Annotated in this window: 45 protein-coding genes; 26 read left to right on the top strand and 19 right to left on the bottom strand. The window is 71.3% G+C overall.

The features are described from left to right. Positions 1-117: 117 nt before the first annotated feature. Positions 118-1,614 carry a peptide MFS transporter gene (locus ACFYT4_RS03605; protein WP_389264868.1) on the bottom strand — a complete coding sequence of 499 codons (1,497 nt, stop codon included), beginning with the start codon at positions 1,612-1,614 and terminating at the stop codon, positions 118-120. 468 nt (positions 1,615-2,082) lie between these two features. Here ACFYT4_RS03605 and ACFYT4_RS03600 point away from each other — a divergent pair, with 468 nt between their 5' ends. After that, positions 2,083-2,760 carry a response regulator transcription factor gene (locus ACFYT4_RS03600; RefSeq protein ID WP_389264866.1) on the top strand — a complete coding sequence of 226 codons (678 nt, stop codon included), beginning with the start codon at positions 2,083-2,085 and terminating at the stop codon, positions 2,758-2,760. A 346-nt stretch (positions 2,761-3,106) separates the two neighbouring features. Continuing rightward, positions 3,107-4,372 (top strand): ATP-binding protein, encoded by a 1,266-nt coding sequence (locus ACFYT4_RS03595; protein ID WP_389264864.1) that lies wholly within the window; start codon positions 3,107-3,109, stop codon positions 4,370-4,372. Positions 4,373-4,387: 15 nt separating this feature from the next. Here ACFYT4_RS03595 and ACFYT4_RS03590 read toward each other — a convergent pair whose 3' ends face one another. Continuing rightward, positions 4,388-5,002 carry a GtrA family protein gene (locus ACFYT4_RS03590; protein WP_389264862.1) on the bottom strand — a complete coding sequence of 205 codons (615 nt, stop codon included), beginning with the start codon at positions 5,000-5,002 and terminating at the stop codon, positions 4,388-4,390. Positions 5,003-5,172: 170 nt separating this feature from the next. On the opposite strand from ACFYT4_RS03590, the gene ACFYT4_RS03585 reads away from it, so the two are divergent. The 3 genes from ACFYT4_RS03585 to ACFYT4_RS03575 are packed head-to-tail and all read left to right on the top strand — an operon-like array spanning position 5,173 to position 8,165. Then, positions 5,173-6,312, top strand: a complete 1,140-nt coding sequence (locus tag ACFYT4_RS03585) for a 5-(carboxyamino)imidazole ribonucleotide synthase (RefSeq protein WP_389264860.1) — start codon at positions 5,173-5,175, stop codon at positions 6,310-6,312. Continuing rightward, positions 6,309-6,839 (top strand): 5-(carboxyamino)imidazole ribonucleotide mutase, encoded by a 531-nt coding sequence (gene purE, locus ACFYT4_RS03580; protein ID WP_389264858.1) that lies wholly within the window; start codon positions 6,309-6,311, stop codon positions 6,837-6,839. Before ACFYT4_RS03585 ends, purE begins: the two co-directional genes overlap by 4 nt. Positions 6,840-6,845: 6 nt before the next feature. Further along, positions 6,846-8,165, top strand: coding sequence for a dipeptidase (locus ACFYT4_RS03575; protein WP_389264856.1), 1,320 nt, complete (start codon positions 6,846-6,848; stop codon positions 8,163-8,165). Between the two features lie 179 nt (positions 8,166-8,344). Here the strand turns inward: ACFYT4_RS03575 and ACFYT4_RS03570 are convergent, their stop codons facing one another. After that, on the bottom strand, positions 8,345-8,707 hold the full coding sequence (locus ACFYT4_RS03570; RefSeq protein WP_389264854.1) for a VOC family protein: 363 nt from the start codon (positions 8,705-8,707) through the stop codon (positions 8,345-8,347). A 110-nt stretch (positions 8,708-8,817) separates the two neighbouring features. Here ACFYT4_RS03570 and ACFYT4_RS03565 point away from each other — a divergent pair, with 110 nt between their 5' ends. Then, positions 8,818-9,330 (top strand): CGNR zinc finger domain-containing protein, encoded by a 513-nt coding sequence (locus ACFYT4_RS03565; RefSeq protein ID WP_389264852.1) that lies wholly within the window; start codon positions 8,818-8,820, stop codon positions 9,328-9,330. Positions 9,331-9,608: 278 nt separating this feature from the next. Here ACFYT4_RS03565 and ACFYT4_RS03560 read toward each other — a convergent pair whose 3' ends face one another. Then, the gene (locus tag ACFYT4_RS03560) at positions 9,609-10,946 is read right to left on the bottom strand and encodes a UDP-glucose dehydrogenase family protein (protein ID WP_389264851.1); all 1,338 of its coding nucleotides are present in this window, start codon (positions 10,944-10,946) and stop codon (positions 9,609-9,611) included. Positions 10,947-11,116: 170 nt separating this feature from the next. Between ACFYT4_RS03560 and ACFYT4_RS03555 the strand changes: the two genes are divergently transcribed. From ACFYT4_RS03555 to ACFYT4_RS03540, 4 genes are all read left to right on the top strand, one after another. Continuing rightward, on the top strand, positions 11,117-12,289 hold the full coding sequence (locus ACFYT4_RS03555; RefSeq protein ID WP_389264849.1) for an acyl-CoA dehydrogenase family protein: 1,173 nt from the start codon (positions 11,117-11,119) through the stop codon (positions 12,287-12,289). Between the two features lie 1,026 nt (positions 12,290-13,315). After that, positions 13,316-14,116: a helix-turn-helix domain-containing protein gene (locus ACFYT4_RS03550; RefSeq protein ID WP_389265275.1), complete on the top strand. Its 801-nt coding sequence runs from the start codon at positions 13,316-13,318 to the stop codon at positions 14,114-14,116. Positions 14,117-14,396: 280 nt separating this feature from the next. Beyond that, positions 14,397-14,609, top strand: coding sequence for a hypothetical protein (locus ACFYT4_RS03545; RefSeq protein ID WP_389264848.1), 213 nt, complete (start codon positions 14,397-14,399; stop codon positions 14,607-14,609). A 102-nt stretch (positions 14,610-14,711) separates the two neighbouring features. Beyond that, positions 14,712-15,878 (top strand): glycosyltransferase family 39 protein, encoded by a 1,167-nt coding sequence (locus tag ACFYT4_RS03540; RefSeq protein ID WP_389264847.1) that lies wholly within the window; start codon positions 14,712-14,714, stop codon positions 15,876-15,878. Positions 15,879-16,120: 242 nt separating this feature from the next. On the opposite strand, the gene ACFYT4_RS03535 is transcribed toward ACFYT4_RS03540, so the two are convergent. The 5 genes from ACFYT4_RS03535 to ACFYT4_RS03515 all read right to left on the bottom strand — a co-directional run bounded on the left by ACFYT4_RS03535 (position 16,121) and on the right by ACFYT4_RS03515 (position 19,918). Beyond that, the gene (locus ACFYT4_RS03535) at positions 16,121-17,335 is read right to left on the bottom strand and encodes an esterase-like activity of phytase family protein (RefSeq protein WP_389264845.1); all 1,215 of its coding nucleotides are present in this window, start codon (positions 17,333-17,335) and stop codon (positions 16,121-16,123) included. 197 nt (positions 17,336-17,532) lie between these two features. Continuing rightward, positions 17,533-18,462 carry a hypothetical protein gene (locus ACFYT4_RS03530; RefSeq protein ID WP_389264843.1) on the bottom strand — a complete coding sequence of 310 codons (930 nt, stop codon included), beginning with the start codon at positions 18,460-18,462 and terminating at the stop codon, positions 17,533-17,535. Between the two features lie 177 nt (positions 18,463-18,639). Then, complete coding sequence (locus ACFYT4_RS03525; protein WP_389264841.1) at positions 18,640-18,855, bottom strand: DUF397 domain-containing protein; 216 nt, start codon at positions 18,853-18,855, stop codon at positions 18,640-18,642. Next, positions 18,852-19,076, bottom strand: coding sequence for a DUF397 domain-containing protein (locus tag ACFYT4_RS03520; protein WP_389264839.1), 225 nt, complete (start codon positions 19,074-19,076; stop codon positions 18,852-18,854). The genes ACFYT4_RS03525 and ACFYT4_RS03520 overlap by 4 nt, the downstream gene beginning before the upstream one ends. After that, on the bottom strand, positions 19,073-19,918 hold the full coding sequence (locus ACFYT4_RS03515) for a Scr1 family TA system antitoxin-like transcriptional regulator (RefSeq protein WP_389264837.1): 846 nt from the start codon (positions 19,916-19,918) through the stop codon (positions 19,073-19,075). The genes ACFYT4_RS03520 and ACFYT4_RS03515 overlap by 4 nt, the downstream gene beginning before the upstream one ends. A gap of 440 nt (positions 19,919-20,358) precedes the next feature. On the opposite strand from ACFYT4_RS03515, the gene ACFYT4_RS03510 reads away from it, so the two are divergent. Then, positions 20,359-20,790, top strand: a complete 432-nt coding sequence (locus ACFYT4_RS03510; RefSeq protein WP_389264836.1) for a hypothetical protein — start codon at positions 20,359-20,361, stop codon at positions 20,788-20,790. A 162-nt stretch (positions 20,791-20,952) separates the two neighbouring features. Here ACFYT4_RS03510 and ACFYT4_RS03505 read toward each other — a convergent pair whose 3' ends face one another. Further along, positions 20,953-22,212 carry an LCP family protein gene (locus tag ACFYT4_RS03505; protein ID WP_389264834.1) on the bottom strand — a complete coding sequence of 420 codons (1,260 nt, stop codon included), beginning with the start codon at positions 22,210-22,212 and terminating at the stop codon, positions 20,953-20,955. 141 nt (positions 22,213-22,353) lie between these two features. On the opposite strand from ACFYT4_RS03505, the gene ACFYT4_RS03500 reads away from it, so the two are divergent. After that, a complete protein-coding gene (locus tag ACFYT4_RS03500) occupies positions 22,354-22,902 on the top strand; it encodes an acyl-CoA thioesterase (RefSeq protein WP_389264832.1) in 549 nt (182 codons plus the stop codon). A 130-nt stretch (positions 22,903-23,032) separates the two neighbouring features. Here the strand turns inward: ACFYT4_RS03500 and ACFYT4_RS03495 are convergent, their stop codons facing one another. Next, on the bottom strand, positions 23,033-24,400 hold the full coding sequence (locus tag ACFYT4_RS03495) for an LCP family protein (RefSeq protein ID WP_389265273.1): 1,368 nt from the start codon (positions 24,398-24,400) through the stop codon (positions 23,033-23,035). Positions 24,401-24,653: 253 nt separating this feature from the next. On the opposite strand from ACFYT4_RS03495, the gene ACFYT4_RS03490 reads away from it, so the two are divergent. After that, on the top strand, positions 24,654-25,673 hold the full coding sequence (locus tag ACFYT4_RS03490) for a glycosyltransferase family 2 protein (protein ID WP_389264831.1): 1,020 nt from the start codon (positions 24,654-24,656) through the stop codon (positions 25,671-25,673). A 452-nt stretch (positions 25,674-26,125) separates the two neighbouring features. On the opposite strand, the gene ACFYT4_RS03485 is transcribed toward ACFYT4_RS03490, so the two are convergent. The 4 genes from ACFYT4_RS03485 to ACFYT4_RS03470 all read right to left on the bottom strand — a co-directional run bounded on the left by ACFYT4_RS03485 (position 26,126) and on the right by ACFYT4_RS03470 (position 32,455). Further along, a complete protein-coding gene (locus tag ACFYT4_RS03485; protein ID WP_389264829.1) occupies positions 26,126-27,853 on the bottom strand; it encodes an LCP family protein in 1,728 nt (575 codons plus the stop codon). Positions 27,854-27,905: 52 nt separating this feature from the next. Then, on the bottom strand, positions 27,906-29,768 hold the full coding sequence (locus ACFYT4_RS03480) for an LCP family protein (RefSeq protein WP_389264827.1): 1,863 nt from the start codon (positions 29,766-29,768) through the stop codon (positions 27,906-27,908). 218 nt (positions 29,769-29,986) lie between these two features. Further along, the gene (locus tag ACFYT4_RS03475) at positions 29,987-31,513 is read right to left on the bottom strand and encodes an LCP family protein (protein WP_389264825.1); all 1,527 of its coding nucleotides are present in this window, start codon (positions 31,511-31,513) and stop codon (positions 29,987-29,989) included. Between the two features lie 189 nt (positions 31,514-31,702). Continuing rightward, entirely contained in the window at positions 31,703-32,455 is a 753-nt protein-coding gene (locus ACFYT4_RS03470; protein ID WP_389264824.1) for a TIGR03089 family protein, read from the bottom strand. A 135-nt stretch (positions 32,456-32,590) separates the two neighbouring features. On the opposite strand from ACFYT4_RS03470, the gene ACFYT4_RS03465 reads away from it, so the two are divergent. From ACFYT4_RS03465 to ACFYT4_RS03455, 3 genes are all read left to right on the top strand, one after another. Next, the gene (locus ACFYT4_RS03465) at positions 32,591-34,090 is read left to right on the top strand and encodes a peptidoglycan recognition protein (protein ID WP_389264823.1); all 1,500 of its coding nucleotides are present in this window, start codon (positions 32,591-32,593) and stop codon (positions 34,088-34,090) included. An 88-nt stretch (positions 34,091-34,178) separates the two neighbouring features. Then, positions 34,179-35,261: a sugar phosphate nucleotidyltransferase gene (locus tag ACFYT4_RS03460; RefSeq protein ID WP_389264821.1), complete on the top strand. Its 1,083-nt coding sequence runs from the start codon at positions 34,179-34,181 to the stop codon at positions 35,259-35,261. Positions 35,262-35,604: 343 nt separating this feature from the next. Beyond that, positions 35,605-36,612 carry a DNA-3-methyladenine glycosylase family protein gene (locus ACFYT4_RS03455; protein ID WP_389264819.1) on the top strand — a complete coding sequence of 336 codons (1,008 nt, stop codon included), beginning with the start codon at positions 35,605-35,607 and terminating at the stop codon, positions 36,610-36,612. Positions 36,613-36,675: 63 nt separating this feature from the next. Here the strand turns inward: ACFYT4_RS03455 and ACFYT4_RS03450 are convergent, their stop codons facing one another. From ACFYT4_RS03450 to ACFYT4_RS03440, 3 genes are read right to left on the bottom strand one after another with little or no spacing between them, the layout of a single operon-like run. Further along, positions 36,676-38,154, bottom strand: a complete 1,479-nt coding sequence (locus ACFYT4_RS03450) for a coenzyme F420-0:L-glutamate ligase (RefSeq protein ID WP_389264817.1) — start codon at positions 38,152-38,154, stop codon at positions 36,676-36,678. After that, positions 38,151-39,107, bottom strand: a complete 957-nt coding sequence (gene cofD / locus ACFYT4_RS03445; protein ID WP_389264815.1) for a 2-phospho-L-lactate transferase — start codon at positions 39,105-39,107, stop codon at positions 38,151-38,153. The genes ACFYT4_RS03450 and cofD overlap by 4 nt, the downstream gene beginning before the upstream one ends. Positions 39,108-39,120: 13 nt before the next feature. Beyond that, positions 39,121-39,621, bottom strand: coding sequence for a cysteine dioxygenase (locus tag ACFYT4_RS03440; protein ID WP_389264813.1), 501 nt, complete (start codon positions 39,619-39,621; stop codon positions 39,121-39,123). Between the two features lie 772 nt (positions 39,622-40,393). Between ACFYT4_RS03440 and ACFYT4_RS03435 the strand changes: the two genes are divergently transcribed. The 3 genes from ACFYT4_RS03435 (at position 40,394) to ACFYT4_RS03425 (ending at position 46,888) form a co-directional block, all read left to right on the top strand. After that, a complete protein-coding gene (locus ACFYT4_RS03435; protein WP_006348971.1) occupies positions 40,394-40,657 on the top strand; it encodes a WhiB family transcriptional regulator in 264 nt (87 codons plus the stop codon). Between the two features lie 736 nt (positions 40,658-41,393). Beyond that, positions 41,394-45,287 carry a glycosyltransferase gene (locus tag ACFYT4_RS03430; protein ID WP_389264810.1) on the top strand — a complete coding sequence of 1,298 codons (3,894 nt, stop codon included), beginning with the start codon at positions 41,394-41,396 and terminating at the stop codon, positions 45,285-45,287. Further along, positions 45,284-46,888, top strand: a complete 1,605-nt coding sequence (locus ACFYT4_RS03425) for a DUF5719 family protein (RefSeq protein ID WP_389264808.1) — start codon at positions 45,284-45,286, stop codon at positions 46,886-46,888. The genes ACFYT4_RS03430 and ACFYT4_RS03425 overlap by 4 nt, the downstream gene beginning before the upstream one ends. Before the next feature lie 155 nt (positions 46,889-47,043). Here ACFYT4_RS03425 and ACFYT4_RS03420 read toward each other — a convergent pair whose 3' ends face one another. Continuing rightward, positions 47,044-47,469, bottom strand: coding sequence for a DUF3499 domain-containing protein (locus ACFYT4_RS03420; RefSeq protein WP_389264807.1), 426 nt, complete (start codon positions 47,467-47,469; stop codon positions 47,044-47,046). Positions 47,470-48,216: 747 nt separating this feature from the next. Between ACFYT4_RS03420 and ACFYT4_RS03415 the strand changes: the two genes are divergently transcribed. The 7 genes from ACFYT4_RS03415 (at position 48,217) to ahcY (ending at position 57,512) form a co-directional block, all read left to right on the top strand. Then, positions 48,217-48,669 (top strand): metallopeptidase family protein, encoded by a 453-nt coding sequence (locus tag ACFYT4_RS03415; protein WP_389264805.1) that lies wholly within the window; start codon positions 48,217-48,219, stop codon positions 48,667-48,669. A gap of 64 nt (positions 48,670-48,733) precedes the next feature. Next, the gene (locus ACFYT4_RS03410; protein ID WP_389264803.1) at positions 48,734-50,098 is read left to right on the top strand and encodes a phosphomannomutase/phosphoglucomutase; all 1,365 of its coding nucleotides are present in this window, start codon (positions 48,734-48,736) and stop codon (positions 50,096-50,098) included. 1,469 nt (positions 50,099-51,567) lie between these two features. Beyond that, the gene (locus ACFYT4_RS03405) at positions 51,568-51,750 is read left to right on the top strand and encodes a Trm112 family protein (RefSeq protein ID WP_389264801.1); all 183 of its coding nucleotides are present in this window, start codon (positions 51,568-51,570) and stop codon (positions 51,748-51,750) included. A 123-nt stretch (positions 51,751-51,873) separates the two neighbouring features. Then, positions 51,874-53,010, top strand: a complete 1,137-nt coding sequence (locus ACFYT4_RS03400; RefSeq protein WP_389264800.1) for an SIS domain-containing protein — start codon at positions 51,874-51,876, stop codon at positions 53,008-53,010. A gap of 44 nt (positions 53,011-53,054) precedes the next feature. Continuing rightward, the gene (gene manA, locus ACFYT4_RS03395) at positions 53,055-54,314 is read left to right on the top strand and encodes a mannose-6-phosphate isomerase, class I (protein ID WP_389264798.1); all 1,260 of its coding nucleotides are present in this window, start codon (positions 53,055-53,057) and stop codon (positions 54,312-54,314) included. A 303-nt stretch (positions 54,315-54,617) separates the two neighbouring features. Beyond that, on the top strand, positions 54,618-55,595 hold the full coding sequence (locus ACFYT4_RS03390; RefSeq protein ID WP_389264796.1) for a cation diffusion facilitator family transporter: 978 nt from the start codon (positions 54,618-54,620) through the stop codon (positions 55,593-55,595). Positions 55,596-56,054: 459 nt separating this feature from the next. Then, the gene (gene ahcY, locus ACFYT4_RS03385; protein ID WP_389264794.1) at positions 56,055-57,512 is read left to right on the top strand and encodes an adenosylhomocysteinase; all 1,458 of its coding nucleotides are present in this window, start codon (positions 56,055-56,057) and stop codon (positions 57,510-57,512) included. Positions 57,513-57,671 lie beyond the last annotated feature (159 nt).

The raw sequence follows: 57,671 nt of genomic DNA, 5'->3' as shown, positions 1-57,671 counted from the left end.
CCGCACACGTACCGCGCCCGGGTGCCTCGCGTACCTCCCCGTACCCCGCGTGCCCGCAGGTGTCCCCGGCCGGCCGAGTCCGGTCCGGCCGGGGACACCCGGGCGCGCGTCAGGAGATCAGTGCACGCCGCCCATCAGCGGCTTCACCTTCCGCCGCCAGGCGAAGATCGCGACTCCCGCGAGCGCGGCGACCACACCCTGGCTGGCGAACCACGCCTGGGTGTCCGTCGGCGCGCCGATCAGCTGGAGCAGTGCGATGACCGAGTCACCCGCCGTGACGGCGAGGAACCAGACGCCCATCATCTGCGAGGCGTACTTCTGCGGCGCCAGCTTCGTCGTCAGCGACAGACCGACGGGGGACAGGCACAGCTCGCCGACGGTCTGGATGAAGTAGACCGAGACCAGCCACATCGGGGAGACCTTGGTGTCGCCCGAGGCCATGCCCTGCGCGATCATCATCACGCCGAACGAGCCGCCGATCAGCACCAGCGCGGAGGCGAACTTCGAGAGGGTGCTCGGCTCCTTGCCGCGCCGGAACAGCGCGACCCACATCCAGGCGAAGAGGGGCGCGAGCGCCATCACGAACAGCGGGTTCAGGGACTGGAACCAGCTCTCGGGGAAGCCGAAGCCGAAGAGCGCCGACTGGGTGTCGTTCTTCGCGAAGAGCGCCAGCGTCGATCCGGTCTGGTCGTAGATCGCCCAGAACACGGCCGCGGCGACGAAGAACCAGATGTAGCCCGACATCCGGGACTGCTCGACCTGCGACAGGTCCTTGTCCCGCTTGATCCGGATCAGGTACCAGGCGGGCAGCACCAGCCCGAGGATCGTCAGCGGCCACAGCACCCAGTCGATGCTGAACGCCCCGGAAAGACCCACGAACGCGTACGCTCCCGCGGCCACGGCCAGCCAGACGAGCGCCTTCCTCACGATCGCCGAGCGCGCGGCGGCCGGCAGCGGGTCGGGGACCCGGCTGGACTCCTCGCTGAGGTGGCGGAAGCCCAGGAAGAAGAAGAGGAGACCGATCGCCATGCCCACACCGGCCATCGCGAAGCCGAGGTGCCAGCTGACCGTCTGGCCGACCCAGCCGATGGTCAGCGGCGCCACGAAGGCACCGAGGTTGATGCCCATGTAGAAGATCGTGAAGCCACCGTCCCTGCGGGGGTCGTTCTTGTCCGGGTAGAGGTGGCCGACCATCGTGGAGATGTTGGCCTTCAGCACACCGGAACCGGCCGCGATGAACGCGAGGCCGATGAAGAACGAGAGCTCCGCGGGCACCGCGAGCATGAAGTGCCCGGCCATGATCACGACACCGGCGACGGCCGTCGCCTTGCGCGCGCCCCAGACACGGTCGCCGAGCCAGCCGCCGGGCAGGGCGAGCAGGTACACCATGGCGTTGTAGACGGAGTAGATCGCGACCGCGGTCGCGTCCTTCATGCCGAGACCACCGTCGGCCACGTTGGTGGCCAGGTAGAGCACGAGCAGAGCCCGCATCCCGTAGAAGCTGTAGCGCTCCCACATCTCGGTCATGAACAGATTGGCCAGGCCGCGGGGGTGGCCGAGGAAGGTCTTCTCGGCGGCGAGGCCGGCCGGGTCCTTCGTCAGGCTTGACGCCATGGTCGTTCCTTGCGTTCGGGACGCGCCGCCTGATGAGCGGTTACGCGCCCGGTGGGGGGTGACCGGCACCGGTGGGAGCGCGCCCCGCCCCACGCCTGAGGGCTCACTCCGGCGTGGGGCCGGGAGTGGGGGACGTGTCCGCACCGGGATCCACGCCCCTCGCGCATCACTGCGCTCGGGGCCCGGTCCACAGGTCATTCACTGTCGTCGGGGCCGGATCCGGCCCCACACACAAAGGGAGACCCTTGGGCTGCTGCCGGCAGGCCAAAGGTCTCCGTGTAGTGCTACAGGCGTACTGGCCACCATACGACACAACACATCGGGAGAAGAAAGGATATGAGACATGAATCACAGGTTTTTGTGGAACGAGAACCTTGATTCGAAGGCCGTATCCCTGATCGCACCGGGAACCCGCAGGGGTTGTGCATCACGCACCAGTGCGTACCTCCTGCGGACTACCATCACCCCATGACCCGTGTACTGCTCGCCGAGGACGACGCATCCATCTCGGAGCCGCTGGCCCGCGCACTGCGGCGGGAGGGCTACGAGGTCGAGGTGCGCGAGGACGGTCCCGCAGCACTGGACGCCGGGCTCGCCGGCGGCGTCGACCTGGTGGTCCTGGATCTCGGGCTGCCCGGAATGGACGGTCTGGAGGTGGCCCGGCGCCTGCGCGCGGACGGTCACACCGTGCCGATCCTGGTGCTGACCGCCCGGGCCGACGAGGTCGACACCGTGGTGGGGCTCGACGCCGGGGCGGACGACTACGTCACCAAGCCCTTCCGTCTCGCGGAGCTGCTGGCCCGCGTCCGCGCGCTGCTGCGGCGCGGGGCGACGGAGCCGGCTCCCGCGCCCGCGACCCACGGCGTCCGGATCGACGTCGAGTCCCACCGCGCGTGGATGGGCGAGGAGGAGCTCCAGCTCACCGCCAAGGAGTTCGACCTCCTGCGGGTCCTGGTCCGCGACGCGGGCCGGGTCGTCACCCGCGACCAGCTGATGCGCGAGGTCTGGGACACGACGTGGTGGTCCTCCACCAAGACCCTCGACATGCACATCTCCTGGCTCCGCAAGAAGCTTGGCGACGACGCGGCGAATCCGCGGTACATCGCGACGGTGCGGGGGGTTGGGTTCCGCTTCGAGAAGAGCTAGGGGTGGTTACGGGGTGGGGTGCGGGCTTCCTGTGCGGCGGGTTTCCCCTGTGGTGACCGTTGCCCGGTCGTGAGGTCCGTCCTCAAACGCCGGACGGGCTGTAATAGTGACCCTTTCCCGGTCGTGGGGTTTTGTCCTCAAGCGCCGGACGGGCTGTGAAGGTGTCCGTTTCCCGGGGGTGAGGTTCGTCCTCAAGCGCCGGACGGGCTGTCAAGGTGACCCGTTGCCCGGGGGTGGGCGGGGTTCTTGGGGTGGGCGTTGGCCGGTGGTGGGGCGGGCGGGGGACGGGTGGTCGTGGGAGCGCATAAGCTCAGCGCGTCCCCACCCCCCCCGCCCGGAGGGCACCTTGCGTCGACGACTCATCAACTCCACGCTCGCCGTCGTCCTCGTCGTGATCGCCGTCTTCGGCGTCTCCCTGGTCATCGTCGAGACCCGCACCATCTCCAGCAGCGCCGAGCAGTCCGTCGAGTCCGAGGCCGTGCATCTCGCCAGCATCGTGGACAGGAAGATGATCGACGGCGAGCCGATCAGCCCGGACATCCTGGCGCAGGAGACCGGCATCAGGAAGTACGCGCGGATCGTGATTCCCGGGCAGCCGCCCGTCGAGGTCGGCAGGAAGCCGCGCGGAGGCGTGACCAAGGGGGAGGCCCGGGGCGAGGAGGGCGCGGTGGTCACCGTCGAGGAGTCCCGCTCCGTCATCACCGACGAGGTCGGCAGAAGCCTCCTGATCATCGGCGGGGTCGCCCTGCTCGCGATCGTCGCCGCCGTCGTCCTCGCCGTCCGCCAGGCCAACCGCCTCGGATCGCCTCTCACCGACCTCGCCGAGACCGCCGAACGCCTCGGCTCCGGCGACCCCCGTCCCCGCCACAGGCGGTACGGGGTCCCCGAACTGGACCGGGTCGCCGATGTGCTCGACGCCAGCGCCGAGCGGATCGCGCGGATGCTCACCGCCGAGCGCCGGCTCGCCGCGGACGCCTCGCACCAGCTCCGTACGCCCCTGACCGCCCTCTCCATGCGCCTGGAGGAGATCTCGGCGACCGACGACCCGCAGACGGTCAAGGAGGAGGCCAGCGTCGCGCTGACCCAGGTGGAGCGGCTCACGGATGTGGTGGAGCGGCTGCTCACCAACTCCCGGGACCCCCGCACCGGCTCCGCGATCGTCTTCGATCTCGACGAGGTCGTGAAGCAGCAGATCGAGGAGTGGCGCCCCGCCTACCGCAGCGCCGGCCGCGCGGTCGTCCGCTCGGGACGGCAGGGGATGCGGGCGGTCGGCACCCCGGGCGCCGTCGCGCAGGTGCTCGCCGCGCTGATCGAGAACTCCCTGATGCACGGCGGCGGCACGGTCGCCATCCGTACCCGTGTCACCGGCAACCAGGCGGTTATCGAGGTGACCGACGAGGGACCCGGCGTCCCGGCGGACCTCGGCGCGCGGATCTTCGAGCGGACCATCAGCGGCCGCAACTCCACCGGAATCGGGCTGGCGGTGGCCCGTGACCTCGCGGAGGCGGACGGCGGGCGGCTGGAACTGCTCCAGCAGCATCCGCCCGTGTTCGCCCTGTTCCTGAGCCGGGTGGCCCGTAAGCGCAAGGACCAGCCGCCGCCGGTCAGATAGTCGGACCGCGACCGGTCAGCGGCGCGGTCCCACCCGGTCCACCTCGACACGGTCCCGGTCCGCGTCCCGGCCTTGGCGCGGCTGACGGCCTCCGCCCCGGCCCGGCTCCCCGCCCCGGTTCTGCTCCCCGCCCTGGTGGTGCTCCCGCTCGCCCGGCCCGCGGAACGACTCCGCCGTCCGTACCGTCTCCGGCGCGGGCAGCGCCTGGAAGACCCATGTGCGGTACGACCAGAAGCGGAACAGCGTCGCGACGCCGATCCCGAAGAACTTGAAGAAGTTGCTCTGGAGCGTGCTGTCCCAGCCGAACCCGTACGTCGCCGCGTACAGAATGCCGTTCTCGATCACCAGGCCGACCATGCTGAACAGCAGGAACAGCGTGAGTTCCCGCGTGCGTCCGCTCTTGTCGCGGTCACGGTAGGTGAAGTACCGATACCCCAGGTAGTTGAAGACGATGGCGACGGCATTGGCCACGAGGGAGGCCCGGACCACGGGGATCTCGGTGGTGGCGCGCACCAGGTTGAAGACCGCGAGATTGACGAAGACCCCCGCGCCCCCGACCGCCCCGAACTTGGCGACTTCGCGCATGAGTTGCTTGAACTGCCCGCGCAATGCCCCGCCTCGTTCACTCATAGTGAGGGTTCAGTCCCATCTGCTCGACAGCTCCATCCCGGTCATGCTATCCAGCGGTCACCGCACTCGCCTGGGGGACATCGACGGCAGAGGTCACGGAGCGTACGGCTCCGGGGCGGCGTGGCGCCACGCCGCCCGGGGGCGGCGCCGGCGCCGGATACTCTAGGAGAGTGACGTTCCCGGTAGTCGGCATGGTCGGCGGCGGACAGCTCGCCCGTATGACCCACGAGGCGGGCATCCCCCTCGGCATCCGTTTCAAGCTCCTCAGCGATACCCCGCAGGATTCCGCGGCCCAGGTGGTCAGCGATGTCGTCGTCGGCGACTACCGCGACCTGGACACGCTGCGTGAGTTCGCGCAGGGTTGCGATGTGATCACTTTCGATCACGAGCATGTCCCGATCGAGCATCTGCGCGCCCTGGAGGCGGACGGCGTTCCCGTCCGCCCGGGGCCCGGCGCCCTGGTGCACGCCCAGGACAAGGGCGTGATGCGCGCGCGCCTGCGGGAGCTGGGCGTGCCGTGCCCGCGCAATCGCATCGTCGCCGACCCGGCCGACGTGTCCGCCTTCGCGCGGGAGACCGGGGGCTTCCCCGTCGTTCTCAAGACGGTGCGCGGCGGTTACGACGGCAAGGGCGTCTGGGTCGTCCGTACGGAGGCGGAGGCGGCCGACCCGTTCCGCGCCGGGGTGCCCGTCCTCGCCGAGGAGAAGGTCGACTTCACCCGCGAACTGGCGGCGAACATCGTCCGTTCCCCGCACGGCCAGGCCGTCGCCTATCCCGTGGTCGAGTCGCAGCAGGTCGACGGCGTCTGCGACACCGTGATCGCGCCCGCGCCCGGCCTGGACGCGCAACTGGCGGTCCGGGCCCAGCAGCTCGCGCTGAGGATCGCCGCCGAGCTGGGCGTCGTCGGCCATCTCGCGGTGGAGCTGTTCGAGACCGCCGACGGCCGCGTCCTGGTCAACGAACTCGCCATGCGCCCGCACAACTCCGGGCACTGGACCCAGGACGGCGCCGTCACGTCGCAGTTCGCGAACCACGTACGGGCCGTGCTGGACCTCCCGCTCGGCGACCCCCGCCCGCGTGCCCCGTGGACGGTGATGTGCAATGTGCTGGGCGGCGACTACCCCGACATGTACGGCGCGTATCTGCACTGCATGGCACGGGATCCGCAGCTCAAGATCCATATGTACGGCAAGGACGTGAAGCCGGGCCGCAAGGTGGGCCATGTCAACACCTATGGGGACGACCTCGCGGACGTCCGCGAGCGCGCCCGCCACGCAGCCGACTACCTCAGAGGAACGATCACCGAATGAGCAGCACATCCCCCCTTGTCGGCATCGTGATGGGCTCCGACTCCGACTGGCCGGTCATGGAGGCGGCGACCCAGGCCCTCGACGAGTTCGACATCCGCTACGAGGTCGATGTCGTCTCCGCGCACCGGATGCCGCGCGAGATGATCGCGTACGGGGAGAACGCCGACTCCCGCGGGCTGAAGGCGATCATCGCGGGGGCCGGGGGAGCGGCCCATCTCCCCGGCATGCTCGCCTCCGTGACCCCGCTGCCGGTCATCGGTGTCCCCGTGCCGCTGAAGTACCTCGACGGCATGGACTCCCTGCTGTCGATCGTCCAGATGCCCGCGGGGGTGCCCGTCGCCACCGTCTCCGTGGGCGGGGCGCGCAACGCCGGGCTGCTGGCCGCGCGCATCATCGCGACCCGGGACCCCGAGGTGCTGGCCCGGATGCGCGAGTTCCAGCAGGAGCTGAACGACCAGGCCACCGAGAAGGGCAAGCGGCTCCGCGGCAAGGTCGCGGGTGCGGGTTCCTTCGGCTTCGGGAAGTAATGGCGCATGGAACCTACTCCTGAGTACGAAGAGACGTCCCCGCCTCCGGATCCGCACCACGACACAGTGTCCCGCTCCGACCCCGGCCCCGATTCCTTGTCCGGGCCGGCACCGGGAGCCGCCTCCGCGTCTGCGTCCGCGTCCGACCTGCTCCGGCGGGCGCGCCAAGTCCTCGCCGCCCACCCCGTCGTCGACGGCCACAACGACCTCCCCTGGGCCCTGAGGGAGAACGTCCGCTACGACCTCGACCGCCTCGACATCTCCCGTGATCTGACCGGCCGCCTCCACACCGACATCCCCCGGCTGCGCTCCGGCGGCGTCGGCGCGCAGTTCTGGTCGGTGTACGTGCCCAGCCGGCTCAGCGGCGACGAGGCCGTGAGCGCGACCCTGGAGCAGATCGACGCCGTACGCGCGCTGCTGGAGCGCTACCCCGGAGATCTGGCGCGCGCCCTGAGCGCCGACGACATGGAGCGGGCGAGGGAACAGGGCCGTATCGCCTCGCTGATGGGAGCCGAGGGCGGCCACTCCATCAACAACTCCCTCGCCACGCTCCGGGCCCTCCACATCCTGGGCGTGCGCTATCTGACGCTCACCCACAACGACAACGTCGCCTGGGCGGACTCCGCGACCGACAAGCCGTCCGCGGGCGGACTGTCGGCCTTCGGCCGCGAGGTGGTGCGGGAGATGAACCGTGCGGGCATGCTCGTCGACCTCTCCCATGTGGCGGCCACGACCATGCGGGACGCGCTGGACACCTCCGCCGCGCCGGTGATCTTCTCCCACTCCTCGGCCCGCGCGGTCTGCGACCACCCGCGCAACATCCCCGACGACGTACTGGAGCGGCTGCCCGCGAACGGCGGTGTGGCGATGGTGACCTTCGTGCCGAAGTTCGTGCTCCAGGCGGCCGTCGACTGGACGAAGCGCGCCGACGAGAATCTGCGGGCCCACGGCTTCGACCATCTGGACACCACGCCCGAGGCGATGAAGCTGCACGCGGCCTTCGAGGAGGTGGACCCGCGCCCGATCGCCACACCCGCCACGGTCGCCGACCACCTCGACCATATGCGCGAGGTCGCGGGCGTCGACCACATCGGCATCGGCGGCGACTACGACGGCACCGCGTTCACCCCGGCCGGTCTCGACGATGTGGGGGGCTACCCCAACCTGGTCGCGGAACTGCTGCGGCGCGGTTGGTCCGAGCCCGACCTCGCCAAGCTGACCTGGCGGAACGCGGTACGGGTGCTGCGGGACGCGGAGTCGGTGGCGCGCCACGAGCAGGCGCGCCGGGGCCCGTCGAACGCGACGATCGGCGAACTGGACGGCTGAGCGGGGTCGTTGAGGGGGCGCCGGGGCCGCCCGGTCGCTCCGGGTTCCGCGGTCTTACGGGGTGTACGGGCCGGACCGGCCGTGCACCCCGCTGCGTTCTCCGGCCTGCACCGAGCGGAGCCCGGACCGGCGGAGCCCGGCCTCGGGCTCAGCGGCCCCGGGTTGATCCCCGCCGGGGCTCAGCAGGCGCAGAGGCAGAAGGGGTGCCCTGCCGGGTCCGCGTACACCCGGAACGGGCGGGTCCGGTCGGATACGTCCAGCGGGGTCGCGCCCAGCGCCAGGACCTCCTTCTCGGCCGCGTCCATGTCCTCGACCGTCAGATCCAGATGGACCTGCTGGGAGTCGTCCGGAGCGGGCCACTTCGGCGGTACGTGCCCGGGCGCGGCCTGGAAGGCCAGCGCGGTGCCCGGCGCGCCCTTCAGCACCACCCAGGAGTCGCCGTCGGACTCCAGCTCGCCGCCGAGTACCTGTGCGTAGAAGCGGCCGAGCGCGGCCGGGTCGGGACAGTCCAGGACGACGGTTCCCAGAGTGGCGATGGCCATGATTCCTCCTGGTCGGAAAGGCGGATGCGGCGGTCACGGGCGTTACCGCTATACGGCTTCAACCGGTAACCGTTACTGCATGCTGTCGCATCGGGGGTAACGTCGCAACCATGAGTGAGAGGGAGTCCGCACCCGGCGGTCTCGCGCTGGTCGAGGCCCTGGTGAACACGCTGGACATGGAGAGCGGCGCGGACCGTCTCGACACGCCCGCCGGCCGGGCCGCGTTCGGTCTCACCGGCCGGGACGTCCCGGCCGCGCGGGAGCTCCGGGAGGCCCTGCGCGCGGCCTGCCTCGCCCACGCGGGCCACCGGATGCGGGGCGGCCCCTCACCCGCCGCCCTCGGCCGCCTCCTCGCCGGCGCCCCGCTCCTGATCACCGTCGCCGACGACGGCACCACCGCGCTGGTGCCCGCGTCGCCCGGCACCCTGCTGTCCCGTGTCGCCGCCGCGATCGCCTCGGCCGCCGCGGACGGCACCTGGTCGCGCCTCAAGGCGTGCGAGGCCGAGACCTGCCAATGGGCCTACTACGACCGCAGCCCCGCCTCCCGCCGCCGCTGGTGCTCGATGTCGGTCTGCGGCGCCCGCGCCAAAATGCGCACCTACCGCGCCCGCCAAGCCACCTGACACCACCCCGACCCATGAGCCCGCCCAATCAAGCCCGTCCGGCGTTTGACGACGGACCCGCGCCTCGGGTCCGGATCCCTGGCGGGAAGGGGCGGCATAATCAAGCCCGTCCGGCGCTTGAGGACGGACCCGCGCCTCGGGTGCGGAACCCCTGACGGGGACGGGCAGCAAAAACAAGCCCCGCCGGCGATTGAGGCGCGGGGGATCGGGGGCAGCGCCCCCGACAAGGACCCGCGCCCCGCAGGCGCGACGCCCACCCGTACCCCCCGACCGAACCCCTACGCGGAGGGCCGCCCCATCGCCCGGTACACCCACCCCGCCTCACGCCACACCGCCCCGTCCAGCGCATTGCGCCCGTCGAGGACGATCCGGCTCGACACCACCGCGCCCAGCGCCTGCGGGTCCAGCTCCCGGAACTCGCGCCACTCGGTGAGGTGGAGCACCACGTCCGCGCCCCGGACGGCCTCCAGCGCCGAGTCCGCGTAACCGAGCGTGGGGAAGAGCCCGCGCGCGTTGGTCATGCCCTTGGGGTCGTAGACGGTGACCTGACCGCCCTGGAGATGGATCTGCCCGGCGACGTTCAGCGCGGGCGAGTCGCGTACGTCGTCCGAGTCCGGCTTGAACGTCGCGCCCAGCACCCCGACCCGCTTCCCGAGGAACGTCTCGCCCCCGACCGCCTCCCGCGCCAGCTCGACCATATGACCGCGCCGCCGCATATTGATGGAGTCGACCTCGCGGAGGAAGGTCAGCGCCTGGTCCGCGCCCAGCTCCCCGGCCCGCGCCATGAAGGCGCGGATGTCCTTCGGCAGACAGCCACCGCCGAAGCCGATCCCGGCCCGCAGGAACTTGGCGCCGATGCGCTCGTCGTAGCCGATGGCCTCCGCCAGCTTCACCACATCGCCGTCCGCGGCCTCGCACACCTCGGCCATGGCGTTGATGAAGGAGATCTTGGTCGCGAGGAAGGAGTTCGCGGAGGTCTTGACCAGCTCGGCGGTGGGGAAGTCCGTGACCACGAAGGGCGACCCCTGGGCGATGGGGGCCGCGTACACCTCCCGCAGGAGCTTCTCCGCGCGCTCGCTCTCGACTCCGGCGACGATCCGGTCCGGGTGCAGGGTGTCCCCCACGGCGAAGCCCTCCCGCAGGAACTCGGGGTTCCACGCCAGCTCCACATCGCCGGGCGCCTGCTCACGCAGCAGCTGAGCCAGCCGGGCCGCGCTGCCGACCGGGACGGTGGACTTGCCGACGACCAGGGCCGACCGCTTCAGCCGGGGTGCGAGCGAGGAGAAGGCCGCTTCGACGTGGCTCATGTCGCAGGCGTACTCGCCGTGCTTCTGCGGGGTGTTCACGCAGACGAAGTGCACATCGCCGAAGTCCGCGACCTCGTCCCAGGAGGTCGTGAACCGCAGCCGCCCGCTGGATCCCTCGATCCCGGCGACATGTCGGGCGAGCAGTTCCTCCAGCCCCGGCTCGTACATGGGGACCCGGCCCGCCGACAGCATCTTGACCTTCTCGGGCACGATGTCGAGCCCGAGGACCTCGAAGCCCAGCTCCGCCATGGCCGCGGCGTGGGTGGCACCGAGGTAGCCGGTGCCGATCACGGTGATCTTCAGGGCCATGGGGTACTCCAAGGGGGATCAGGCGGATGCGTCCCGAGCATATCCGCGTGCTCGCGGGCCGCAGGCAGGCCCGCCACCGGGCTGTCGCACAGCTCACGTATGCCCGTGTGCCGCCTGGCCTCTAAAATTGGTTACTTAACGGTAATGAGTGCACTGGGGAGTGAGAGACAGTGGCCGGATCGGCTGACTTCGACCTGTATCGCCCGTCCGATGAGCACGACATGCTCCGGGACGCCGTCCGCTCGCTCGCCGAGGCCAAGATCGCGCCGTTCGCGGCGGAGGTGGACGAGGAGGCGCGCTTTCCGCAGGAGGCCCTGGACGCCCTGGTGGCCAACGACCTCCACGCGGTCCACGTACCCGACGCGTACGGCGGCGCGGGCGCCGACGCCCTCGCGACGGTCATCGTGATCGAGGAGGTCGCGCGGGTCTGCGCCTCCTCCTCCCTGATCCCCGCCGTCAACAAGCTCGGCTCTCTCCCGGTGATCCTCTCCGGGTCCGAGGAGCTGAAGCGCAGGTACCTCGCCCCGCTGGCCAAGGGCGACGCGATGTTCTCGTACTGTCTCTCCGAGCCGGAAGCGGGCTCCGACGCGGCGGGCATGAAGACCCGGGCGGTACGGGAGGGCGACACGTACGTCCTCAACGGCGTGAAGCGCTGGATCACCAACGCCGGCGTCTCCGAGTACTACACGGTCATGGCCGTCACCGACCCGGAGAAGCGGTCGAAGGGCATCAGCGCGTTCGTCGTCGAGAAGGGCGACGTGGGCGTCTCCTTCGGCGCCCCGGAGAGGAAGCTCGGCATCAAGGGCTCCCCGACCCGCGAGGTCTACCTCGACAACGTCCGTATCCCCGCCGACCGCATGATCGGCGCGGAGGGCACCGGCTTCGCCACCGCGATGAAGACCCTCGACCACACCCGTATCACCATCGCGGCCCAGGCTCTCGGCATCGCCCAGGGCGCGCTCGACTACGCCAAGGGGTACGTCCAGGAGCGCAAGCAGTTCGGCAAGCCGATCGGCGACTTCCAGGGTGTCCAGTTCATGCTCGCCGATATGGCCATGAAGCTGGAGGCCGCCCGCCAGCTCACCTACTCCGCCGCGGCCAAGTCCGAGCGTGTCAGCGCCGGGGGCGAGGAGAAGACCCTCACGTTCTTCGGCGCCGCCGCCAAGTGCTTCGCCTCCGACGTCGCGATGGAGGTCACCACGGACGCGGTCCAGCTCCTCGGCGGCTACGGCTACACCCGCGACTACCCGCTGGAGCGCATGATGCGCGACGCCAAGATCACCCAGATCTACGAAGGCACGAACCAGGTGCAGCGGATCGTGATGGCGAGGAACCTTCCCTAGGGCGTGTATCGAAAGTCCCGCCTGGCCTGCGACGCCCAGCACGCACACTCGCTGCGTTGTCGGAATCGCCCAAGTACGTCCAGTACGAGGGCGACCCTCCGCCTTGCGATTGCACGCACCGGACGCCGCAGGCCCCGCCCTCCGGGCGGACGGCGCTACTTTCGATACACGCCCTAGCGGGGTGATTGCGCGTCAGAGGTGGTTCTGAGGGCCCGAAGGGACTCTCCCGGCTCCCGCCCGCCGCGGCCCGATCAGGCCGTTTCCGGTCGTCACGCTGGGGGAATCCTGGGGATCCAGCGACATGGAACGCCTGCTGACCAGCGCAAGCGACACAGCCTCCGGCATCATGCCGGGGGCTGTCGCCGTCCGTGACTCAGACGACCTCTGACGCCTCTGCGGGATCATCCGCGCCTTGCGTCGGCATGGCGGTCACTCGCCTTTGGGCGGGACGATGAATCCCCGCGTCGGTCCTGAACCCGGTTTCTCCTCCGGGAACGTGGCGGCCACACATGCCAGCGCGTCAGCGGTCACGTCCCGTCGTGAGGCGGGGTCGGCCTTGTCGTACACACGCCATCCTCCCGCCGTGTTCTCCGGGTCCTCTGGTGCAACTACTCCGGAGATGCCCAACCGCCTCAGCACGGCGCCAACATGTCGGGCCTGCTCAGCGTCCACGCTTCCACCTTCCCTCTGCCGGCGGCCAGCCTAAGGGCTGTCCCGCAATCCCCGGCGGGCGTTGCGGGACAGCCCTTAGCTACAGTCCCCTCCCGAGCAGTGCGAAGCGCACTTGCCCGGATTGATCGGGCCGCAGCCGCCGGGCTTGGGCGTGTGGGAGCAATTGGCCGCCACGGAGACCCGGGCATTGGTCGGGCCCGTCCACAACTCACCGTCCACGGTGTGTCCGGCTTGTTCGATGACGGCCACCGTGCGAGTGAGCGCGTGCTCGTCGTGGTGCTCGGCGCTGGGACGCTCGGGCCAGTGGTGCACGAACCGCCCCAGACGGTCGCACAGCTTCTCGTACAGGTTCGTGTGCAGGATCAGGGCGAGATCCGGAAGGATGTGGGGATCAGCGGGCGGGAGCTGGCCGTGAGGTGCGGTTGGTCAGAGTCGAAGTCATCCCGGATCGAGAACGCAAAGACGCCTCCCTCCGACACGGACATCCGAGCGTGGTGCCGAGCCTGTGCCGCTGACGGCCAGGCCCCCGACTTGATCGCGGCAAACCGACAGTCCGCCGATGCTCATGTGCAGTGGAGGCGACTCCAGCGGAGCGGTCTCCGGCGCCTGCAAGAATCCACTGGGGATCTGTACCGGCAGACCAAGATGTTCCGCGTCTACGTCTCCGACGTGATTCCCGGATTCCTCCAGACCCCCGGATACGCGGCTGACCTGCTGACGTCCATCGCAGATTTCCGGGGAACCCCGGATGACGTGAGCGATGCGGTGGCGGCCCGGATGAGGCGCAACGCGGTGCTGAGAAATGGTGCCCGCCGGTTCTCATTCGTGCTGGAGGAGTCGGTGTTGCGGTACCGGCTGTGCAGCGCTGAAACCATGGCGGCACAGCTTGGTCACTTGCTCGGGGTCATGGACCTTCAGAATGTCGCCGTGGGCGTCGTCCCGTTCTCGGCACAACGGAGCATGTGGCCCATACCGACCTTCACGATCTTCGATGACGCCAGGGTGCACGCGGACACGTTGGATGCTGCTTCCACGCTCATACAGCCCAGCCAGGTCGAGTTGTACTCCCGAGCCTTTGAGAGGCTCTCACAGGAGGCCGCGAGGGGAGCGACGGCACGTTCTCTGATAGCGGATGCGGTGGCGTCCCTGCCGTAAACCCCCATCTACGGGGGTACGCATCAGGTCCAGCGGAGCGTCATGGCGAGGATCCTGCATGGCACCCGCCGCGCCTTCTGAAACCAGATCCGTCCCCCACCGGGGCCGCAGCCGCCGGGCTTGGGCGTGTGGGGGCAATCGGCCGCCGCGGAGACCCCGTTCCCGATCCCGGCGGGTCCTCAACCGCCAGCAGGCAGGCCGTAGTTGGGCCGCGCCGGGGCCCGTAGCATGGGTGGGGTCGACGGGGCGTACGGGGGACTGACCGACGGGGGATGCGGGCGTGCGGTTCACACTGGTGGTGTTGCTGCTCGGGTATGTGCTCGTGGTGGCGGGAGAGGTGGTGCTGGTCGTCATGGCTCTCGGCAGCGACGACCCGTTCCGCTGGATCGCCCTGGTCTTCGCCACGCTCATCGTCGGCGGCTTCTCCCCCATGGCCGTGGCCGCCGTGCGGGCGCTGAGGTCCCCTCCGCCGGGCGGGGCGTCCGGCCGGTAGGCCGTCCGGTTCCGGGTCCCGGGCCGGAGGGTGGGCCACAGCCGCCCGGCCGCCGTCCGTGACGCCGCGATAAGGTGCGGGTCGGACCGGGGACCTGTGGTGATGAGCGTACGGATGACGATCGGGCCGGGCCGCGCCCCGGATGCGGTGAGGCCGGTACTGCTGCCTCTCGCGGTCTTCGCCGGGATCCGGGCCCTGTGCCTGGCCGTACTGGCCGGGTGGGCGTACGCCTCCGACAGGAGCGCGCGCGAGCTGCTCTCGATGCGCTGGGACTCCCTCTGGTACGTACGGGTCGTCGAGCACGGCTACGACTTCACCCTGACGGCGCCCGACGGACGGGTGCTGTCCGACATGGCCTTCTTTCCGCTGCTGCCGTGGCTGGAGCGGACGGTGACGGCCCTCACATCGCTCGGGCCCGCCGACGCCGGACTGCTGATCAGCGCGGTCGCGTCGATGGCGGCGGCCTGGGGCATCTTCCGGCTGGTCGAGCACTTCTACGGGTCCCGCACGGCGCTCTTCACCGTCGCGCTGTGGGCCGCGCTGCCGGTGAGCATCGTCCAGTCGATGGCGTACAGCGAGTCCCTCTTCGTCGCGCTGTCGGCCTGGGCGCTGTACGCGGCGACGGTACGGCGGAACTGGCCGCTCGCCGGACTCCTGGCGTCCCTCGCGGGGCTGACCCGGCCCGTGGGGCTCGCCGTCACGGCGGCGGTGTGGGTCGCGGCCGCCCTGGCCTGGCGCGAGCTTGCCGAACCCGGCGCCTCCGGTCACTCCGCCGCCAGGAAGCGCATCCTCCTGGGGGCCGCGCTGGCTCCGCTCGGCGCCGCCGGATACATCCTGTGGGTGGGACAGCGCACCGGAAGCCTCCTCGGCTACCTCGATGTACAGGGCGCCTGGGGAAACGGCTTCGACGGCGGTCTCGCCTTCGCCCGCTTCACCGGCGGACTGATCACCGGGCCCACCCCGTTCGCGGGCGTCGCGCTCCTCGTGGGCGTCCTGCTGTTGCTCAGGCTCTGCTGGGCGTGCGTACGGCAGGGCCAGCCGCTGCCCTGGCTCGTGTACGGCGGCATCGTCGTCGCCCTCGCCCTGTGTTCCTCCGGCTACTTCGGCTCCAAGCCCCGGCTTCTGATGCCCGCCTTCCCGCTCCTCGTTCCCCTCGCCGCCGCCCTCGCGCGAACGAGGGCGGCGGCGGCCTGGGCGGTGATCTCCGCCGCGGCGGCGATCGCGGCCGTCTACGGCGCCTTCTGGCTCCACGGCTCCGGCCCGCCGTAGACCCCGGACCATCCGGTGACACCGGACCATCCGGTGGTGCTCTGATGCTCTGGTGCGATGGGGCGCCGTGGCCGACCGCGCTCGGGAGTACCGGAGGGGATGGGAGCGAGCGTTCCCTCCCGTGAGGCGGGGTGCGGCTGGGCCGGTCACCCCGGCCGTCGAGGCCCGGGCCCAGGTCCCGGCACTGCCTGAGCCCGTGGCCCCCGGCCACCGTCCCGCCCCGGTGCGGCCGAGGCGCTGGACTACCGCGCCCCGGCTCCGGAACCGGCCCCGGACGTCACCGGACCGGTGCAGTCCAGCGTGCCGGCGCGCAGGGCATGGCCGCCGTTGTTCTTGTCGTCGGCCCAGATGACGGGCTTCTGGCCGCCGATACAGGCTGCCTGGGGGGCGATGGCGAAGCCCTCGTGGTTGTAGTCGGGCAGGCCGATCGGCCGGTCGTAGGCGTGAGTGGCCGCGAACTGCCCCTGGGCGTTGATGCCGAGGGTGGTCATGCCGCCCTGGCAGTGGTTGTCACAGGCTGCCCAGAGGCGGCCGGTGGCGGGCTCCCACTCCATCGCCATCACGGACAGCAGACCGCTGTCGAACGAAGCGACGCGGGTGAATCCGCCCCCGCTCAGGTCGAGCGCGTAGGCGTAGATCGTGCCGCTGGTCTCCAGGCCGGTGAAGAACAGGCCGGTGCCGTGACCGGGGTAGGAGGCGGGGTCGTAGAGCGCGGCGGTGCGCTCGTCACGGAAGCCCTGCGAGGTCAGGAAGGTGTCCGGGATCCATACGATGCCCTCAAGGCCCTTGTTGGCGGGCACGGAGGGCAGATCGGAGGAGACATTCCACTCCCCGGTCGCCGTCAGCGAGGATGCCGTGGAGGAGGCGTCGAAGCGGAGGATCTTCGGAGTGCCGGTGCCGAGCTGGCCGTTGTCGCCCTCGGTGGACACGAACAGGCCGTCGGGGGTGACGACCACGCCTTCCGCGTCGGGCTCCGCGCTGCCGGTCGCGTACCGCAGGGCCTTGCCCGAGGACCAGCCGCCCTTGTCGGGGCTCCAGAGCGGGCCGTCGGGCACCAGCCGGTAGAGCTTGGCGGGGCCGTTGTTCACCGCCCACAGCACATCGGTGCTCTCGAAGGACAGGCCGCTGAGGTTCCCGCCGAAGAGATTGGCGGTGTCGGCTTCGGTGACCGACGCCCCGCCCGGCCAGACCTCGTTGGGGAGTACCTTGCCGCTTCCGGCGGTGCACGCGAGGGCCACCCCCTCGGCGGCGGCGGTTGTGATGCCGGGGGCGGCGGTGCCGTCGGCGCAGCCGCCGTCGAGCCCGATCCGGTCGCCCGGGCCGCCGCTCGGATCCACCTCGTGGATCCGCTCCGACGACCGGTCGTGCGCGGGGGCCGGGGCAGCGGACAGGCCGACGGCGAGGACGGATAAGGCGACAGCGGCGATCTGGGCTGCTCTGTGCCAATGCGTAGGCAAGGTGGCCGATCCTTCGTCTCATGGGGACGGGTGGGGATGCGCGCGCTCCGGCAGAGCGTGCGGCACATCCGCAACGACGGGCTGAACATACGGCCAACAGCCGGAGTACGCCACATGGCCAACAGTGGCCACACCAGCCACATTTCCGGCCACGGCGCGAACCCAGGACCCCAGCGACGGGAACGCCCGCGTACGCGTCAGTCCCGGAGCACCAGGGGCCGGCCGGAAACGCCCGCACCGCCCGGTTTCGGCAGCAACTCGGGCCGGAGCAGCAGCTCGCGCACCTGTGCGCGGGTCAGCGGCACGAAGTCCAGACTGCCGGAGCTCATCCCGGGGCCGGACGGCTCGACCTTCTTCGGCTCGACCTTCCCGTGGGGGCGCAGGATGGTGAAGATCCTGTTGTCCGAGGCGTACGCGCCGTCCGAGAGCATCAGCACCCCGCCGTCCGGGAACGTCAGGCGCCCGATGTGCTCGAAGCTCCAGGGCGTGCCCCAGGGCTCATCCGCCCTCGCCCCCAGCCAGGAGGTGAGCACCCGTCCGCCGGGCAGCTCCTGCCGTACGCAGTCGACGCTCCTGGCCCGCCTGAGGGGCGCGCACAGATCCTTCGGCACGCCCGTGCCGCCGGTGGCCCGGGCGACGGCCTCCCGGTCCAGATACGAGACGCTCAGCGCGGTGTACACCTTCTTGCCGTTCAGCTTCCTGCCGATCAGGAAGTCCCCGTCGAGCGGCCCCAGCTCCTGGTAGGGCGTGGGGGCGGGCCCCGGGGGGCCGGACATCCGGAGTACCCGCATCGGCCCGGACCGCACCTTCTCGACGCTCACCAGGCCCGGCATGTTCTCCCCCAGCAGCCGGAGCAGGCTCTGGGCCTGCCGCTTTCCCCGGGTGTCCTGGGCGCTGTTCCCCCGTGTGACGGGGGATGTGTCCTCCCCGTCCGGTTCCTCCAGCATCGGCACGGCGACCGCGCCCACCAGGATCACCGCCACGACCGCCCCGCCCACCGCCACCCTGCGCCGCCACGGGTTCACCGCCCCCCTCGCCATCGCCGCCGCGAATATCGCCTCGACGGTGACGGTGGACTCCCCGCTGTCCTCGACGGCGCGTTCCAGAAGCGCCTTGATGTCGTTCACGCGTTAGCCTCCCCACGCCTGGCACCTTCTGGCACCGGGAGCCCCGAACCGGTGACTCCTGCCCGTTCCAGTGCGGTGACCTCACGGGAAAGTTGCGGCCCACCCCGGCTGCCCCCACACAGAAAAGTGCCCCGGCGCCGATTTCCTCCGGCCCGGGGCACCCGTGCTTCGCCATGCTCAGTGTGCGGTGAGACGGCCGTCCTTGATGGCTTCGACAAATGCCGCCCACGCCGGCATTTTGCAGGCCAGGCCGGGCGCGTGGGGGGGTTTGCTGTCGCGTACGGGGACGGTGCTGTGACCTTGTGCGTAAGTGGGGGCCCACTCCAGGCAGTTGCCCCCGTCCTGGCTGCTGTAGCTGGACTTGATCCAGCGGACGGAACCGTTCGGAGTCACAGTGCCTCCGTGCCGGAGAGTCCGCCGTTCTTGATCGCGTAGACGAAGGGCGACCATGCCGACGCTTCCAAGGTCAGGGACGGTGCGTGAGGATTTTTGCTGTCGCGTATGGCGACGGTGCTGTGACCTTGTGCGTAAGTGGGGGCCCACTCCAGGCAGTTGCCGCCTTCCTGGCTGCTGTAGCTGGACTTGATCCAGCGGACGGAACCGTTCGGAGTCACAGTGCCTCCATCACCTTGAGTATCAGCTCTGCGGACGCGTCAGGTGAAAGCGCTGATGCGGTTACCACATCGTATGACCGACTCAAGTGCCGTACGTCTCCGGGCTCCTCGATCATCGAGCCCGATCTGATGCCCTCCGTGTGCACGACTACCGTCCCGCTCGCCGTGGTCAGGATCGACACTGGAGCATCCATCAGGGCGTGACAGCTGGCGCCCAGGGGTAGCACCTGCACCACGCTGGTGGGGCGTTTCCCGTGCGAGAGAAGCACGGCCAACTGCTCTCGCATCACGTCAGCACCCCCGACATTGCGTCTGATCACCGACTCGCAAACGACTGCCGAGAAATCTGGCGGTGACTTGCGCTGGAAGAGTTCCTGGCGTTCCATGCGGGCCCGTACCAGGGCCTTGATCTCGTCGTTGGCTGCCCGAGGCTTGCCCGCTCGGAACAGCGCGCGGGCGTACGAAGGTGTTTGGAGCAAGCCGGGTACGACTGTCTGCGACCACTCCGCAATGGCGACCGCCGTGGTTTCCAGTTTCATTCGGCGCTGAGCGTGTGCCACGTATCCTTGCTCACGGATTCGCTCGTACAGATCTTTGAACCTTCCGTCGGTCTCGAAAATCTGATCGAAGATCTCCGGGAGATTGCTCGGGATTGGGAAATCGCTCCCCTCGATGCGCGAGATCGTTGAGCTTGAGGTCCGTACTTCTCTGGCGAGTTGCGCCTGGGTCCACTTGCCCGCAAGCCGTAACTCCCGCGCATCCCGAAGCGCTTCCGCGAACTCGCGCCGGGGATCACTCACTGCTTTGGCAGCCGTTCCGTCACCTTCGCGCTGTCCAGGCATATGCCTCTCCTTCGCCCAGGGGTCTGCAAATCCGTGGTGGCTGTGTATCTCTACAGGTCAGACGCGTAGGCATATGCCGCTGCGCCCAACTTGGTGATTGGACCGCCATTCTCTTCCGAAGATATCCGCCTCTATTGCACTCTGTACACCCCCGCTTACACGTAGTGGAAAGAGGTGTGCACCTTAATGCCGGACGACGAATCCGCGCGACCACGTCCCTACGCCCCCGAACCCGGCGACGTGGTCATAGACGCCAGCACGCGGAAGGTGGGCCGGGTCATGGACACGATCGGGTTGCGGGTTCAGCTCAGGCCGCTCAATGGAGGGCGGGAGTGGGACGCGTTGCCCGGGGATCTGAGACCGGCGGCGCAGTCCGACGCCATGAGCGCCGCCGTCGCGGAGGCCAATGCCCAGAGCCGGCAGGGAAGATGAGGGCGGGCATGGCGGAACGGAAGAACCCGCGTCATATCTGCGCGGCCACCGCGATACTCCCGCTGCGTACGATCGTGCTGGCGCTGGACATCGTGCCGGACGAACCCGCCCACCCGATGGAGATCGTCACCGGGCTCCGGTGCGCGCTCGAAGCGCATACGGACGGGCCGCACTTCACCCTCGTACGCGAACTGGCCGACGCCTCCCGGGGCGAGGTGTGGACGCGTTGGGAACCCGGTACCGAGCCGGAGTGCGTGACCGTACTCCCGGACTGCCCTGCGGACAACGGCCGTTCGGGTGCGGGGAACGACGCCTGCACGCTCTTCGCCGGGCATCCGGGAGGGCACTGCTTCGAGTTCTCGGACCCGGAGTACGACGCGATCCGCGCGAGCCCGGAGTACGACCGGCTCCAGGCGGAGATCGACGACCGGCTGCGCTGAGTCCGCGCGCGGATCGGGCCACCGCACCCGGCCGTGGCGGGGAAGCGCCACCCCCACGCTCACCCCCCGGCCTGGGGCGCGGAAAACCCGTCCGGCTGCCTCCCCCGATGTACCACCGGGCAGCCGGACGGGTCCCCTGGCAGACAGGCCCTGACAGGCGGGTCAGTTGCTGGTGACCGTCACCTTCTCGTCGTTCTGGATCTGCTTCACGAGCTGCTGCACCTTCGTCTTGTCCCAGACGAGGTTCCCGCCCCGGCTGCCCGAGATCGGCATGTTCATCGAGGCGCCGTCGCCGCCCGTGATGCCCTTCATCGCGAAGAACATCTGACCGAGGTCCCACAGGGACATGTCCTTGTCGACGATCAGCGTGTCCAGGCCCGCGCCCATCACCGGGTAGAGCTTGAAGGGGTTGAGGACCGTGCTCGGGGTCGCCGTCTGGCTGGCGAGGGCCGCCAGGAACTTCTGCTGGTTCTTCGTCCGGGCGAGGTCGGACTCGGCGAACGCGTACCGGGTGCGGACGAACGCCAGTGCCTGCTCACCGTCGAGCGTCTGCTTGCCCGCCTGGAAGTCCGCGCCGGACTTCTTGTCCTTGAACGCCTTCGGGATGTCCATCTCGACCCCGCCGATCGCGTCCACGATGCTCGCGAAGCCGGCGAAGCCGATCTCGGCGTAGTGGTCGATGCGGAGGCCGGTGTTGTGCTCGACGGTACGGACCAGCAGCTCGGGCCCGTCCTCGGCGTACGCGGCGTTGAGCTTGACGCGGCGGCCCTGGTTCGGGAAGAGCTTGCCGGACTCGGAACCCTTGAAGGAGGGGATCTCGACGTCCGAGTCACGGGGGAGCGAGATCATCGTGGCGCCGCTGGAGCAGTCGGCGAGGATCATCATCGAGTCGGTGCGCTTGCCCTCGGCGGAGCCGGTGCGCAGCCGCTTCTTGTCGGCGGAGGACATGCCCTCGCGGCTGTCGGAGCCGACGATCAGATAGGTGGTGCAGTCGTTCTCCTTCGGCCGCTCGATGACCTTGGAGAGATCGACCTCGCGCCGGACCTTGGAGTCGGCCCAGAAGTACGTGCCTATGGTGACCGCGGCGAAGGTCACCACCAGGACCAGCGAGCCGATCTTGATGCGGCGGCGCCAGTTCGGGGGCTGCCGGTAGGGGTCGGCGCCGGGCGGGGCCGCGGGCAGTCCGGTCGGCGGTTGTCCGGGGCCGTAGCCGGGGGCGCTGCCCTGGCCCTGACCTCGGGGGGAGGGGGTTCCGTATACCTGGCCCGTGTTGTAGCCGCTGTCATAGGGGGCGGAATCACCGTCGTACCCCTGAGACTGCTGCTGCGGGACCGGTCGTCGCTGCACATGGCGCATTACGCGAGCGCCTTCGGGCTGTTCGCCCTGGCTGCCGCGTCCGTATCCATCGGGCCGATGATTCATGGCGACAAGTGTGCCGGGTCACACTTCGGCGCCGACAGGGAGTCCCGGGATTCGGGTCAGGGCTGTTGCCAAGCTGATGCAATGCACCTGCCAGGTCTCCGCTCGGGGACGTGTGTGCGACACCCGCTTAGGGTGGAGAGCATGACAGCTCAGGCCCAGCGCTCGGAGCCGGCGGTTCCGGGCAAGCCCACCTCCGCCTCGCGTACCACCCTCAGTCACATCATGACCGGCAGTGACACCAACCTCCTCGGGACGGTCCACGGTGGCGTGATCATGAAACTGGTGGACGACGCGGCGGGCGCGGTCGCGGGCCGGCACTCCGGCGGGCCCGCCGTCACCGCCTCCATGGACGAGATGGTCTTCCTGGAGCCGGTGAGGGTCGGTGACCTGGTCCATGTGAAGGCCCAGGTGAACTGGACCGGGCGGTCGTCGATGGAGGTCGGCGTACGGGTCATGGCCGAGCGCTGGAACGAGTCGACGCCCGCGCAGCAGGTCGGATCCGCGTATCTGGTCTTCGCGGCGGTGGACGAGGACGGCAAGCCCCGGACCGTACCGCCGGTGGTCCCGGAGACCGAGCGGGACCGGCGGCGCTACCAGGAGGCCCAGATCCGCCGTACCCACCGGCTCGCCCGCCGCCGGGCGATCAGGGAGCTGCGCGAGAAGCGCGCGGCGGAGGGCATGGACGACTGACGGCGCCCGCAGGGGGGGTGGGGTGCCCGTACGCGACCCGGTCCCGTCCGTCACCGGTCCCGTACATGCCGGACCCCGTACGTCACCGGCCTCGTACGTGCCGGAGCCCTGAGTCACGGGCACGCGACTGTCACGGGCACACCACCTGGTCGCCCGTCACCGCTCCGAATTCGCCCTGGTACGCGTCCTCCGCCCGTACCGGGACCACGCCCTTGAAGTCCGTGCCCGCCGTCACCCGCAGGGTCTGGCCCTGGCCCTTCACGGGGCGCATCTCGCAGCCGTTCAGCGCGGTGGACAGGGACTTCGCCGACCGGTCCCAGCGGGGGTCGTACGAGACGAAGGTGCGCGCGACCGGAGGGCCGCCGCCGTTGAGCGGGGCACGGGTCGTGTTGAAGCCCGTCGAGCGCAGGGCGTCGTCGACCTTGCGGCCGAGCCCGTCCTTGCGGGTGCCGTTGTAGACCTGCACCCGGATCTGCTGCGGGGAGACGTCCACGAGCCTGGCCTTCGGCGCGGCCTTCTTCGTGCGCACGCTCGCGAGGGGCTTGTCCTCGCGGATCATCCGGAACAGGCGGTCCGCCTTCGCCCGGTCCCACTTCACCGCCGAGCCGACGCCCTTGACCTCGCCCATGGAGGCGACCGGCACGGACGTGAACTCCGACGAGGACGCCGAGAAGCCGCGCATCGCCCGGCCGAGGGCGAGCATCTCGTCCGTACCGAAGTCCTGGTCGGCGCGCACGGAGCCGAGCATGGTGGAGGCGACCTCGCGGAACCTCACCGGGTTCAGCAGGACCCCGCTGCCGCTCGCCTGCTTGATCAGGGACGCGAGGAAACGCTGCTGGCGCTGCATACGGCCCAGATCGGACGCTCCGTCGACATGGCGGGAGCGGACGTACTGGAGGGCCTGGCCGCCGTTGAGCCGATGGGTGCCCGCGGGGAGATCGAGCCCGGTGTACTTGTCCTTCACCGGGCTGGTGGTGCAGATCTTCACGCCGCCGACCGCGTCCACGGTCTTCATGAAGCTGGTGAAATCGACCTCCAGATAGTGGTCGATCTTCACCTTGGTCATCTGCTCGACGGTCCGCACGGTCAGGGAGGGCCCGCCCTCCGCGTACGCGGCGTTCAGCTTGACCGGGTGCGGCTTGTGGACCTTGCCGCTGTTCTGGTCGGTGTGCGCGGGGATCTCCGCGTAACTGTCGCGGGGCAGGCTCACCACGCTCGCCCGGTCCCGGTCGCCGGAGATGTGCACGAGCATGATCGTGTCGGTGCAGCGGCAGGGCGCGCCGCCGAGGCGGTACTTCTGCTTCTCGCCCTTGGTGATCCGGTCGCGGCCGTCGGTGCCGACGAGCAGGAGGTTCATGCCCCGGCCGCCCTCGGGACGGTTCTTTATGTCCCGGAAGGCGTCGACCCGGCTGACGCCCGTGTCCACACTCGTCACCAGCGCGTGTCCGACGGCGCCCGCGCCCAGCACGACGACCGAGAGCGTGGTCGCCGCCCGCAGGCCCCAGCGCGTCCGGCGGACCGGCCGGCGGGGCGTGGCCGGTGGTGTCCGGGGCTCTGGACGGGTCCGGGAACGGGGGGAGCGAGGCGGGACGGTCACGAGGGGGACACCTCCGCGGGCGACTCGGACGAGTGAGGGCGAATGGGGCTACAAGGGCGAATCCAGCACACCGTAGGCCCATACGATCGGCAGTCCGTCGCACCGACCGGCCGCCGCGCGTCCGTGTCCCCCATTCGCGGTAACGTGGCGGGCGATGAACGCCACGCCCCCTGTCTCCGTGATCATGCCGGTCCTCAACGAGGAGCGGCATCTGCGCAACTCCGTCCGTCACATCCTCGACCAGGAGTACGACGGTGAGATGGAGGTGGTGATCGCGCTCGGCCCGTCCACGGACCGTACCGACGAGATCGCCGCCGAGCTGGTGCGGGAGGATCCCCGGGTCCACACCGTGCCCAATCCCACCGGGCGTACCCCGGCCGCGCTGAACGCCGCCATCAAGGCGTCCAGCCACCCCGTCGTGGTCCGGGTCGACGGGCACGGGATGCTCTCGGCGAACTACATCGCCACCGCCGTACGGCTCCTGGAGGAGACCGGGGCGCAGAACGTGGGCGGCATCATGCACGCCGAGGGCGAGAACGACTGGGAGCACGCGGTCGCCGCCGCCATGACGTCGAAGGTCGGCGTCGGAAACGCGGCCTTCCACACGGGGGGTGCGGCCGGTCCCGCCGAAACCGTGTACCTGGGGGTCTTCCGGCGTGAGGCGCTGGAGCAGCAGGGCGGGTACAACGAGGAGTTCATCCGCGCGCAGGACTGGGAGCTGAACTTCCGGATCCGTGAGGCGGGCGGGCTGATCTGGTTCTCGCCCGAGCTGAAGGTGCAGTACCGGCCGCGGCCCTCGGTGCGTGCGCTCGCCAAGCAGTACAAGGACTACGGCCGCTGGCGGCACGTCGTCGCCCGCTACCACCAGGGCTCCATCAATCTGCGCTACCTCGCGCCGCCGGTCGCCCTCTGCGCGATCGCCGCGGGGACCGTCGTGGGTGCGGTGCTCACGCCGTGGGGGCTGGTGATCCCCGGCGGGTATCTGGCGGCGATCACCGCCGGATCGGTACCGGCGGGCAAGGGGCTGCCGCTGAAGGCGCGGCTGCGGATCCCGGTGGCGCTGGCGACCATGCACATGTCGTGGGGGTACGGCTTCCTGACCAGCCCGCGCTCGCTGGCGAAGAAGGTCATCGCGAGCCGCCGGCCGTCGGTGAAGAGCTCCGCGTCCGCGTGAGGGCCCGGGGCCGGCGGGTCTGAGAGCCCGGGGCCGGCGGGCGTGAGGGACTGACGCCGGGGCCGGGGGCCTCTCGCCGGGGCCGCCGGCCGGGCGGCGCGAGAGTGCGCGTACGGGAGAAGGGGCCCGGGTGAGGACGTCACCCGGGCCCCTTCTCGTACGCGGTCGTATCGGCGGGCCGTATCGCCTGCTCGTGCCGTCGTGCCGTCGCTCCGGTCGGGTCGCGGTGCCGTCGTGCCGTCGCTCCGGTCGGGTCGCGGTACCGGTCGGGTCGCGGTGCCGTCGTGCCGTCGCTCCGGTCGGGTCGCGGTGCGGGGCATCGGGTCGTTGCGCGGGGCGTCGTCGAGCGGTCTTGCGTCCGGGCGCGCCGACGCGCCGGGTGCCGGTCGCGGCCCGGGGCGCCTCCCGGGCCGCGTGGCGCGGTGTGCCGTGCGCTGTGTCGCGCGAGGGCTCTACCAGGTGAAGCCGTCCTGGACGGGCATGCACGCTTTGTCGTCGTCACCGGCCAGCGGATTCGCGCTGGCCGGCGCCTTGTTGCTCTTGGGCTTCGGCTTCGGGAAGGTGTCCCCCTGGCGCCAGTCCGCGCCCACGATCAGCGTGATGGAGTCGGTCCTGTCCGACTTCTTCACGGCCGACAGCGGGATTCCGAGGGCCTTGGCGACCGCCTGGGCGTCCCCCTCCAACTCGGCGCTGTGGTAACGGACGACGGTCTTCTCCTGCGGGTTCCGGGAGGAGTCGGCCACCGCCTGGGTGAAGCCCTTGCCGCCGAGGAGACCGGCGACCGCGGAGGCCCGGCCCCTCGCGGCGCCCATGCCGTCGCCGTCGGTGCCGTTCTGCACCCGTACCGCGATCTCGCCGGGCGCGGCGGCCGGGTCCTGGGAAACGGCCGGGGGTGAAGGTTTCTTCTTCGGCGCCTTGGAGCCCTTGCCGTCCAGCGGGATGTCCTCGCGGACCATCTCGAAGAGTGCCTCGGCATCGCCCGGCAGCGGTTCGACCTTGGCGCCGAAGCCCGGCCGCTGCGAGTAGCGGGTGGGGATCGTCGTCGCCGTGATCCGGCCGGTCGGCACGCTCTTGAGCGAATTGCCGATGTCCAGGAGCTTTTTGACGGAGTCGATGCCCTTGTCCACGGTGAGCGCGTCGATGGCCGCCTCGGCGAGCTTGCGCAGCTTGTTCGGGTCGGTGAGCTTGGCGTTCTTCCGCAGCTCCCGGACCATGGAGTTCATGTACATCTGCTGGGCGCGCGCCCGGTAGAGATCGCTGCCGTCGCCGAAGCCGTAGCGGGTGCGCAGCCACTGGAGCGCCTGCTCGCCCTTGACGGGGGTCGTCCCCTTCTTCAGCTCCAGCCCGGAGCCCTCACCGGTGCTGGTGCGGGAGCGGATGTTCTTCTCGACGCAGACCGGGACACCGCCGATGGCGTCCGCCATGGACACCACACCCGCGAAGTCGATCATCATGAAGTGGTCGATGGTGATGCCGGTCAGATGGTTCCAGGTGGCGACCGTGCACCCCGGACCGCCGCGTCCGAGCGACGAGTTCGTCTGGCCGAACGCGATCTCGGGGTACTTCTCGCCGTTCTTGTCCTCGCACTCCGGGATCGTCAGCATGGTGTCGCGCGGCATGCTGATCAGCGAGATGTTGGAGCGGTCCGCCGACAGATGCAGCAGCATCTGCACATCGGCGAGCGGCTTCGAGCCGAAGGTCTCCTTCGCGCCGCCGAGCCTCTGGTTCGCCTTGGAGTTCCGGGCGTCCGAGCCGATGAGCAGGATGTTCAGCGGTGTCTGGCCGTCGGCGTTGGGCTTGTGGTCCGGCATTTTTCTGCCGAGCGTCAGATCGTCCTTCTTGAGCTTGCCGTTGAGGTGCTCGTAATAGAGGTATCCGGCCGCCGCGGTGCCGAGTATCAGCAGCGACAGCACGGCCGCGACCCACTTCAGCACGCGGCGCTTGCCGTTCCTGCGTGCCCCTCGGCTGCCCCGGCGGGAGCCTGTGCCGCGGTGCCGGGACGACCGCGGCCCTGAGCCGCCGTCCGCGTCACCCCTCGTCGCGGACCGCCTCGTACGACGCCGGGAAGTGTTCTCGCCCCTGTCACTTCCGTCGTCGTACAGGCTGTCGTCCCACCCGAGGTCACGGGGGTTCCGGACGCCGCCCTCGGTCCCCTTCCCCCGTACGCTGTTCTTTCCCACCCCTGAGCCCCCTGCTGTCATGCGGGCGGCGTGGCCCGGTGCTGGTTCCGGGTCACTTGGCACACACCTGTTTGTCCGCTTCGACCTTCTGCACACCGTCCGGCGCCTTCGCCGGTCCGGTGATGGGGATACCCGCGTCCTCGAAGTCGTCGCCGAGCGTGAGCTTCATCGGCTCACGGCCCACCGCGTTCTCCGTGCCCTGCTTCATCGCCGAGGCAGGCAGTCCCATGAGGTCCGCGAGTGTGCGGGCCTGGTCCGCCTGGTTCGGGCCGTACTCCAGGATCGTCTTGGCGACCTTCTGCGGAGCGTTGGCCTCGTTGCTCGACTTCAGCACGCCCTGCGGCTCCTCCTGAAGCCACTGGAGCGTTCTGGACGCCGCCCCTGAGGTTTCGCTGCCGTTGTAGACCGCCACCCGGACGTCCGATGCCTTCGCCCTGGGTCCCTGAAGCGGTCCCGGCTTCTTCGCCGCGGCCTTCTCCGTCTTCTTCACCTCGGTGAGCGAGGTGTCGTTCTTTATCATCGAGAACAGCTGCTTGGCCTTGTTCTCCTGGAGGAGGACCGTCGCGCCGTCCGTGTTGTCGACCACCGGCACGGTGGCGAAGGTGATGTTCTTCGGATCCACCTCCGCCAGCTCCATACCGAGTTCCTGAAGCTTCTTGATGCTGCCTATGCCGGTGTCGACGGTGAGCGCGCTGGTGGCCGCCTCCGCCAGGTCCCACATCTTTGTGGGGCTGGAGAGCGTGTCGCTCGACTTCATCTTGCGGATCATGGAACTGAGGAACTGCTGCTGGATCTCGATCCGGCTGAGGTCGCCGCCGAAGCCCACCGAATGGCGCGTCCGGACGAACGCCAGGGCGTCCTCGCCCTTCAGGACGTGCTTGCCCGCCGGGAGGTTCAGCTTCGAGTCCTTGTCCTTGATGGGCTTGGCGAGACAGACCTCGACCCCGCCCACCGCCGTCGACATCGTCTTGACCGCGTTGAAGTCGGCCATCATGAAGTGATCGACGGGGATGCCGGTCATCTGGGTGACCGTGCGCATGGTGCAGCCCGGGTCGCGGCCCGACTGGCCGAGGCTCTCGTTGAACCGGGTGTTCGACGTGCCGGGGATCGTCTTGGTGCCGTTTCCGTCCTTCGTCTCGCAGGAGGGGATGTCGGTGATCAGATCCCGGGGGATGGAGAGCGCGGTGGCGTTCGTCCGGTCCTTGGAGACATGGAAGAGGATGGTCGTGTCGGCGTGCCCGGGGCTGTTGCGGTCGCCGTAGGACTCATTGCCCTCACCGGTCCGCTTGTCGGTGCCGATGACGAGGATGTTGACGGCCTTGTCCTTCTTGAAGCCGCCCGTGCCCGCGCCCGCGACGTCGACCGTGTTGAGGTTCGAGTCGAGGTGGTCGTACACGAGATAGATCCCCACCGCGCCGGCCGTGACGGCGAGGGCGAGCACCCCGCCCGTCCACATCAGGACCTTCTTCTTACGGGACTTGGGCTGCTTGCGCTTGCGGCGGCCCGCGGTGGGCGGATTCGAGCCACCCGAGGCGTCTCCCGCGCGGCGCGAGCGCTGCGGGGGCACCTCGCGGCCCGGAGCGGCGGCCCTGCGGCCGTCGGTGCGCCGGCCCTCCGCACGCCTGCCGTCGCCGCGGCGGGTGTCGCTGCGGCCGCCCTCCGACGCGAAGCCCTCCGACCGGAAGCCCTCCGCGTGGCCGTCTCCCGTGCCGTGGCCCGCGGAGGCGCCGTCCTCAGAGGTGCGGGGTCCCGGTGTTCTCCTGCCGGAGGTTCTCGACGAGGCCGGGGGGGCCGTCGGCGACGACTGCGCTGGGGATTGGTCCAGTCGCAATTCGTAATTGCCGGTCTGCGGGTTGAGCACCCACTGGTCGGCGGGGTCGATCTCGTCCGCCCGCCCACGGCTCTGCGCATCCACGGTTTTCTGAATCCTCCGTCGGTGCCACGCGAAGCGCCTCCCCCGGTGGGCGCTTGGTCTCTCGATCCAGCAGTGCACGACGTATGCCGGTGTACCGGATCGCGCCACACTATCCGCCCAGTTCAACGCGGGGCGACGCCCGTGACAAGTTCTACGCACCTTACAAGGGGGCATTCCGCCCAATCCGTATGGTGCGGTCCTGTGCTTTGGGCATCGCTTTACTCACACAGGCCCACCGCCGCATTCGTTCCGGAGAAAGCGGGCGTGGGGGACGGTGAGGCGGGACCGGTGTCGTCCGGCTTCCGGTGGGAATCCGTCCCCTTTTCGGAACGGTTCCGGCCCCCCGGCGGTACGACCGTGATGGGAGTGTCCTCGCGCAGCTGCTGGAAGAGCTGCGACGCCTTCGGCTCCACCAGCTCGTCACGGTTCGGATTGCCCGAGTAGGGCCGCCGGGGCACCGTGAGGAACTGCACACCCTCGATGGGGATGCTTCGGATGGAACGGGTCAGATCGTAGAGATCCCTCAGCGAGTCGAGCCCCGGGTCCGTGGTCAGCGACTTGGTCGCCGCGTCCAGCACTCCGTAGAGCTTCCTCGGATTGAGCAGGACGCCGTTGCTCTGCACCTTCTTCACCAGGGAGCCCAGGAACTGCTGCTGGCGGCTCATGCGTTCGGTGTCGCTGCCGTCGCCGAGGGACTTCCGGGCGCGCACATAGCCGAGGGCCTGCTCGCCGTTGAGCGTCTGTCTGCCCTTGCGGAGCTTCAGCCTGGCGGCGCGGTCGTCGATCGGCTCCTTGAGGCAGATCTCGACGCCGTCGACCGCGTCGACCATCTCCTTGAAGCCGCTGAAGTCCACCACCATGTGGTGATCGATCCGCACGCCCGTCATCTTCTCGACCGTACGGATCGTGCAGGCCGCCCCGCCCCGCTCGAACGCCGAGTTGAACTGCGCGAGCTGCCGGCGGCTGCGGGTGCCGTCGGGCCGGCGGCAGCTGGGGATCGTCACCATCAGATCGCGGGGGAGGGACACGGCGGTCGACGTCTGCCGGTCGGCGGCGATGTGCAGCAGGATCGCGGTGTCCGCGCGCTGGCTGCCCCCGTCGTCACGGCCGTACTTGCGGTTGCCCTTGCCCGACCGGCTGTCGGAGCCGAGCAGCAGGATGTTCTGCGCGTTCAGCACGATCGGGAGGGGCCGCTCCTTCTCGTACGCCTCCAGTTCGGCGGCCGTGCCGGTGTCGGTGGTGATGTTGCCGTCGAACTTCCGGTAGATCCACCAGGCCGTGCCGGAGGCGGCGAGCAGCACCACGGAGGTGCCGAGCGCGGCCCAACGCACCCACCGGCGCTTCCGTTTGGCCACGGGGGGCGGGGAACCGTCCTTGGGCTCCACGGGCAGGGTGGCGGTGTGATGCGTATCACTTTCGCCGGGTGGGTGGTCGTCAGTGTGATCGTCGCCGTGGTCGCCGGTGCGCGCACCGCCGCGAGCGGGGGTGGTGGAGCCGTCGGGTGCGGTGGCGTCGGCGGCGGGGCTGTCGGGGGCGGTGGGCGCTTCAGGAGTGCCGGGCGCGTCGGGGCTGCCGGGGCTGTCGGAGTCGCCCGAGGTGGAAGAGGTGGCGGGGGCGTCGGGGTCGTCGGGCGTGCTCGCGGCCGGCGCGGACTCGGCGGCATTCGTGCCGGGTGCGCGCTCGTCCTCGGCCTCGCCATCGGGCCCGGTCGGCGTGCCGGCACTGTCCGTCACTTCTGCGTCCATCCTTCACGGCGTCGGCGGCGCGCTGGACCGCCGATCGCAGAACTAGACGGCTGAGCCTCGCGCTTGGTTGTGCGTTGAAACACGCGTATCGCCGATCATCCACCGGAGCGGGAGAACCAGCCCGGGGACTCGGCTCTGCCGTAGGCCATGTGGGTGGATTTTGGACTTTTGTCACACCATGAACACTTGTTACTGGATGGTGTTGGTCACGCGCTCGCTCTCGATCCGCTTCCGGAGGTCCTCGGGGGGCAGTCGGTCGAGGTTCCGGCACAGCACCACCGACGCCCCGGCCGCCAGCGGCGCGTACAGCCCGGCCGACAGCCCCTCCCACGTCTCGTATCCCCGGCCCGTCAGCAGCCGGGACCCCGCCACCAGTCCCAGTTCCGCCGCGTCGACACGGGCCCGCTCGACCAGCTGCGCCCCGCTCAGCTCCGTACCGTCGACGGCGAGCGCGGGGGCGGCCGGGTCGACGGGGGCGTACGGGGCGAAGCGGTCGCCCTGGCCCGGCACCTCGACCGCGTAGTCGGCGAAGCCCTGCGGGGGCTGCGGGAAGCGCCCGCCGAGGGGCCGCAGCGCCAGCGCCACCCGCTCGCCCGGGCAGGCGCGCGCCTGCTCCAGTGTGTCGGGGCCGCTGACCACGAGGTCCGCGTCGGCCGGGTCGCCGCCGATGTCCACCGTCACCCCCACCGACGCGCAGGCGAGCAGCCAGACCGCGCTCTGCCAGTGCGCGGGCAGCAGCAGCGCGAGCCGGTCGCCGGGACCGGCCGCGAGATCTCCCTGGAGCAAATTGGATGTCTTGGCCACCCAATTGGCGAAGGTGGCGACGGACAATTCCACCCGTTCACCGGTGGCGTCGTCGTAGAAGGTGGTCAAAGGGCGCGCGGGATCCGAGGCGAGCGCGGATCGCAGCAGGTCGGCGGGGGTACGGTCGCTGGCGTTCACCCGGCAAAGGGTACGCGCAGGGGTGCCGCCGGGGCGGCGGACCCAGGGCCCCGTCCACCGGTCGGACCGATGAGCCGTCAGTTTTCCGGGGAATTCCAGCGAGCGGAGTCGGTGACCCCGTCTCAGGATCGATCCATGCGTGGATTCCTGGCTTCTTCGACCGGTGTCGCGGCCTCCGCCGCGCTTGTCCTCTCGCTGACCTCAGGCGCGGCCGCCGCGCCGCCACGAAACATCCCGCCCCAGGCCGTCCAGGTCCCGGACGTCCCCGGCTCCACCCAGTCGCTGCCACTGCCCTCGCTGTCGTCGTCGCCGTCCACCCGGTCGCTGGGGCCGACGGCCCAGGAGCACGGCCTGCTGGAGCGCAGGGTCAAGCCGTTCTCGCTGGTGGGCGTCGTGTGGAGCGACGCCTCGGCCGAACTCCACGGCACGGTTCAGGTCCGTACGCGCGCGACCGGTTCCGGAGTCTGGTCCGCCTGGCAGGACGTCGAGACCCACACCGCCGAGCACGGCGCAGACCCGGACACCCGTGAGGGCTCGTCGGGCAGGCTCCGGGGCGCCACGGCCCCGCTGTGGGTGGGCGCGTCGGACGGTGTGGAGGTACGGGTCAGATCCGAGGAGGGCGAGTCGGCGCCGCTGCCGGGGGGAATGCGGCTCGAACTGGTCGACCCGGGCGAGGCGCCCGCCGCGCCCTCGGAATCCGTGCCTGCCGAGGGGTCCGCGCCTTCGGAATCCGAGCCCGCCGAGCCGCCCGTCGCACCGGCTGAGCCGCCCGCCGCCGAGGGTGCCGCCGCCGAGCCGCCCGCCGCACCCGCCGAGGAATCCGTGTCTCCCGCCGAAGGGGCCGTGTCCCCGGCCGGGGGCTCCGTGGCGCAGGGCCCGCCTCCCGTGCCGACGACCCGCGCGGTGATCCCGGCGTCCGTCGCCGCCCAGGAACCCGCCGCGGTACCGGCGGCGCGCACGGAAGCGCCCGCCGCGGCCGGTGCGGACGCGGCCGCCGCTCCCGAGGGCGTCACGGCGAAGAAGAAGTACGTGGGACCGCGCCCGGCCATCGTCACGCGTAAGAAGTGGGGCGCCAGTGAATCCCTGCGCGAGAAGGGGTTCGTGTACACCAAAACCGTGAAGGCGGCCTTTGTACACCACACTTCCACGGGAAACGCATACACCTGCAAGCAGGCGCCCTCCGTCCTCCGCAGTATCTACCGCTACCACGTCGTGAGCAGCGGCTGGCGCGACTTCGGCTACAACTTCGCCGTCGACAAGTGCGGAAACATCTACGAAGGCCGGGCGGGAGGCGTGACCAGGCCCGTTCTGGGCGCTCACACCCTGGGATTTAACTCAAACAGCATGGGCATCGCCGTGCTCGGCACATACAGTCGCAGCAATCCGCCCACGGCTGCCGTGAACGCGGTGTCCAGGTTGACCGCTTGGAAGCTCGGGTTGTTCAACGCCAATCCGAAGAGCAAGGTGACGCTGACCTCCGGGGGGAGTGACAAGTACAAGAAGGGCAGGAACGTCCGCTTCAACGTCATCTCCGGGCACCGCGACGGGTTCCGGACCGACTGCCCCGGCACCCGCCTCTACAACAAGCTCGGCACCATCCGGAGCGCCTCTGCCAAACACCAGGGGCGCGGCTGACCGCGAGGTGCCGGCCCAGCTGCGCACACCGGCCGGTCTCGAACGCGTGCCCCATTCCGGCCCGAAACAGGAAAGCAGAGACGACAAGGTGACAGAAGCCATCCTCCTCGTCGGAGGCAAGGGCACCCGCCTGCGCCCGCTCACCGTCAACACGCCGAAGCCGATGGTTCCGGCGGGGGGCGTTCCCTTCCTCACCCACCAGCTCGCACGGGCCCGGGCGGCGGGTGTGGAACGGATAGTCCTGGCCACCTCGTATCTGGCCGAGGTGTTCGAGCCGTACTTCGGCGACGGGTCCTCCCTCGGACTCCACCTGGAGTACGTCACCGAGAAGGAGCCGCTCGGCACGGGGGGCGCGATCCGCAATGTGGCGGACCGGCTGGGGTCGGGCCCGGACGATCCGGTCCTCGTCTTCAACGGGGACATCCTGACCGGGCTCGACATCGGGGCGCTGGTCGCGACGCACGAGTCGTGCGGGGCCGATGTCTCCCTGCATCTGACGCGGGTGGAGGACCCCAGGGCGTTCGGTCTGGTGCCGACGGACCGCGAGGGGCGCGTGACGGCGTTCCTGGAGAAGCCGCAGACGCCCGAGGAGATCGTCACCGACCAGATCAACGCGGGGGCCTATGTCTTCCGGCGCTCCGTCATCGACACGATTCCGGCCGGGCGGCCGGTCTCCGTGGAGCGGGAGACCTTTCCGGACCTCCTGTCCGCAGGAGCACATCTCCAGGGCATGGTCGACTCCACGTACTGGCTCGACCTGGGTACGCCCCAGGCGTTCGTCCGGGGATCGGCGGACCTGGTCCTCGGGCGGGCGCCGTCGCCCGCGGTGCCCGGCCAGTGCGGTGACCGGCTGATCCTCGAATCGGCCGTCGTCGCGCCGGACGCGAAGATCACCGGTGGCACGGTCGTCTGCGAGGGCGCGACGGTCGCTCCCGGCGCGATGGTCGACGGCAGCGTCGTCCTCGCCGGGGCGGTGGTCGAGGAGGGCGCGGTGATCACCTCCTCCCTGATCGGAGCGGGTGCGCGCGTGGGGCGCCGGGTGTCGCTGTCCGGAACCGTCGTCGGCGACGGAGCGACGGTCGGCGCGGACAACGAGCTGCGGGACGGCGCCCGGGTCTGGTGCGATGCGGTACTCGCCCCGGGCACGATCCGCTTCTCCTCGGACCAGTAGCCCACCCTCCCGGGCTCCCGGTGACGGGCGCGGGGGCTTTCCCAGCCCGTCCGGCCCCGGGGGGCTTTTCCAGCCCGTCCGGCGTTTGAGGACGGTGGTGGAGGTGTGGTGCGGTCACGGTTCGGGACACGGCCACCCGGGGCGCGGGCCCCGGGGCGCGGTCACGATCTGAGCCGTCCGCCCGGGGGCCCGGGCAGCGGCCACCGTTCCGTCCGCCCGGGGCCCGGGCAGCGGCCACCGTCTCAGCCCGTCCGGCGTTCGAGGACGGAAGGAGAACACCCCCCGCCCCCACCTCCACCGCACCGCCTACCCTCGTACTCGTACCCCACCCCCGAGGACCCCCGTGTCAGGCCGCTTCTCCCCCCGCCACCGCGCCGCAGGCCCCGGACGTCTGCCCGGGCAGGCAACCGCACGGCCCCACGGGCATGAGCGGACGCACACGCGGCGCTGGTCCCCGCCCGCTCCCCTCGATCTCGCGCTGGTGCTCACGCCCCTGCGGCGCGGACCCGCCGACCCGACGTTCCGGATGACGCGGGACGGGTCCGTATGGCGGGCCACCCGAACCCCGGAGGGCCCCGGCACCCTGCGGATCCACCCCCCGGCCGGCGGCGACATCACGGCCGAGGCGTGGGGGCCGGGCGCGGCATGGCTGCTGGACGGTCTGCCGGCGCTGCTCGGCGACGGTGACGACCCCTCCGCCTTCACCCCCCGGCACCGGCTCGTGGCGCTCGCGCGACACCGGCGGCCGGGCCTGCGGCTCACCCGTACCGGCCTGGTGATGGAGTCCCTGATCCCGTCGATCCTGGAGCAGAAGGTCACCACGGACGAGGCGTACCGCGCCTGGCGCCTGCTCGTCAGGAAGTACGGTGAACCCGCGCCCGGCCCCGCCCAGTTCCCCGGTCCCGGGCTGTATGTGATGCCCGAGCCCCGTGCCTGGGCGCTCATCCCGTCCTGGGAGTGGCACCGCGCGGGCGTCGACAACAAGCGCGCGTCCGCGATCCTGCGGGCCGTACGGGTGGCCCGCCGGATGGAGGAGGCCGCCGCGATGGAGCCCGAACAGGCCCAGGCCCGCCTGGAGTTGATCCCGGGCATCGGTCCCTGGACCTCCGCCGAGACCGTGCAGCGCAGCAACGGCGCACCGGACGCCGTCACCGTGGGAGACCTGCATCTGCCGGGCATCGTCGGGTACGCCCTCGCGGGCGACCGCGACGCCGACGACGCCGCGATGCTCGAACTGCTCGCCCCCTACGCGGGCCAGCGCCACCGCGCCGCCCGCCTCATCCTCCTCAGCGGCCGGACCCCGCCCCGCCGCACCCCCAAGATGCCGCGCGTGGACATCGGCCTGCTCTGACGACGGGTTCGGCGGCGACGTCCCGCCGCCGAACCCCGGACGCCCACCGCCCGGCGGCCACCGCTACCGCACTTCCATGAACGCCCCCGCGTCCCGTACCGGCCGCTCCTTCGGCGGTGCGGCGGCGTGCCCCACCGCGACCGCGCCCATGGGGTCCCACTCGTCCGGCAGCCCCAGCACGTCCCGTACGACGTCACGGCAGAACATCGTCGAGGACACCCACGCCGAGCCCAGCCGCTCACCGGCCAGCGCGACCAGGAAGTTCTGGACGCCCGCGCCCGTCGCGACGACGAACATCTCGCGCTCCGCGCCGTCGCGCCGCGCGTCGCCGTAGTGGTGGGAGCCGTCCATCACCAGACACGGGACGACCAGATACGGCGCCCGGCGCAGCACCTCGCCCCGCCGGACGCGCTTGGCGATGGACTCCTCCGACTTGCCGTCCCGCCGCAGGTCCGCGATCCACGCGTCCCGCATCGCGTCCAGCAACTCCGCACGGGACGAGGCCGATTCGAGGAGGACGAACCGCCACGGTGTCGTGTGGTGCGGCGCGGGCGCGGTGACGGCCGCGGCGACGGCGCGGCGCACCGCGCCGGGGTCGACCGGCTCGTCGGTGAACTCCCGGACCGTACGGCGCTGGGTGACCGCCTCCCGTACCGCCTCGGACGTCCCGAGCCGGAACATGTCGTCGGCGGCCGGGCGGACCATCGCCCGCGCACCCTCGCCGTCCTCGCCGCCCGCCTCGCCCACGAGATGCCCGAGGCCGCGCACGACGGCCACCGGAAGGCCCTCGGCCTTGCCCTTGACCAGATCGCCGGCCGCGGCGAGCTCGTCCGCGATCGCGGTGACGGTCGCGCTCAGGGGATTTCCGTAACCGTCGGTCCCGCCCCGCAGATCGTCGAGGACCCGCACCCCGGCCGCGCCGATCGCGACATCGGTCAGCCCGTTGCGCCAGGGCCGTCCGAAGGTGTCCGTGACGATGACGCCGACATCGGCACCGAGCGCGGCGCGCAGACCCTCGCGGATGGCCCGCGCGGAGGCGTCGGGGTCGGCGGGCAGCAGCAGCACCGTCCCGGCGGGGGTGTTGGAAGCGTCGACCCCGGCCGCGGCCATCACCAGACCCAGGTGGTTCTCGACGATACGGAGACCGCCGCGCCGGGCCACCACCCGGACGGTCTCCCCGTCGATGGCGGCCTCGCGGTCCTCGGCGGCCAGCACCCGGCCCTCCGCCTTGCTCACTATCTTCGAGGTGACGAGGAGGATGTCCCCGTCCGTCAGCCCCGGTTCGGCGGCGGCGATCAGCTTCGCGAGATCGTCGCCGGGCCTGATCTCCGGCAGTCCGGCCGTCGCCCGGACCTCGTACGCGACCCGGCCCGCCCCGGCACCGCCGCTGCCGGCGCCCCCGGCATCGGCACCCGCGCCCGTATCCGTATCCGTCGCAGGTCCCGTACCCGTACGCGCCAGGGGTCCCGTACCCGTCGTGGGGTCCGCGTCCGCTCCCGTGCCGGAGGCCGCGACCGCTCCCGGATCCACGTCCGTACTCATGCCGTGACCTCCGCGGCCAGTGCCAGCGCCTGCCGTGCCATCTCCGCCGCCGCGTCGACGTCCGTCATCAGCAGCGGTACGGCCCGGCAGCGGATGCCCGCCGCCTCGACCTCCTCGACCACGCCCGCGTCCACGGTGTCGACGAGCCAGCCGTCCAGCAGCCCGGAGCCGTAGTGCGAGGCGACCGCCGCGGCCGTCGCCTCCACGCCCACCGCCGCGAGGACCTTGTCCGCCATCCCGCGCACCGGCGCGTCCCCGACGATGGGGGAGAGGCCGACCACCGGGACGCCCGCGTCGGCGATGGCCTCCCGGATGCCCGGCACCGCCAGGATCGTGCCGACGCTGACGACCGGGTTCGACGGCGGGAACAGGATCACATCGGCCGCGGCGATCGCCTCCAGCACTCCCGGCGCGGGCTTCGCCTGGTCCGCCCCGACGGGCACGACCGCCTCCGCGGGCACGGAGGCCCGCAGCTTCACCCAGTACTCCTGGAAGTGCACGGCCTTGCGTTCGCCGTCGATCTCGACGGCGACATGGGTCTCGACCCGGTCGTCCGACATCGGCAGCAGCCGCACTCCGGGCTTCCAGCGGGTGCACAGGGCCTCGGTGACGGCGCTGAGCGGATAGCCCGCGGCGAGCATCTGCGTACGGACGATATGGGTCGCGAAGTCACGGTCGCCGAGGCCGAACCACTCCGGCCCCACCCCGTACGCCGCCAGCTCCTCCTTGACCCGGAAGCTCTCGTCGGTACGCCCCCAGCCCTGTTCCTCGTTGATGCCCCCGCCCAGGGTGTACATCACGGTGTCGAGGTCCGGACAGATCTTCAGCCCGAACAGATGGATGTCGTCACCGGTGTTCCCGATCACCGTGACGTCCGCCTCGGGCGCGGCCTGCTGGAGACCGCGCAGGAAACGGGCGCCGCCGATGCCGCCGGCCAGAACCACAATGCGCATAACGACAAGCTTCTCAGGCGCGTACGACATCCTGGGCGTCCGGGGCGCACCGGGCGGTGTGCATGGGCATCTCGGTCAGACCCGGGTAGTAGATGTGCAGGGACACCGCCGGTTCGAGCGAATCATTGATCACCTCGTGCACATAACCCGGCGCGAACACTCGCTGAGTGCCCGGTGCCTGCTCCCGCGCGCCGTGGCGGGTGCGCTCGGTGAGCCGGCCCTCCAGGACGGTCAGCACCCCGGACGACTGCCCGTGGTCGTGCGGCCCGCTGCCCTGTCCGGGCACCCATGACAGCAGCCACACCTCGTAGCCGGGCCCGGTACGCAGCCGGTGGTACCAGCGGGTGGTCGCGTCGTAGCGCACGAGCGGGGCCCACTGGGCGCGGTCGGCGGCGATGGAGCGCGCGAGTCCGGCGAATTCGGCGACCGTGGCCGGGTGCTCGGGCGCGGGGCGGAGAAGGTGCTGTACGGAAAGGATGTCGCCGGCGATCTGGAGGTCGCTGTCGCTGTTCATGGATGCGGGATTCCTCGGCAGAGAACGTGGGGGGTCCGGTGCGGTGCGCGCTGGGCCGCGGGCGCGAACACGGACGCTCGCGGAGCAGCGGGGGAGGGCAGCGGGGCTGGAGAGCCCGGAAGAGCCGACGTGCCGGTGGGGCCGTGTCAGGGCGCCCGACGGCCCGGCTGGAGCGCTAGGGCTTCAACAGCAGGAGCGGCGGCAACAGCGACAGCGAGCCTGAACAGCGCTGCGGAACCCACGGACGGGGGTCGCGAGAGGCGCGGAGGTCGCTGACATGCGACCCACGGTGACGGCTGGGTGGCCATGATGTCAACTCAATGGCCGATTTGGCCCTAATGTTTCACCTCATCCGGTTACGGAGAGCGGAGAAAGGTTTGTGCAGTGCGCGCCCCGGAGACATGGCGCAGCAACCGCGCACTTCGCGCCAGTCACCGCCGATCACGCCGTAAACATCTGGGCGATCCTGTGACCGGACTGTGATCCGGATCGCTTCAGTGGCTCGATCGCAACAAGATCGAACGCGGCAACGTCTTCCTTCGTAAGAGGGGAGGGGTGCGGGGGTTCGCGGGGCGGTCAGCAGGCAAGTGTCAGTTTTTTGGTGATTTGAACACTTTCCGCATAGCCTTGGTTCCGCAGAGTGAATACGGGGCCCAATAGCAGATCTCGGCTTGACTGGCCCGGATCCACACACTTGTAATTTCACTCGTGTCGTTCGGCCGAATCGATCACGGCAACATCACGGGGACGCCAAGACAGACGAGGGGCGCACATGACCGAGCTGTTCGAACAACTGCTGGTCGAAGACGCGGACGACGAAATCGGCTGGCAGGAGCGCGCGTTGTGCGCCCAGACCGATCCCGAGTCCTTCTTCCCCGAAAAGGGCGGGTCCACCCGCGAGGCGAAAAAGGTCTGCCTCGCCTGCGAAGTCCGCTCGGAATGCCTTGAGTACGCCCTCGCCAACGACGAGCGATTCGGCATCTGGGGCGGGCTCTCGGAGCGGGAGCGGCGCCGGCTGAAGAAGGCGGCGGTCTGAATCCGGTGCGGACCGGTGGGTCCGAGCAGTCGGCCGGTATATCCCGCACACACCGAATACCAGGCGCCGGAAGGGGTGTTACGCCTCTGACCGCGTCGCACCACGGTCCGCCACGCGCGCCTTCCGCGCCCACGGCGGACCGTTCTGCGTCACGGAGACGATCGCGGAGGCGGTCGCGGCGGCCGGAATCCGCCCGGCAGCCGCCGCGAGCCCCGCGCGGGCACCCCGGACCGGGGCACCCGACCCGTGGGCCGGCCCGCCTCCGGTGGCCGCGCCTTCGCCTGACGGGTGATCGGGCCCGCGCCAGGTCCGCCGTACTCCATGCGGTGAACGCAGCCCGCCGGCTCCGCGCCCGGCCGGGTGCGCCCGCGCCGATCCTGCTGCCTGTGGCGGAGCGCCCGCGTCCGCCCCCGCCGACGACCGGAGCGCTCATGGTCCGCGCCCCGCCCGGCCGCGTCCCGCCGCGCTCTGTCCCGCCCAGCCCTGCCCCCGCCCGCTCTGCCCCGCGTCCGGAACGCTCCCCGTCCGCCCGCTCCCGGTCCGGCCGGTTCCGCCGCCACCCGTCCCGTTCCGACCCGCCCCTTCCACGCCGTCCCGCCCCTGGTCAGCCCACCGTTGACCAGGGCCACGGGCAACACGGGTCACACGCAAGGCGCCTACCGTTAGGGTGGGGCCCCGTCCCAGACGCTTCAGCGCCCCAGAGGGGCGACCCCCTGGCCGGAGGGCCCGTACCTCGATGTCCGCCACCACAGCCGCGTTCACCCCCGCGCACCCGCAGGAATTCCCGCGGCATGTCGTCACCGCCGTACTCGTCTCGCACGACGGCGCACGCTGGCTTTCCGACACCCTCGCCGGACTTCTCGGCCAGGAACGCCCCGTACAGAACGTCATCGCCGCCGACACCGGCAGCGCCGACGACTCCGCGCGGCTGCTCACCGAGGCGCTCGGCGCCGACCGGGTGCTGCATCTGGCCCGCCGTACCGGATTCGGCGCCGCCGTCGACGAGGCCGCCCGTACCGCCGGGGTGCTCACCCCCGACGAGCTGCCCTATCTGAAGCGGCCCAGCGGCTGGGACCCGGTCACCAGGACCTGGCAGGACGAGGCGTACGACATGCCGGAACTGCCGTACGGCGAGCCGGTGCAGTGGCTGTGGCTCCTCCACGACGACAGCGCGCCCGAGCCCGGCGCCCTCGGCCGGCTGCTGAGCGTCGCCGACTCCGACGAGCACGCCGCGATCGTCGGCCCCAAGCTCCGCGGCTGGTACGACCGCAAGCAGCTCCTCGAAGCGGGCGTCTCCATCGCCAACAGCGGACGCCGCTGGACCGGCCTGGACCGGCGCGAGCAGGACCAGGGCCAGCACGACCAGGTCAGATCCGTCCTCTCCGTGTCGTCCGCCGGCATGCTCATCCGCCGGGACGTCTTCGAACAGCTCGGCGGCTTCGACCGCCGGCTCCCGCTGATGCGCGACGACGTCGACCTCTGCTGGCGTGCCCACAGCGCAGGTCACCGCGTCCTCATCGCCCCTGACGCGGTCCTGCGGCACGCCGAGGCCGCCGCCCGCGAACGCCGTACCGTCGACTGCTCGGGCCGCTCCGTCGCCAACCCCCACCGCGTCGACAAGGCCGGAGCGGTCTACACGCTGCTCACCAACACCCGCGCCGCCGCCCTCCCGTACGTCCTGCTGCGCATCGTCCTGGGCACCCTGCTCCGCACCCTCGCCTACCTCGTCGGCAAGGCCCCCGGTCAGGCCGTCGACGAGGTCATGGGCCTCTTCGGCACCCTCCTGCGCCCCGAGCGGATCCTCGCCGGACGGCGCGCGCGCACATCCGCCCGCCGGGTCGAGGCGGGCGAACTGCGCCCCCTCTTCCCGCCCCCGGGCGCCACCGTCCGCGCCACCGTCGAGCAGATCGCGGGCCACCTCGGCGGAGGCGGCGACTCCGAGACCGGCGGCTCCCGCCACGGCGTCGTCGAATCCGGCCCCGGCGGCGACGACGCCGACTATCTGGAGATCGAGCAGTTCGCGCGGCTGAAGAAGATCGCCCGCAAACCCGCGCCCGTCCTCTTCGCCCTGCTCCTCGTCGTCTCCGTCGTCGCCTGCCGCGATCTCTTCGCCGGCGGCGCGCTCGCGGGCGGCGCCCTGCTGCCCGCCCCCGGCGACGTCTCCGACCTGTGGTCGCGCTACGCCGACGCCTGGCACCCCCTGTCCACCGGCGGCACCCAGACCGCCCCGCCCTACCTCGGCGTCCTCGCGGCCCTGTCCACCCTCTTCCTCGGCTCCACCGGCTTCGCCCTCACCGTGCTGCTCGTCTGCTCGGTGCCGCTCGCCGGGCTCTCCGCGTACTTCGCCTCCCGGCCGCTGGTCACCTCCCGTCTGCTGCGGGCCTGGGCGAGCGTCACCTACGCCTTCCTGCCCGCCGCCACCGGAGCGCTCGCCACCGGCCGGCTCGGTACCGCCGTCCTCGCCGTCCTGCTGCCGCTGATCGCCCGCGCCGCCGTCTCCGCCCACGGCTTCCACGGCGGCGCCCGGGGCAGTTGGCGCGCCACCTGGGCGTACGCCCTGCTCCTGACGGTGACCACGGCGTTCACCCCCGTCGTCTGGCCGCTGGCCGTCGTCCTCGGCATCGGCGTCCTCGTTCTGCGCCGCGACGACATCACCGCGTACGCGCTCCGCTTCCTCGCCGCCACCGGCACCCCGATGCTCGTCCTCGCGCCCTGGTCGCTCACCCTGCTGAGCAGCCCGTCCTCCTTCTTCCGCGAGGCCGGACTCGACATCGGCAGCGGCACCGCGTCCGCGACCGACCTGCTCGCCATCGCACCCGGCGGCCCGAAGGCGGCCGGCACCCTGCTGCTCATCGGCGTCGTCGTCGCCGCGCTCTCCGCCCTGCTGCGCGAGGACCGGCAGTTCGCGATCCGCACCGCCTGGGCCGTGGCCCTCGCCGGGCTCGTTCTCGCGGTCCTCTCCAACGGCTCCGCCTGGGCCGGACCCGCCACCCTCGTCTACGGGATCGCCCTGATCGCCGCGGCCGTCCTCGGCGCGGAGCTGGGCCGCACCCGCGTCTCCTCCCAGAGCTTCGGCTGGCGCCAGCCGCTCGCCATCATCGTCGCCGCGGCGGCCGGACTCGCCCCGCTCCACCTCGCCGCCGTCTGGATGATCACCGGCGCCGACGGTCCGCTGGAGCGCCGCGACCCCGTCCAGGTCCCCGCGTTCGTCGCCGAGGAGAGCGGCACCCGCGACCAGCCCCGCACCCTCGTCCTCGGCGGCACCTCCGCCGCCGAGGTCCCGTACACGCTCGTCCGCGGATCCGGCGGACGCCTCGGTGACGCCGAACTCGCCGAGGCCGGCAGCGGCGACGCCCGCCTCGACAAGGTCGTCGCCCATCTCGTCGCGGGCTCCGGCGCCGACCAGACCAGCGAGCTGAGCGGCTTCGCGATCCGCTACGTCCTCGTACGCGACGGAGCGCCGCGCGAGACCGGCCGCGTCCTGGACGCGACCCCGGGCCTCAGCCGCCTCAGCCAGCTCGACGGCAGCGCGCTGTGGCGCGTCGACCGCCAGGTCGCGCGCGCCACCATCGTCAGCGGGACGGAGGACCCGCTGCCCGTGGCCTCCCAGGCCGTCGAGGCACACGCCGAGATCCCGGCGGGTGAGGAGGGCCGCGACCGCGTCCTGCGGATCGCCGACCGCGCCGACCCCGGCTGGAAGGCGACCCTGAACGGCCGCGCGCTGAAGAAGACGACCGTCGACGGCTGGGCACAGGGCTTTGAACTGCCCACCGACGGGGGCCGGCTGGATCTGACGTACGACGAGCCCGTCACCCACACGGTCTGGATCTGGGCCCAGGCGTTCCTGGTGCTCGTCCTGGTCGTGCTCGCGCTGCCCGGCAGGCGTACGCAGGTCGACGACGACCTCCCGGAGGAGGCCGTCGCCGCCGTGCCCGCCCAGCCCGTGGACGGCGAGGGCCGCAGGGCCCGCCGACTGCGTGCCCAGGCCGCCCAGGAGGCCCAGGCGGCCCGGGCCGCCACCCCCGCGCCGCCGTCGCAGCCGCCCGGGGGACCGGCCGCCGATCCGTACGACCTCCCGGGGACCGGTGCACAGGACCCGTACGGCGGCTGGGACACCGGCCCCGGTGCCCAGGCTCCCGGACAGCCGCAGGCGGCGCGGATTCCCGCCCAGGGGCAGGGCCGGGACCAGTCGTACGGGGTGCCCGGCACGTCCTACGGCCAGGACCCGGCGCAGGACCCGGCCCACGGCCACGGGCAGGGACAGGGACAGGGGCACACCGAGGGACCCGCGCAGGGCGGGTACCAGGAGCAGTACGCGTACGGGACCGGCCGGTACGCACAGCAGGAGTACCCGGCGGACCCCTACCGGACCGATCCGTACCAGGGCGCCTACGGCCAGGACCAGGCGCAGGACCAGGCCCCGGGCCCGTACCCGCAGTCCTACCAGCCCGGCGCCTATCAGTCCGAGGAGTACGCGGCCGACCCGTACCGGACCGATCCGTACCCGGCCGACCCCGCCTACGGGGACCCCGGCCCGCCGAACCCCACCCACCCGGACCCGGCGGGGACCGACCCCGACTACCGGGGCTACCCGGCCGATCCCCACGCGACGCGAGGCGAGACAGAGTGAAGCGCACGACCATCTCCCTGCTCGCCACCGCGACCGCCCTCGCCGCGATCACCGCCGTCGCCACGGTCACCGCACCCGACGGCGGGGACCGGGCCACGGCCGCGAAGGCCCCCGCCCGGCTCCCGGTCGAGCGCTCCAGCCTGCTCTGTCCCGCTCCCAGTACCTCGGAGATCGCGGAGACGGAGTACACCTCCTTCACCCCGGCGGCGGCGAGCGGCGGCTCGGGTGGAGCAGGTGGCTCCGGTGGGTCAGGCGGCTCCGGTGGGGCCGAGGCGTCCGGTACGGCGGACCTCAAGCCGTCGGCCACGGACCCGGCGGCCGAGCCCAGGAAGGCCCCCTCGGACAAGGCCGGTACGAAGAAGCCCGACGCGAGGAGGGCCACGGCCAGGAAGCCCGACGCGGACAAGCCGGTCGTCTCCCTCAAGGAGCCCGGCACGCCCGCCGCCGCCAAGGCGAGCGGCGGTGACGCCCCCGCGCTCATCGGCACCGCCACGGGCCCTCTCGCACCCGGCTGGACCACCCAGCAGACCACCACGGTCACCGCGGGCGACGCCCGCGGACTGCTCGGCACCACCTGCACCGGCCCCGACACCGACTTCTGGTTCCCCGGCGCCTCCACCGCCAAGGAACGCCAGGACTACGTCCATCTCACCAACCCCGACGACACCCCCGCCGTCGTCGACATCGAGCTGTACGGCAGGACCGGCCCGGTGAAGACAACGCTCACCGACGGCATCCCGGTGCCGGCCGGAGCCAGCGTCCCGGTACTGCTGTCCACCCTGACCTCCGAGGCCACCTGGGATCTCACCGTCCATGTCTCGACCCGTTCGGGCCGGGTCGGCGCGGTCCTGCGGGCCGCCGAGGACCGGACGGGCAGCGACTGGCTCGCCGCCTCGGCCGCACCCGCCCCGACGGTCGTCCTGCCCGGCATCCCCGCCGACGCCACCTCGGTACGCCTGGTCGCCTTCGCCCCCGGGGACGACGACGCCGATCTCAAGGTCCAGCTCGCGGCGGCCGGCGGCACGATCGTCCCGGCCGGGCACGAGACCCTGCGGGTCAAGTCCGGTATGACCGCGAGCCTCGATCTGAAGGACCTCACCAAGGGCGAGGCGGGCTCCCTGATCCTCAGCCCCTCCCGGGTCGCCGGGCGGACCCCGGTCGTCGCGGCGCTGCGGATCGTCCGGGGCACGGGCGCCAAGCAGGAGGTGGCCTTCATCCCGGCCGCCGCGCCGGTGGGCGAGCGCGCGAGCGTCGCCGACAACCGCGCCCAGGGCTCCACGCTCGCCCTCACCGCGCCCGGCGCCACCGCCCAGGTCAGGGTCACCGCGTCCGCGGGCACCGGCGGCGGGACCCCGGTGGTCAAGAAGTACACGGTCAAGGGGGGGACAACCCTGGCGTTCACCCCGCCCGTACCGGACGGCCTGAAGGGCTCGTACGCCCTGACCGTCGAGACGGAATCCGGCGGTCCGGTGCACGCGTCCCGCACGCTGTCGCTGCCGAAGGACGGCATCGCGATGTTCACGGTCCAGACGCTGCCGGACGACCGGGGCACGGTCTCGGTCCCGAAGGCGGAACAGGACCTGTCGGTGCTCGACGACTGACGGGCGAGCGGAGGCGTGAGGGCGGGGCAGCCGAGCGGTTAACGCTCCAGAGGCCGTGCGAACGGACTGCGCGAGTGGGATACGCGAGTGGCATGCGTGAACAGGCTGCCCGAACGGGCCGCGCGGGTGGGGCAGGCGCCGTGCGGCCGTACGGGTCAGGAGTCGGGCGACCGCAGTACGCGCAGATGCCCGCGCCGGGCGACCTCCATCGGATCGGCGGACCGCCGTCCGTTCTGCGCCTCGGCGGCCGGACGTCCCTGGGGACGGGCGGCTTCCCGCACGGCGTTGGCGAGGGCCTCCAGATCGTCACCGCTGGGCCTTGCCGGAGCCGAGCCGTCGGTGAGCCGTACGACGTCCCAGCCGCGCGGGGCGGTCAGACGCTCGCTGTGCTCGGCGCACAGGTCGTAGCAGTGGGGCTCGGCATACGTGGCGAGCGGGCCGAGGACCGCGGTCGAATCGGCATAGACGTACGTCAGTGTCGCGACGGCGGGGCGGCCGCACGCGGTGCGCGAACATCGACGTACAGGGCTCACGATGTTGGACGGTACCGCACTCTTGAACGGGCTGCGACGACTCTCCACCAGGTCACTCCACCGTGTCGTGGTGTGATCCGCGTTACCCGGGGCTCCCCAAGACCCCTTCTGACCTGCGGGTAAGGAGCGGAGGGGGAGTGGTCACAGCTCGTGAAGCGGTCATGACGTGACGTAAATCAGGTCATTCGACGACCGCTCGGCGATCGCCGCCGGGTACGCAACCGACCCCAAGAACCGTCGGAACGGTCAATTGCCGACACGCCCTCGGCGCCGCCTTTCCGTACCGCTCTCGGTACCGCCGCGGTACCCGCTCGTCGGCTCTCCCGCCGGGCCCCGGCGGCCCCTCGCCGACGCCCCGCGGACCCGCCCGTCCGGCCTGGCTGCCGCACGTGCCGATCCGGCCTGCTGGCCGGCCGCCGTCCCCGTCTTCGCGGACCTGCCCGACCGCGCGGGGGCGACGGGCGGGGGCGCGGGCCGCCGCGGAGGACAGGTCCCGCCGGCCACCCCCGCCTGCCGTCCCACCTGCGGGCTCCGTCCTCGCGGTCGCCTCTGCGGGCCTGCGGGCTTCGTCCCCACTATCACGTCTGCGGGCCCGCGGGCTTCCCCCTCGCCGTCGGCCCCGGCGCCTGCCCGCGGACGCCTCGGTCCCCCCGCCCGTCGGGGCGCAGCCCGTGCCCCTGCCGAGGCGCCCGCCGGCCCGTCGTCCGGGCGTTCGCGCCGACGGGTGCCTCCCGGGTGGCCGTGCCGTGCGCTGACCCGATCAGGCGGGCCCCGGAGAGCTACCCTGCGTGAGTGATGGACAGTTCCGTACCGCCCCACCCGAGCGAGCCGGGCAGACCTCGTCCGCCGGAGCCGCGGCCCCGCCGCCGCGATCGCCACGGACGCGGTATGCGGGGGCCCGTCGCCCCGCCCCAGGTACCCCTCGCCGCCAGCCGTGCGGAAACCTTCCGCGATCTTGTCCAGGACTCGGTGGAGCGGCTGGAGCGGCGCTGGACCCAGCTCGCCGAGGTGGACTTCCTCGTACTGGACGTGCCGGCCGCCCCCGAGGAGACCGTGCCGCTCGGCACCTCGTTCCCCGCGCAGAAGGGCCGCCGTGCCCGGATCGTCGTCTACCGGCGGCCGGTCGAGATCCGTACGAAGAACCGCGAGGAGCGGGCCCTTCTCGTCCATGAGGTGGTCGTGGAGCAAGTGGCCGAACTGCTCGGGCTGGCACCCGAGTCAGTGGACCCGCGGTACGGCCAGGACTGAAGTGTTCGGATAGTTTGGGCTGACTCGCACGAGAAGACCGCAGAGACTCCAGGAAGGCCGGCCAGTGGCTGCTGATCTGTCGCAGATCGTGAAGGCGTACGACGTCCGCGGGGTGGTGCCGGATCAGTGGGACGAGTCCCTCGCCGAGTTGTTCGGCGCGGCGTTCGTCCAGGTGACGGAGGCCGACGCGATCGTCGTCGGCCATGACATGCGCCCGTCGTCGCCGGGGCTTTCCGGCGCGTTCGCGCGCGGGGCCGCGGCGCGCGGCGCGGACGTCACCCTGATCGGGCTCTGTTCCACGGACCAGCTCTACTTCGCTTCCGGCCATTTCGGGCTGCCCGGTGCGATGTTCACCGCCTCGCACAACCCCGCCCAGTACAACGGCATCAAGATGTGCCGCGCGGGCGCGTCCCCCGTCGGCCAGGACACGGGCCTCGCGGACATCCGCGCGCTGGCCGAGACCTGGTCCGGGGAAGGGGCCCCCGAGCCGGTCGCCGAGCCCGGCAAGGTGACCGAGCACGACACCCTCTCCGAGTACGCGGCGTATCTGCTCTCCCTGGTGGACCTGTCGGCCATGCGCCCGCTCAAGGTGGTCGTGGACGCGGGCAACGGCATGGGCGGCCACACGGTCCCCACGGTCTTCGAGTCGCTCCCCGTCACCCTCGTCCCGATGTACTTCGAGCTCGACGGCACCTTCCCCAACCACGAGGCCAACCCCCTGGACCCGGCGAACATCGTCGACCTCCAGCAGCGCGTCCGCGCCGAGGGCGCCGACATCGGCATCGCCTTCGACGGTGACGCCGACCGCTGTTTCGTCGTCGACGAGCGCGGCGAGGGCGTCTCGCCGTCCGCGATCACCGCGCTGGTCGCCGCTCGCGAGCTGGCCAAGCACCCCGGCGGCACGGTGATCCACAACCTGATCACCTCCTGGTCGGTCCCCGAGGTCGTCCGCGAGAACGGCGGCACCCCCGTACGTACGCGCGTGGGCCACTCCTTCATCAAGCAGGAGATGGCCCGCACCGGCGCGATCTTCGGCGGCGAGCACTCCGCCCACTACTACTTCCGCGACTTCTGGAACGCCGACACCGGCATGCTCGCGGCCCTCCACGTCCTCGCGGCCCTCGGCACCCAGGACGGGCCGCTGTCGGAGCTGGTCGCCCAGTACGACCGCTACGCGGGCTCCGGCGAGATCAACTCCACGGTCTCCGACCAGGCCGCCTCCACCGCCGCCGTCCGCTCCGCGTTCGCGTCCCGCTCCGACGTCACCCTCGACACCCTCGACGGCCTCACCTTCTCCACCTCCGACTGGTGGTTCAACCTCCGCCCCTCCAACACGGAACCCCTCCTCCGCCTCAACGTCGAGGCCCGCGACCCCGCCACCCTCGCCAAGATCCGCGACGAGGTCCTCGCCCTGATCCACACCCCCTGACCCTCCGCCCAAGCCCCCGCGCGGGCGGTTCGCCCGGTAGCCCACCGCCCGCGCGATGTGTCCTCTTGTACGGCTGTGCTGCTGTACGGCGGCACAGAGCGGCGCTCGGTGCTCCGGGGCCGGGCGGGGCTGCGTGGAGGTGCTCCGGGGGCCCGGGCGGGGCGGGGCCCGGGTGGGCGTGACCTCCAGCGTTGGGCCTTGAGCCGCCGCACACCGGGTCCGGTCCGGACCCGGCGTGTCGGGCGCCCTTGCCGTTCCGGGGTTCGGGTACGGGGGCCGAAGCGGTACGGGCCCGGTCACTGCGGGTTCCGCAGGCGGGGGAGCTGTTCGTCGGGGCGCGGGGTCGGCTCTTGGGCAGTGGCTCCCGTGCCTCACCGACCTTCACCTCTGCCCGGCGCCCACATGCTGCGTCACCGCCCCGCCCACCAGGCTGGGCGCCGGGCCCGTCGGACCGGGGCCCCTGTACGGGGCCTCCGCCGCCTGACAGGGCGGCGGAGGACTGCGATTATCCGGCCTGCTGGGGCTGTGGGTCGCCCTCGCCCGTCGACGCGCAGCTGCCACTCCGGGGGCGTACCGGGCCCGTCGGGCTGGCGGCGCCGACTGGCCGGACCGGGCCGATCGGGGTGGCGCGTAGGCGCTGTTCCGGGGTGCCGTGGGCTTGTGCGTGCGGTTCGCCGGGTGGCCGGGCTCATCGCCCACCCTGTCGAGTGCGCCAGCGCGCAGTTGCTGTTCCGGCGGTCCCGCCGGGCCCGTGCCTGTGCTCTGGCGGGGTCGCCCGGCCGACCGACCGGGTCCCAGCCGATCTGGGTGGCGCGTAGGTGCTGTTCCGGCGGTCTGCCGGGGCGATGTCGCCGGGGGTCCGTGCATCAGATTCGTCGGGCCGGTCGGCCAGGACCTCACAGCTACGCGCCAGCGCGCGGCTGCCGCTCCAGGGGGACCCGGCGAGGGCGATGGCGCCGGGGCTCGTGCGTCAGGCCCGTCCGGGCGGCTGGTCCAACCGGCCGCCACCGACCGGGCGCGGCGGCGCGCAGCTGCCGCTCCGGGGGTGTGGGGGTACGCAGTACCCGCACACCAAGTTCCTCAGGGCGGGTGGGTGGGAACAGGACCCCGCGCCCCGGGCAACCTCCCGACCCGGGGCAACCTGTACCTGCTCCCCGTACCGGAACCTCCGGGCATCCTCCCGACCCCGGGCAACCCGTACCCGCTCCCGTACCGGAACCCCCGCTCCCGTATCGGAAACCCGGACCGGAACCCCGTACCCCCACCGGACAGAACACGCCGCACACGTCCCCCCAGCGGTACCCTGACGTGGCCCGATCCGCTCGCCCGCGACCGCGTTCGCCGATGCCCGGCAACGCCGCCGCACGGCGACCGGACAGCCACACCACCGTCCTACGCCACAGTCACCACAGCAGTCACAGCAACAGTCGCCGCGACCACCGTCGCCGCCCCCGAAGGGACCCCGCACCATGTCGCTCGACGCCGGTCTTCTCGACATCCTCGCCTGCCCCGCCTGTCACGCACCCCTGAGCGACGGCAGCGCCGCGGACACCCCCGAGCTGATCTGCACCGGTACGGACTGCGGCCTCGCCTACCCCGTACGGGACGACATCCCCGTACTCCTCGTCGACGAAGCCCGGCGCCCGGCCTGAACCCCGCGGCCCGCCCCCCGGCCCTAAGGTAGGGCGCCAAGCCGCGACCACCGCGACCCGACCGCGACCACCGCGACCGAACGGCGATCCCCCGGCAACCCCGGCGATCGGAGGCCCCACCCCATGCTCGACGAGTCACTCCTCGACGACCCGGAAGCCCTCGCCCGCGCCGACCGGAGGGGACTGCTCCGCGGTGCGGCGGACGCGGGGGCCAGAGTACGGACCGCCGCGCGCCACGCCGCCGAAGCGGGAATCGCCGAACTGAAGCCCGAGGGCCGCCCCCGCGCCGTCCTCATCGCGGGTTCCGGCACCGCCGCCGGCGGTGTCGCCGACCTGATCGGCGCACTCGCGGGGGCCGCTGCCCCCGTCACCCGCCTGCACCCCACCGGCGTCGCCCCCGCCGCCGGAGCCCTCCGCTGGGCGCTCCCCGGCTGGGCGGGCTCCCTCGACCTCCTGCTCGTCGTGACCACCGACGGCAGCGAACCCGGCCTCGCGCTCCTCGCCGAGCAGGCGTACCGCCACGGCTGCAGCGTGGTCGCCGTCGCCCCGCAGCGCTCCCCGCTCGCCGAGGCCGTCGACGGCACGCACGGCCTGGTCGTCCCCATGGCCACCGCCCCGCACGAACTGGACGAGGAGACCCTCGCGGCAGGCCCGGGCTCGCTCTGGGCCCTGTTCACCCCCCTCCTCGCGCTCCTCGACCGCGTCGGTCTGCTCGAAGCGCCCCCGGAGACCCTCGCCAGGGTCGCCGACCGCCTCGACCGCGCCGCCGAGCGCTGCGGCCCGGCCATCGCCACGTACAGCAACCCGGCCAAGACCCTCGCCGCCGAACTCGCCGACAGCCTCCCGCTGATCTGGACCGAGGGCACGGGCGCGGCCCCCGCGGGCCGCCGTTTCGCCGCAGTACTGGCCGAGCTGGCCGGCCGCCCCGCCCTGGCCGCCGAACTACCGGAGGCCCTCCCCGCCCACGGCGTCCTGCTCGTGGGCGGCCTCGCCGCCGGCGCGGACCCGGACGACTTCTTCCGCGACCGCGTGGCGGAGGCACAGGCCCTGCGCGCCCGTGTGGTCCTGCTCCGCGACCGCCCCACCGGCGGACTGACGGCCGCCCCCGCCGCCCGTGAACTCGCGCTCAGCCACGACACCGCGATCAGCGAGCTGGAACCGGAGGACGGCACCGACCTGGAGTCGATCGCCGAACTGCTCGGCGTCACCGACTTCGCCGCCGTGTACCTCGCGCTCGCGACCGCGGACACACCCACCTGACGCCGACGTCACAGCCGCACGCCGCACCACGCAGGAAGAAGATCATGGACCGCCTCTCCAACACCGTGCGCCCGTACGCCTGGGGATCCACGAGCGCCATCCCTGAGCTGCTCGGCACCGAGCCCACCGGCGAGCCACAGGCCGAGATGTGGATGGGCGCACATCCCGGAGCCCCCTCCCATCTCGACCGGGGGCCGCTCGACCACGTGATCGCCGCCGACCCCGTACGTGAACTCGGCGGCCGGGTCGCCGGAAGGTTCGGCCCCCGCCTCCCGTTCCTGCTCAAGATCCTCGCCGCCGGGGCCCCGCTCTCCCTCCAGGTCCACCCCGACCTCGCGCAGGCCCGAGAGGGTTACGCCGCCGAGGAACGCGCCCGTATCCCCGTCGACGCCCCGCACCGCAACTACCGGGACGCCAACCACAAGCCCGAACTGATCTGCGCGCTCACCTCCTTCGAGGGCCTGTGCGGATTCCGTGCGCCCCTCGCGTCCGCCGAACTCCTCGCCGGACTCGACGTCGACTCCCTCAAGCCGTACGTCGATCTGCTGCACGCCCGGCCGGAGGACGCCGCGCTCCGCGAGATCCTGACGGCGGTCCTGACCGCCGACCGCGAGGAGATGGCGGAGACCGTCGCCGAGGCCGCCGCCGCCGCGGACCGGCTCGGCGGCCCGTACGCCCCGTACGCGGACATCGCCCGCCACTACCCCGGCGACCCGGGTGTCATCGCCGCGATGCTGCTCCATCACATCCGGCTCCAGCCCGGCGAGGCCCTGTACCTCGGCGCCGGAGTCCCGCACTCGTATCTCGGCGGCATGGGCGTCGAGATCATGGCCAACTCCGACAACGTCCTGCGCTGCGGACTCACCCCCAAGCACATGGACGTCCCCGAACTGCTGCGGGTCGTCCGTTTCGAACCGACCGAACCCACCGTGCTGCGCCCCGAGGCGTCACCGGCCGGCGAAGAGGTGTACGACACCCCGGCCGGCGAGTTCCGCCTCTCCCGCTATCTCGTCGCCCGCGACGCGGCACCGCGCGATCTCACCACGCCCGCCCCGCAGATCCTGCTCTGCACGGCGGGCCGGATCACCGTGTCCGGTACGGGTACCGGTACCGCGCCCGCCGGAACCCGCCGTACCGGTGCGGACGTGCCACCGCCGGACTCCGAACCGGCACCCGCCGCTCCCGCGGGCGAACTGACCCTCGGCCCCGGGGAGTCGGTGTTCGTCCCCGCAGGAGAAAAAACGGAGATCTCGGGCACAGGCGGCCTTATGGGAACACTCTTCCGGGCCACCGTCGCCGCCTGACGCGAACCTGCCCGCCCGTACTGCAACAATGGCGCCCCGTCCGGCCGGAGCGAGCCACGCCCGCCCGGGCAGCACCGAGCGACAGCGGCACCGGCAGGACGCAGCAGATACGCAGTTGGACCAAGCAGCCCGTGGTACGCGGCAACGCGGTACGCGGCCGTCACGCAGCAATGCGCCAGGCCCCGACGCCGTACGCACCACCACGGCACGCACCACCACGGCACGCACCAACGCGGTACGCGGCAACGCCGTACGCGGGCACGGCAGCAACGAACCATCGCCACGAAGGGACACCCGGAACCCATGAGCGCGTCAGGCGGAACCAAGGCGATCGTGGCGGCACTCGCCGCCAACCTCGCCATCGCGGTGGCTAAGTTCGTCGCGTTCCTGTTCAGCGGGTCGTCGTCGATGCTCGCCGAGAGCGTCCACTCCCTCGCCGACTCCGGAAACCAGGGCCTCCTGCTCCTCGGCGGCAAGCGGGCCAGCCGCGAGGCGACACCCCAGCACCCCTTCGGCTACGGCCGCGAGCGCTATATCTACGCCTTCCTCGTCTCCATCGTCCTCTTCTCGGTCGGCGGCATGTTCGCGATCTACGAGGGCTACGAGAAGATCAAGCACCCCCACGCCATCGAGGCCTGGTACTGGCCCGTCGGTGTCCTCGTCTTCGCGATCATCGCCGAGACCTTCTCCTTCCGTACGGCCATCAAGGAGTCCAACGCCGTGCGCGGCGGGAAGTCCTGGAAGGAGTTCGTACGCCACGCCAAGGCCCCCGAACTCCCCGTCGTCCTCCTGGAGGACCTCGGCGCCCTGGTCGGCCTCGTGCTCGCCCTCGCCGGTGTCAGCGTGGCCCTGGCCACCGGGGACGGCGTCTGGGACGGCATCGGCACCCTCTGCATCGGTGTCCTGCTCATCCTGATCGCGATCGTCCTGGCCGCCGAGACGAAGTCGCTGCTGCTGGGGGAGTCCGCCGGAGTCGACGAGGTGCGGAAGATCGAGGCCGCGGTCGTCGACGGCGACACCGTGACCCGTCTCATCCACATGCGTACGCTCCACCTCGGCCCCGAGGAACTGCTCGTCGCCGCCAAGGTCGCCGTACGGCACGACAACACCGCCACCGAGATCGCCGACGCGATCAACGCGGCCGAGGACCGCATCCGTACGGCCGTCCCCATCGCGCGGGTGATCTACCTGGAGCCGGACATCTACAGCGAGTCGGCCGCGGCGGCGGGCGCGAACCCGGCGAAGTCCCCGGGCGGCCCGTCCCCCGACGCCTCCCACTGATCTCTTACTGACCTCCTGACGAAGCCGGCCTCCTGACGAAGCCGAGCCCCGGCAGCCCGACCGGCGCCGGGGCCTCGTCTTCACTCGGCCTTCCCCTACCCCCTTCCTTCCCGTGCACCTCACCGCCCGGCCGCATCAGCCCTGCGTGCCCGGCGACCGGTACGACACCCCGTCCACGGCACCCCCGGACCTCCGGGACGGCCCGGGGCCACCCCCTTATCGGCCCCGTATGTCCGGATCCCGCCCCCTGCGGGCTGGGGCACGCACCGGCGATCGGTGTAGATTCGTGACCAGAGTCAGACGTCGCTGCTGATGGCGGTCGGGCGGTCCCCCAGGGACCGGCCGAGGGAGAGAGGGCCTCCGACGGACTGCACTGCGTGTGGCCCGGGCATTCGTGTGCCCGCCGCCGCAGAGCGAGCCCTACCCACCCTCGACCAACATCACGAGGAGCAGCCCGTAATGACGACTGTCGCCACCGGCCAGGACTTCAAGGTCGCCGACCTCTCCCTCGCCGCCTTCGGCCGCAAGGAGATCACCCTCGCCGAGCACGAGATGCCCGGCCTGATGTCGATCCGCAAGGAGTACGCGGAGCAGCAGCCTCTCGCGGGCGCCCGCGTCACCGGCTCCCTGCACATGACCGTGCAGACCGCCGTCCTCATCGAGACCCTGGTCGCCCTCGGCGCCGAGGTCCGCTGGGCGTCCTGCAACATCTTCTCCACCCAGGACCACGCTGCCGCGGCCATCGCCGTCGGCCCGAACGGCACTCCGGACGATCCCCAGGGCGTCCCCGTCTTCGCCTGGAAGGGCGAGACGCTGGAGGAGTACTGGTGGTGCACGGAGCAGGCCCTCACCTGGCCCAACACGCCCACCGGCGGTCCGAACATGATTCTCGACGACGGTGGTGACGCGACGCTCCTGGTCCACAAGGGCGTCGAGTTCGAGAAGGCGGGCGAGGCTCCCGACCCCTCGACGGCGGACAGCGAGGAGTACAGCCACATCCTTTCCCTGCTCAACCGCACCCTCTCCGAGAACCCGCAGAAGTGGACCCGGCTGGCATCCGAGATCCGCGGCGTCACCGAAGAGACCACGACCGGTGTCCACCGCCTGTACGAGATGCACCGCGACGGCACCCTCCTTTTCCCGGCGATCAACGTCAATGACGCCGTCACCAAGTCGAAGTTCGACAACAAGTACGGCTGCCGCCACTCGCTGGTGGACGGCATCAACCGTGCCACCGACGTCCTGATCGGCGGCAAGGTCGCCGTGATCTGCGGCTACGGCGACGTGGGCAAGGGGTGCGCGGAATCCCTGCGCGGTCAGGGCGCCCGCGTGATCATCACCGAGATCGACCCGATCTGCGCCCTCCAGGCGGCGATGGACGGCTACCAGGTCACCACCCTCGACGAGGTCATCGACAAGGCCGACCTGTTCATCACCACCACGGGCAACAAGGACATCATCATGGCCGCGGACATGGCCAAGATGAAGCACCAGGCGATCGTGGGCAACATCGGCCACTTCGACAACGAGATCGACATGGCGGGCCTGGCCAAGATCCCGGGCATCGTGAAGGACGAGGTCAAGCCCCAGGTCCACACCTGGACCTTCTCGGACGGCAAGGTCATCATCGTGCTCTCCGAGGGGCGCCTGCTGAACCTGGGCAACGCCACCGGCCACCCGTCGTTCGTGATGTCCAACAGCTTCGCCGACCAGACACTCGCGCAGATCGAGCTGTTCACCAAGCCGCAGGAGTACCCGACCGACGTCTATGTGCTGCCGAAGCACCTCGACGAGAAGGTCGCCCGGCTCCACCTGGGCTCGCTCGGCGTGAAGCTGACCACGCTCCGCCCCGAGCAGGCCGCGTACATCGGCGTCGAGGTCGAGGGCCCCTACAAGTCGGACCACTACCGCTACTGACCCCCGCCCCACCGGCCCGGCTGCTTGACCCACCGGCCACCGCCCAGCACGCTCGGCCGGTAGCCGGTAGCCGGTAGCCGGTAGCCGGTAGCCGGTAGCCGGTAGCCGGTAGCCGGTAGCCGGTAGCCGGTAGCCGGTAGCCGGTAGCCGGTAGCCGCT

Source organism: Streptomyces sp. NPDC004609 (assembly GCF_042873655.1).
Lineage (GTDB): Bacteria > Actinomycetota > Actinomycetes > Streptomycetales > Streptomycetaceae > Streptomyces.
This window is presented reverse-complemented; position numbering and strand designations above follow the sequence as displayed.

Excerpts from the sequence above, each read along its gene's own strand:
- ACFYT4_RS03605 (WP_389264868.1), bottom strand. The coding sequence starts at position 1,614 with ATGGCGTCAAGCCTGACGAAGGACCCGGCCGGCCTCGCCGCCGAGAAG.
- ACFYT4_RS03600 (WP_389264866.1), top strand. The coding sequence starts at position 2,083 with ATGACCCGTGTACTGCTCGCCGAGGACGACGCATCCATCTCGGAGCCG.
- ACFYT4_RS03590 (WP_389264862.1), bottom strand. The coding sequence starts at position 5,002 with ATGAGTGAACGAGGCGGGGCATTGCGCGGGCAGTTCAAGCAACTCATG.
- purE (WP_389264858.1), top strand. The coding sequence starts at position 6,309 with ATGAGCAGCACATCCCCCCTTGTCGGCATCGTGATGGGCTCCGACTCC.
- ACFYT4_RS03575 (WP_389264856.1), top strand. The coding sequence starts at position 6,846 with ATGGAACCTACTCCTGAGTACGAAGAGACGTCCCCGCCTCCGGATCCG.
- ACFYT4_RS03570 (WP_389264854.1), bottom strand. The coding sequence starts at position 8,707 with ATGGCCATCGCCACTCTGGGAACCGTCGTCCTGGACTGTCCCGACCCG.
- ACFYT4_RS03565 (WP_389264852.1), top strand. The coding sequence starts at position 8,818 with ATGAGTGAGAGGGAGTCCGCACCCGGCGGTCTCGCGCTGGTCGAGGCC.
- ACFYT4_RS03560 (WP_389264851.1), bottom strand. The coding sequence starts at position 10,946 with ATGGCCCTGAAGATCACCGTGATCGGCACCGGCTACCTCGGTGCCACC.
- ACFYT4_RS03540 (WP_389264847.1), top strand. The coding sequence starts at position 14,712 with ATGAGCGTACGGATGACGATCGGGCCGGGCCGCGCCCCGGATGCGGTG.
- ACFYT4_RS03515 (WP_389264837.1), bottom strand. The coding sequence starts at position 19,918 with ATGCCTGGACAGCGCGAAGGTGACGGAACGGCTGCCAAAGCAGTGAGT.
- ACFYT4_RS03510 (WP_389264836.1), top strand. The coding sequence starts at position 20,359 with ATGGCGGAACGGAAGAACCCGCGTCATATCTGCGCGGCCACCGCGATA.
- ACFYT4_RS03505 (WP_389264834.1), bottom strand. The coding sequence starts at position 22,212 with ATGAATCATCGGCCCGATGGATACGGACGCGGCAGCCAGGGCGAACAG.
- ACFYT4_RS03500 (WP_389264832.1), top strand. The coding sequence starts at position 22,354 with ATGACAGCTCAGGCCCAGCGCTCGGAGCCGGCGGTTCCGGGCAAGCCC.
- ACFYT4_RS03490 (WP_389264831.1), top strand. The coding sequence starts at position 24,654 with ATGAACGCCACGCCCCCTGTCTCCGTGATCATGCCGGTCCTCAACGAG.
- ACFYT4_RS03475 (WP_389264825.1), bottom strand. The coding sequence starts at position 31,513 with ATGGACGCAGAAGTGACGGACAGTGCCGGCACGCCGACCGGGCCCGAT.
- ACFYT4_RS03465 (WP_389264823.1), top strand. The coding sequence starts at position 32,591 with ATGCGTGGATTCCTGGCTTCTTCGACCGGTGTCGCGGCCTCCGCCGCG.
- ACFYT4_RS03450 (WP_389264817.1), bottom strand. The coding sequence starts at position 38,154 with ATGAGTACGGACGTGGATCCGGGAGCGGTCGCGGCCTCCGGCACGGGA.
- cofD (WP_389264815.1), bottom strand. The coding sequence starts at position 39,107 with ATGCGCATTGTGGTTCTGGCCGGCGGCATCGGCGGCGCCCGTTTCCTG.
- ACFYT4_RS03440 (WP_389264813.1), bottom strand. The coding sequence starts at position 39,621 with ATGAACAGCGACAGCGACCTCCAGATCGCCGGCGACATCCTTTCCGTA.
- ACFYT4_RS03435 (WP_006348971.1), top strand. The coding sequence starts at position 40,394 with ATGACCGAGCTGTTCGAACAACTGCTGGTCGAAGACGCGGACGACGAA.
- ACFYT4_RS03430 (WP_389264810.1), top strand. The coding sequence starts at position 41,394 with ATGTCCGCCACCACAGCCGCGTTCACCCCCGCGCACCCGCAGGAATTC.
- ACFYT4_RS03415 (WP_389264805.1), top strand. The coding sequence starts at position 48,217 with ATGGACAGTTCCGTACCGCCCCACCCGAGCGAGCCGGGCAGACCTCGT.
- ACFYT4_RS03405 (WP_389264801.1), top strand. The coding sequence starts at position 51,568 with ATGTCGCTCGACGCCGGTCTTCTCGACATCCTCGCCTGCCCCGCCTGT.
- ACFYT4_RS03400 (WP_389264800.1), top strand. The coding sequence starts at position 51,874 with ATGCTCGACGAGTCACTCCTCGACGACCCGGAAGCCCTCGCCCGCGCC.
- manA (WP_389264798.1), top strand. The coding sequence starts at position 53,055 with ATGGACCGCCTCTCCAACACCGTGCGCCCGTACGCCTGGGGATCCACG.
- ACFYT4_RS03390 (WP_389264796.1), top strand. The coding sequence starts at position 54,618 with ATGAGCGCGTCAGGCGGAACCAAGGCGATCGTGGCGGCACTCGCCGCC.
- ahcY (WP_389264794.1), top strand. The coding sequence starts at position 56,055 with ATGACGACTGTCGCCACCGGCCAGGACTTCAAGGTCGCCGACCTCTCC.